Origin of the sequence: Frankia sp. CcI49 (genome assembly GCF_001983215.1) — a bacterium.
Lineage (GTDB): Bacteria > Actinomycetota > Actinomycetes > Frankiales > Frankiaceae > Parafrankia > Parafrankia irregularis.
Genome location: NZ_MOWP01000006.1, coordinates 1 through 57671, shown reverse-complemented (window position 1 = coordinate 57671; position 57671 = coordinate 1). Strand labels below are relative to the sequence as shown.

The 57671-nt window shown below is 70.9% G+C and carries 50 protein-coding genes and 3 pseudogenes (1 of these 53 running past the window's edge); 18 read left to right on the top strand and 35 right to left on the bottom strand.

Going from position 1 to position 57671, the window contains the following annotated elements:
- The 4 genes and pseudogenes from CcI49_RS04470 to CcI49_RS04455 all read right to left on the bottom strand — a co-directional run.
- Positions 1-970, bottom strand: partial view of a PucR family transcriptional regulator gene (locus CcI49_RS04470; protein WP_076824504.1) — the 5' portion only. The gene continues 356 nt to the left of window position 1, outside the view; the window shows 970 of its 1326 coding nt (coding positions 1-970); it begins with the start codon at positions 968-970; its stop codon lies off the left edge, out of view.
- Positions 971-1052: 82 nt separating this feature from the next.
- Positions 1053-1136, bottom strand: a pseudogene (locus CcI49_RS44355) (alpha/beta hydrolase); the annotation flags it as partial.
- A 158-nt stretch (positions 1137-1294) separates the two neighbouring features.
- Positions 1295-1795: a GNAT family N-acetyltransferase gene (locus CcI49_RS04460; RefSeq protein ID WP_076824500.1), complete on the bottom strand. Its 501-nt coding sequence runs from the start codon at positions 1793-1795 to the stop codon at positions 1295-1297.
- Entirely contained in the window at positions 1792-2286 is a 495-nt protein-coding gene (locus CcI49_RS04455) for an SRPBCC domain-containing protein (protein WP_076824498.1), read from the bottom strand. Before CcI49_RS04455 ends, CcI49_RS04460 begins: the two co-directional genes overlap by 4 nt.
- Before the next feature lie 330 nt (positions 2287-2616).
- Here CcI49_RS04455 and CcI49_RS04450 point away from each other — a divergent pair, with 330 nt between their 5' ends.
- From CcI49_RS04450 to CcI49_RS04425, 6 genes are all read left to right on the top strand, one after another.
- Positions 2617-3165 carry a hypothetical protein gene (locus CcI49_RS04450; protein ID WP_054567485.1) on the top strand — a complete coding sequence of 183 codons (549 nt, stop codon included), beginning with the start codon at positions 2617-2619 and terminating at the stop codon, positions 3163-3165.
- 125 nt (positions 3166-3290) lie between these two features.
- Positions 3291-3806 carry a GNAT family N-acetyltransferase gene (locus CcI49_RS04445; protein ID WP_235498005.1) on the top strand — a complete coding sequence of 172 codons (516 nt, stop codon included), beginning with the start codon at positions 3291-3293 and terminating at the stop codon, positions 3804-3806.
- 283 nt (positions 3807-4089) lie between these two features.
- Positions 4090-4776, top strand: coding sequence for a hypothetical protein (locus CcI49_RS04440; RefSeq protein WP_235498004.1), 687 nt, complete (start codon positions 4090-4092; stop codon positions 4774-4776).
- Positions 4777-4900: 124 nt separating this feature from the next.
- Complete coding sequence (locus tag CcI49_RS04435; RefSeq protein ID WP_054567482.1) at positions 4901-5698, top strand: hypothetical protein; 798 nt, start codon at positions 4901-4903, stop codon at positions 5696-5698.
- 210 nt (positions 5699-5908) lie between these two features.
- On the top strand, positions 5909-6478 hold the full coding sequence (locus CcI49_RS04430; RefSeq protein WP_054567481.1) for a DUF6232 family protein: 570 nt from the start codon (positions 5909-5911) through the stop codon (positions 6476-6478).
- Positions 6479-6517: 39 nt separating this feature from the next.
- Complete coding sequence (locus tag CcI49_RS04425; protein WP_076824496.1) at positions 6518-6868, top strand: hypothetical protein; 351 nt, start codon at positions 6518-6520, stop codon at positions 6866-6868.
- A gap of 64 nt (positions 6869-6932) precedes the next feature.
- Here CcI49_RS04425 and CcI49_RS04420 read toward each other — a convergent pair whose 3' ends face one another.
- Both CcI49_RS04420 and CcI49_RS04415 read right to left on the bottom strand, forming a co-directional pair.
- Positions 6933-7613: a copper resistance CopC family protein gene (locus CcI49_RS04420; protein WP_158230710.1), complete on the bottom strand. Its 681-nt coding sequence runs from the start codon at positions 7611-7613 to the stop codon at positions 6933-6935.
- A gap of 113 nt (positions 7614-7726) precedes the next feature.
- Positions 7727-10291 (bottom strand): MMPL family transporter, encoded by a 2565-nt coding sequence (locus CcI49_RS04415; RefSeq protein WP_083473357.1) that lies wholly within the window; start codon positions 10289-10291, stop codon positions 7727-7729.
- Positions 10292-10915: 624 nt separating this feature from the next.
- Between CcI49_RS04415 and CcI49_RS04410 the strand changes: the two genes are divergently transcribed.
- Entirely contained in the window at positions 10916-12457 is a 1542-nt protein-coding gene (locus tag CcI49_RS04410; RefSeq protein ID WP_116437340.1) for a phospholipid carrier-dependent glycosyltransferase, read from the top strand.
- A gap of 42 nt (positions 12458-12499) precedes the next feature.
- Here CcI49_RS04410 and CcI49_RS04405 read toward each other — a convergent pair whose 3' ends face one another.
- From CcI49_RS04405 to CcI49_RS04395, 3 genes are all read right to left on the bottom strand, one after another.
- A complete protein-coding gene (locus tag CcI49_RS04405; protein WP_241839889.1) occupies positions 12500-13864 on the bottom strand; it encodes an acyl-CoA synthetase in 1365 nt (454 codons plus the stop codon).
- A gap of 38 nt (positions 13865-13902) precedes the next feature.
- Positions 13903-14778, bottom strand: coding sequence for a sigma-70 family RNA polymerase sigma factor (locus CcI49_RS04400; RefSeq protein ID WP_054567892.1), 876 nt, complete (start codon positions 14776-14778; stop codon positions 13903-13905).
- A gap of 95 nt (positions 14779-14873) precedes the next feature.
- On the bottom strand, positions 14874-15569 hold the full coding sequence (locus tag CcI49_RS04395; protein WP_054567476.1) for an NAD(P)H-binding protein: 696 nt from the start codon (positions 15567-15569) through the stop codon (positions 14874-14876).
- Positions 15570-15828: 259 nt separating this feature from the next.
- Here CcI49_RS04395 and CcI49_RS04390 point away from each other — a divergent pair, with 259 nt between their 5' ends.
- Complete coding sequence (locus CcI49_RS04390; RefSeq protein WP_076824914.1) at positions 15829-17370, top strand: acyl-CoA synthetase; 1542 nt, start codon at positions 15829-15831, stop codon at positions 17368-17370.
- 81 nt (positions 17371-17451) lie between these two features.
- On the opposite strand, the gene CcI49_RS04385 is transcribed toward CcI49_RS04390, so the two are convergent.
- Positions 17452-18438 carry an LLM class flavin-dependent oxidoreductase gene (locus CcI49_RS04385; protein WP_076824492.1) on the bottom strand — a complete coding sequence of 329 codons (987 nt, stop codon included), beginning with the start codon at positions 18436-18438 and terminating at the stop codon, positions 17452-17454.
- A 485-nt stretch (positions 18439-18923) separates the two neighbouring features.
- Here CcI49_RS04385 and CcI49_RS04380 point away from each other — a divergent pair, with 485 nt between their 5' ends.
- From CcI49_RS04380 to CcI49_RS04370, 3 genes and pseudogenes are all read left to right on the top strand, one after another.
- Positions 18924-20150 carry an FAD/NAD(P)-binding oxidoreductase gene (locus CcI49_RS04380; protein WP_076824490.1) on the top strand — a complete coding sequence of 409 codons (1227 nt, stop codon included), beginning with the start codon at positions 18924-18926 and terminating at the stop codon, positions 20148-20150.
- A gap of 101 nt (positions 20151-20251) precedes the next feature.
- Positions 20252-21589, top strand: a complete 1338-nt coding sequence (locus tag CcI49_RS04375) for an MFS transporter (RefSeq protein ID WP_235498002.1) — start codon at positions 20252-20254, stop codon at positions 21587-21589.
- Between the two features lie 308 nt (positions 21590-21897).
- Positions 21898-22695, top strand: a pseudogene (locus CcI49_RS04370) (glycosyltransferase); the annotation flags it as partial.
- 192 nt (positions 22696-22887) lie between these two features.
- Here CcI49_RS04370 and CcI49_RS04365 read toward each other — a convergent pair.
- From CcI49_RS04365 to CcI49_RS04300, 14 genes and pseudogenes are all read right to left on the bottom strand, one after another.
- Positions 22888-23796: an alpha/beta hydrolase-fold protein gene (locus CcI49_RS04365; protein ID WP_076824912.1), complete on the bottom strand. Its 909-nt coding sequence runs from the start codon at positions 23794-23796 to the stop codon at positions 22888-22890.
- A 95-nt stretch (positions 23797-23891) separates the two neighbouring features.
- Entirely contained in the window at positions 23892-24215 is a 324-nt protein-coding gene (locus tag CcI49_RS04360; RefSeq protein ID WP_076824488.1) for a helicase associated domain-containing protein, read from the bottom strand.
- A 117-nt stretch (positions 24216-24332) separates the two neighbouring features.
- Positions 24333-25466, bottom strand: a complete 1134-nt coding sequence (locus tag CcI49_RS04355; protein ID WP_076824486.1) for a methionine synthase — start codon at positions 25464-25466, stop codon at positions 24333-24335.
- Positions 25459-25920 carry a heme-binding protein gene (locus tag CcI49_RS04350; protein WP_054567470.1) on the bottom strand — a complete coding sequence of 154 codons (462 nt, stop codon included), beginning with the start codon at positions 25918-25920 and terminating at the stop codon, positions 25459-25461. The genes CcI49_RS04355 and CcI49_RS04350 overlap by 8 nt, the downstream gene beginning before the upstream one ends.
- Positions 25917-26720, bottom strand: coding sequence for an alpha/beta hydrolase (locus CcI49_RS04345; RefSeq protein ID WP_076824484.1), 804 nt, complete (start codon positions 26718-26720; stop codon positions 25917-25919). Before CcI49_RS04345 ends, CcI49_RS04350 begins: the two co-directional genes overlap by 4 nt.
- A gap of 123 nt (positions 26721-26843) precedes the next feature.
- Positions 26844-27209: pseudogene (locus tag CcI49_RS04340) on the bottom strand (VOC family protein); the annotation flags it as partial.
- On the bottom strand, positions 27209-28012 hold the full coding sequence (locus tag CcI49_RS04335) for a fumarylacetoacetate hydrolase family protein (protein ID WP_076824480.1): 804 nt from the start codon (positions 28010-28012) through the stop codon (positions 27209-27211). The gene CcI49_RS04335 and the pseudogene CcI49_RS04340, both read right to left, overlap by 1 nt.
- Before the next feature lie 27 nt (positions 28013-28039).
- Positions 28040-29527, bottom strand: coding sequence for an NAD-dependent succinate-semialdehyde dehydrogenase (locus CcI49_RS04330; protein WP_076824478.1), 1488 nt, complete (start codon positions 29525-29527; stop codon positions 28040-28042).
- Entirely contained in the window at positions 29524-30456 is a 933-nt protein-coding gene (locus CcI49_RS04325; RefSeq protein WP_054567465.1) for a VOC family protein, read from the bottom strand. Before CcI49_RS04325 ends, CcI49_RS04330 begins: the two co-directional genes overlap by 4 nt.
- A 159-nt stretch (positions 30457-30615) precedes the next feature.
- The gene (locus CcI49_RS04320; protein ID WP_076824476.1) at positions 30616-31545 is read right to left on the bottom strand and encodes a LysR family transcriptional regulator; all 930 of its coding nucleotides are present in this window, start codon (positions 31543-31545) and stop codon (positions 30616-30618) included.
- 171 nt (positions 31546-31716) lie between these two features.
- Positions 31717-33639 carry a sugar ABC transporter ATP-binding protein gene (locus CcI49_RS04315; RefSeq protein ID WP_076824474.1) on the bottom strand — a complete coding sequence of 641 codons (1923 nt, stop codon included), beginning with the start codon at positions 33637-33639 and terminating at the stop codon, positions 31717-31719.
- A complete protein-coding gene (locus CcI49_RS04310) occupies positions 33636-34832 on the bottom strand; it encodes a substrate-binding domain-containing protein (RefSeq protein WP_054567462.1) in 1197 nt (398 codons plus the stop codon). Before CcI49_RS04310 ends, CcI49_RS04315 begins: the two co-directional genes overlap by 4 nt.
- 118 nt (positions 34833-34950) lie before the next feature.
- Complete coding sequence (locus CcI49_RS04305; protein ID WP_076824472.1) at positions 34951-36099, bottom strand: ABC transporter permease; 1149 nt, start codon at positions 36097-36099, stop codon at positions 34951-34953.
- Entirely contained in the window at positions 36096-36686 is a 591-nt protein-coding gene (locus tag CcI49_RS04300; protein ID WP_054567889.1) for a carboxymuconolactone decarboxylase family protein, read from the bottom strand. Before CcI49_RS04300 ends, CcI49_RS04305 begins: the two co-directional genes overlap by 4 nt.
- Before the next feature lie 219 nt (positions 36687-36905).
- Here CcI49_RS04300 and CcI49_RS04295 point away from each other — a divergent pair, with 219 nt between their 5' ends.
- Positions 36906-37313: a cupin domain-containing protein gene (locus CcI49_RS04295; protein WP_076824470.1), complete on the top strand. Its 408-nt coding sequence runs from the start codon at positions 36906-36908 to the stop codon at positions 37311-37313.
- Positions 37314-37404: 91 nt separating this feature from the next.
- Here CcI49_RS04295 and CcI49_RS04290 read toward each other — a convergent pair whose 3' ends face one another.
- The 5 genes from CcI49_RS04290 to CcI49_RS04270 form a co-directional block, all read right to left on the bottom strand.
- A complete protein-coding gene (locus tag CcI49_RS04290; protein WP_076824468.1) occupies positions 37405-38466 on the bottom strand; it encodes an Ldh family oxidoreductase in 1062 nt (353 codons plus the stop codon).
- 174 nt (positions 38467-38640) lie between these two features.
- Positions 38641-40329, bottom strand: coding sequence for a thiamine pyrophosphate-dependent enzyme (locus tag CcI49_RS04285; RefSeq protein WP_054567888.1), 1689 nt, complete (start codon positions 40327-40329; stop codon positions 38641-38643).
- Positions 40326-41234, bottom strand: coding sequence for an amidohydrolase family protein (locus tag CcI49_RS04280; protein WP_054567458.1), 909 nt, complete (start codon positions 41232-41234; stop codon positions 40326-40328). Before CcI49_RS04280 ends, CcI49_RS04285 begins: the two co-directional genes overlap by 4 nt.
- Before the next feature lie 103 nt (positions 41235-41337).
- A complete protein-coding gene (gene lhgO, locus CcI49_RS04275; RefSeq protein WP_076824466.1) occupies positions 41338-42570 on the bottom strand; it encodes an L-2-hydroxyglutarate oxidase in 1233 nt (410 codons plus the stop codon).
- The gene (locus tag CcI49_RS04270; RefSeq protein WP_083749297.1) at positions 42567-44036 is read right to left on the bottom strand and encodes an aldehyde dehydrogenase family protein; all 1470 of its coding nucleotides are present in this window, start codon (positions 44034-44036) and stop codon (positions 42567-42569) included. The genes lhgO and CcI49_RS04270 overlap by 4 nt, the downstream gene beginning before the upstream one ends.
- 231 nt (positions 44037-44267) lie before the next feature.
- On the opposite strand from CcI49_RS04270, the gene CcI49_RS04265 reads away from it, so the two are divergent.
- Entirely contained in the window at positions 44268-44555 is a 288-nt protein-coding gene (locus CcI49_RS04265; protein WP_054567455.1) for an antibiotic biosynthesis monooxygenase family protein, read from the top strand.
- Positions 44556-44632: 77 nt separating this feature from the next.
- On the opposite strand, the gene CcI49_RS04260 is transcribed toward CcI49_RS04265, so the two are convergent.
- Complete coding sequence (locus CcI49_RS04260) at positions 44633-45922, bottom strand: cytochrome P450 (RefSeq protein WP_054567454.1); 1290 nt, start codon at positions 45920-45922, stop codon at positions 44633-44635.
- A 309-nt stretch (positions 45923-46231) separates the two neighbouring features.
- Positions 46232-46681: a MarR family transcriptional regulator gene (locus CcI49_RS04255; protein ID WP_054567887.1), complete on the bottom strand. Its 450-nt coding sequence runs from the start codon at positions 46679-46681 to the stop codon at positions 46232-46234.
- Between the two features lie 18 nt (positions 46682-46699).
- On the opposite strand from CcI49_RS04255, the gene CcI49_RS04250 reads away from it, so the two are divergent.
- A complete protein-coding gene (locus CcI49_RS04250; protein WP_241839887.1) occupies positions 46700-47770 on the top strand; it encodes a PHB depolymerase family esterase in 1071 nt (356 codons plus the stop codon).
- Between the two features lie 46 nt (positions 47771-47816).
- On the opposite strand, the gene CcI49_RS04245 is transcribed toward CcI49_RS04250, so the two are convergent.
- The 3 genes from CcI49_RS04245 to CcI49_RS04235 all read right to left on the bottom strand — a co-directional run bounded on the left by CcI49_RS04245 (position 47817) and on the right by CcI49_RS04235 (position 50546).
- Positions 47817-48482 carry a nitroreductase family protein gene (locus CcI49_RS04245; protein ID WP_116437334.1) on the bottom strand — a complete coding sequence of 222 codons (666 nt, stop codon included), beginning with the start codon at positions 48480-48482 and terminating at the stop codon, positions 47817-47819.
- Positions 48483-48548: 66 nt separating this feature from the next.
- Complete coding sequence (locus CcI49_RS04240; RefSeq protein WP_054567453.1) at positions 48549-49271, bottom strand: metal-dependent hydrolase; 723 nt, start codon at positions 49269-49271, stop codon at positions 48549-48551.
- A gap of 165 nt (positions 49272-49436) precedes the next feature.
- Complete coding sequence (locus tag CcI49_RS04235) at positions 49437-50546, bottom strand: ABC transporter substrate-binding protein (RefSeq protein WP_235497999.1); 1110 nt, start codon at positions 50544-50546, stop codon at positions 49437-49439.
- Between the two features lie 856 nt (positions 50547-51402).
- On the opposite strand from CcI49_RS04235, the gene CcI49_RS44065 reads away from it, so the two are divergent.
- The 3 genes from CcI49_RS44065 to CcI49_RS04225 all read left to right on the top strand — a co-directional run bounded on the left by CcI49_RS44065 (position 51403) and on the right by CcI49_RS04225 (position 54007).
- Complete coding sequence (locus CcI49_RS44065; protein ID WP_255354757.1) at positions 51403-51534, top strand: hypothetical protein; 132 nt, start codon at positions 51403-51405, stop codon at positions 51532-51534.
- 315 nt (positions 51535-51849) lie between these two features.
- Positions 51850-52890, top strand: coding sequence for an LLM class F420-dependent oxidoreductase (locus CcI49_RS04230; protein WP_054567451.1), 1041 nt, complete (start codon positions 51850-51852; stop codon positions 52888-52890).
- A gap of 193 nt (positions 52891-53083) precedes the next feature.
- A complete protein-coding gene (locus tag CcI49_RS04225) occupies positions 53084-54007 on the top strand; it encodes an alpha/beta hydrolase (protein WP_241839886.1) in 924 nt (307 codons plus the stop codon).
- 130 nt (positions 54008-54137) lie between these two features.
- On the opposite strand, the gene tyrS is transcribed toward CcI49_RS04225, so the two are convergent.
- Positions 54138-55364 carry a tyrosine--tRNA ligase gene (gene tyrS / locus CcI49_RS04220; protein WP_054567449.1) on the bottom strand — a complete coding sequence of 409 codons (1227 nt, stop codon included), beginning with the start codon at positions 55362-55364 and terminating at the stop codon, positions 54138-54140.
- 879 nt (positions 55365-56243) lie between these two features.
- On the opposite strand from tyrS, the gene CcI49_RS04215 reads away from it, so the two are divergent.
- On the top strand, positions 56244-57455 hold the full coding sequence (locus CcI49_RS04215; protein ID WP_054567448.1) for an ABC transporter substrate-binding protein: 1212 nt from the start codon (positions 56244-56246) through the stop codon (positions 57453-57455).
- Positions 57456-57671 lie beyond the last annotated feature (216 nt).

Below are 57671 nucleotides of genomic sequence, written 5' to 3'. Positions count from 1 at the left end.
CCCGCAGTCCGGACAGCACCGCCGCCGTCGCGGGGCCCGCCCGGGCCACCGACGCGACCGGCTCGCTGATGACGATCCCCGGGCCGGCGAGGCCGTCGACCAGCCCGCGTAGCCCGGCGACCAGGTCGACCGGAGCGCCACCCTCCATTGTTGTGCCCGCACCACCGCGGCTTCCGCCTCCGGTGCCGGTGCCGGCAGCGACCGCGGCAGCCGCCGGGTCCGCGGCGAACACCGTGGGCCCGCCGCCGGTCGCGGCCGTCGCGGAGGAGGGCCCCTGGACGGCGATCACGACCACGGCCTTCCCGCGGGCCGCGGCGCAGGAGACCAGCCCGAGACGGCCGGCAGTCCGGGCGATCTCGTCGAGCAGCGGGTCGGCCCCGCCCTCGGGCGGGTTCATCCCGAGGATGCGTACCGGGAGCCCGAGCGGAACCACGTCGGCGGCCCGTGCCGCGATCTGGTCCTCACGCCCGTCGACGAGCGCCTCGAGCAGCAGCGCGCGTCGACCCGCCACCGCGCGGCCCCGGTGCTCGGCCGCCTTCGCGTAGACGGTCGCCGCCTGGAACGCGACCTCGCGGCCGTACCGCTCCAGCTCGGCGCGCAGCACCGCGGATGTGGCGGGGTCCAGGGCCTCGTCCGCCTCCGCGTTCGCCACGCGCAGGACGACGTCGACGGTGACCTGGAGCAGCTCGACAGTCTGGTCGAACGAGATCTGCCGGGCCACCTCCGCGGGCACTCCGGAGAAGATGTTCTGCAGCGAGGGCGCCCGTGCCGCCACCAGGCTCTGCGCCATCGTGGCGATCTCCTGGTGCGCGATGAGCCGGACCCAGGACCGGCTGTGCGCGGACAGCCGGGTGTACCACGGCAGGCCGCCGAACGCGGCGACCACCGTGTCGGACAGYCGCCCCACCGACTCGTAGAGCCACGCGGACGCGGACGCGCCCGGAGCCGCCGCATCACTGCCCGGCGTCACCGGCGACCTCGACCAGTGCGCTCGTGACCGCCACCGGCTCGGTGATCATCAGATCGTGGCCGGTGTCGAAGGACCACAACCGACCGGCGCCGCGTAACCCGCGGGCGACGGGCTGGTAGCACCAACCGCCACGCCCGCCCCCGTGCACCAGGACATACGTCGCCATGACGGTGTCTCCTCGGATCCGGACCCGGTCGAGGAGCCACCCGGTCCACGGCCAGCAACGTGATTTTCCAGACAAACATAGTACGGAGGCATTGTCTGGCGGGCCCGCATCATCTCAGGCGCCACCGGCGGGCGGGGGCGACCGGTGGATCCGGTCGCTCAACCGGCGGAGCCGGGCGGGGAACCCGGTGCCCAGGGGTCCGGCGCGTACGCGGAGCCGATGTCGCGTCGCCACTGCATCCACCGCTGGAATCTGGCCAGGGGCGTGAAGCCGGCAGCGGCATAGTGGGTATGGGCGTCGTCCGTCACCAGCGTGAACTGCGGGATTTCGCGTAACAGTCGGTGTTGGAGCAGGCCACAGAGCAGCCAGCGCCCGACTCCTTTTCCACGATGGTCCGCATCGACGAAGACGTCGTCGATAAAACCGACCGCCACCCGGTCGGTCACGCAACGGGCGACTCCCCGCTGCAGACCGGCCGGATCGTAGACGCCCACGGTGAGGGAAAGGTCAAGCGCGGTGTTCACGGCCTCCTGGCTGCGGCCGTGCGCCCACGGAGCCTCCAGCGACAACCATCTCCACACCTGGGTGCGGTCCAGGAGCTCGGGGTCGTCCGACAACTGCCACCCTGCGGCCCGCAACGGCTGCCAGGGCGGGGTCACCGGATCCTCGACGTGGCCGGCCCGCCGGGCGTACCGGCCTCGACGAGTGCCCGCAGGCGGTCCAGGGCCATGCGGGTGCCGGTCTCGTTGTCCGCGGCGGGGATGGCATCCGGGATGCCGTCGTGGACGATGACGACGAGGGTGCCGCCGTCGTCGGTGTCGGAGAGCGTCGTGGTCATCGTCATCGGGGCGCCCAGGGCCGGGTCCGCGGACTCGAACGCGAGCTCCTCGACGACCTGCTCGTCGGGAACGAGCCGCACGAAGTGGCCGCGGTACGTGTCGGTGTTGCCGGCGGTCTTTCCGGCCGCGTCGGGGCGGTCGTAGGTGAGCGAGATCCGGAAGGCGCCGCCCTCGCGGGCGTCGAACTCGTGCAGCCGTGCGCTCATCCCGTCCGGGAACCGCCACCGGACGATTGCCGCCGGGTCGATCAGTGCCCGGTACACCGTGGCGCGTGGAGCGGCGAGCGGACAGCTCAGTCGCAGCGAATACACGGTCCCGAAGGTAGTGGCGGTCGCCGCGGGTGGGCCAGTCCCGCCGGCGGATGACGTTCTCGGCGCGCCGCCGAGGGATTCGGATCCGGCATAGGTCGATCTGGCAGGCACGTTCGAGCCATGCCTGAAACATGGCCGCGAAAGCCTGCGGTCAGTGGGCCCGGGGGCCCGAAGCCCGCCTGGTCCCCCGGTGCAGGGACCTGCGGCATCCGACAACGGTGCTCTTCGCCGTGGGCCGGTGCTCACCGCCCGCGTAGCTTGGATGACCGGCCGGCTTCCCGCCCGTCGCACCAGGCATCTGACCGCGCCATCCGGAAGGGAAAGATCGCAGTGATCATAGCGCTCATCCTGGTGTTTCCTTTCGCGCTGATGGCGATGATGCTGGGCATGCATGCCATCGAGGCGGCGCTGACGCGGGTGGCCGCTCCGGCCCGGCTACCAGCCGGCGAACGCGGCCCCGCCGCGGTGATGCGTCCGTCCGCCGGTCGCCTGTCCGTGGTGCCCACACAACCCGCCCGGGCTCGAGGCGACCGTCCGTCGACCGCCTTCGTGCCGGATACCCCCACCTCCGTGCGCCTTTCGCTGGTCACCGCGGCGCCGGATCGCCCTTTGGCAGCCGGTTCGCCGGATGCTCCCGCGCCCGCCGAGCCGTCGGGCACCGACTGGGCCGAGGCTGCGGGGCCCGCGGCGCTGAGGCTGGCGGAGCCCAGGCCCGCGACCGTGGATGCGGCGACGCCCAGAACCCCGACGCCCAGAACCCCGACGCCGAGAACCCCGGCGGGCAAGACCCCGACGCCCAAACTCCCGGTGTCGAAGCCCGCGGTGCCGCGGCAGGTCGTGCTGTCGGTCGTCCCGTCGGTGCTGCCCACGGGCGGTTAGGACGCGGCCACGCGTATCGCGTGCCGTGCGGGCGGACGGGCTGGCCGAGACCATGTGGGCCGGTTGTTGCCTGTGTCGCGGGGCGATGCCAGGAAACGATGGCGCGTCGGTTAACGTTCGCTGGCGTGGAGGATTCCCAGCGCCTGCGCGGCAGTGGGCCGCGCGCGCGGGCGGCGGCGGTGCGCTTCGAGGCCGTCGACCCGACATCACCGGCAGCGGTGTGGGCTGTCGGCCGTTACTTCGCGGAGATCGGGCGGCGGTTCGGCTTCGATCCTTCCGCCGAGCCGGATGACGGTGCGGCGTCGCTGGCGGCACCCGGGGGCTGTTTCGTCCTGGCTGTCAGTGCTGGGGCCGCCGTGGCGTGCGGTGGTGTGCGGACGATCGAGGACGGTGTCGGCGAGATCAAACGCATGTGGGTGGATGACGCCTGGCGCGGCGCGGGCCTGGGTTCCCGACTTCTGCTCCACCTGGAGCAGACCGCGCACGCCCTCGGTCACCACATCGTTCGGCTCGACTCCCACGAGTCCCTGACCGAGGCCATCGCGCTGTACGGGAAGGCCGGCTACCGTCCGATCGGCCGGTACAACGACAACCCGCACGCCACCCACTTCTTCGAACGGGTGCCCCGGCCTCGCCCCTGACCCGCCGGCCGGCCCTGCCACCCCGGACCCGCCGCGGGACACCGTGGCCGGCCTGCCCCGGGGTGTTTACCAGCTGACAAACGGACGATTTTCGGGCCGCGTGAACGATAGATACTCCGCTGTGGTTGAAAACCGGAGCGACCGGAATGACCGGCACCCGTACGCTGGCAGCACGGCTGCTCCGCGGTCTCCTCATCCAGGGCCGCCGGCCCCTGCCCGGCGCGACGAGCCCGACGGCCTCGTCTATGACCTGATTCGCTGGCCGGCGCGGCTGATCGCGCTGGTGATCGTCGTTCCGCTCCAGCTGCTGTGGCAGGGGCTCGTGCTGGTCGGCCGCGGGCTGCGCACGCTGCTGTGGACGTGGTTCCTGCGCCCGCTCCTGCTGGGCCTGAAACGGCTCCTCTGGGACTGGTTCCTGACCCCGCTCGGACGCCTGCTGTGGCGATGGGTGATCAATCCGGTCCGGTTGGCCTTGTTGTTCGTCTTCCACTACGCCATCGCGATCCCGCTGCGCTTTCTCGTCGCCTGGCTGGTGATCGTGCCGGCGCAGTGGCTGTGGCGGACCGTGCTGCGACCCGTGGTGCATGCGTTCGCCGGTGCCCTCCGGCTGGCCGGGAAGATCGCGGCGGCGGTGCTGACGGCGCTGGTGGTGGCGCCGGCGCGCTGGGTGTGGCGGGCCGTGGTCGTACCTGTGAGCCGGATCGTCGCCGAGGCCTGCCGGTTCGCGATGCGGGTGGCGAACGCGATCGGGCGTGGGATCGCCGCCGTCTTCCGGGTGATTGTGGTGGTCCCGACCGCCTTCGTGTGGCGAACGGTGGTCATCCCGGTGGCACGGGTGGCCGCCGCGGTGTGGCGCGTGACGGTGGTCGTGCCCGTCCGCTGGGTGAACCGGGTCCTCTGGCAGCCGGTAGCCAGAGCCGGCCGTGAGATCCGTGGCGCGCTGTTCGGTGGCCCGGCCGTCCGCCGGTGACCTGACGGCGACGAGCCGGGCCCGATCCGGATTCCCGAAGGTGGAGATCTGCCCGGTTGTCCGCCGATAGGCTGCCATCTGCCGACGTCGGCGCGTGAGGGGCCGGGCTGGGGGGCAGGCAGACGTGGACGCGGGAATTGTCGCCGCCCTCATCTCCTCCGTTGTCAGTGCCCTGGTGGCGGTGGCTGCGACGGTGTGGACCCATCGCCAGGGCGTCGAGATGGAACGCATCCGTTTCGAGCTGGACCGTTCCACCAGGGACAGCGAGAAACGCTCGGCGGCGAAGACCGAGCTGGACCGATACCGGGAGCCGCTGCTCGTCGCGGCGTTCGACCTCGGCACCCGTATCCACAGCATTCGGAAGAAGGAGTTCCTGTCGTATCTGAAGCCCACCTCGAAGGAGCCGGATCGTCGTAGCCGGCTCGCACTGCTGGCCACGCTGTTCTGCATCGCGCGCTACTTCGGAACCCTGGAGATCGTGTACTCGCGGCTCGCGTTGCTGCGGTTCGAGAGCGCCGAGGACACCCGCGTCGTCGCCGCGCTGCTCGCCGACATCGGCGGGGCGTTCAGCAGCGACGAGTACGACCGCGTCGACACCTACCACTCCTCCCGGTTCATGCTGTGGCGGGAGGAGCAGCGGGCGATCGGCGAGCTGATGCGCGGCGGGCCGGGCAGTGCGTCCAACGAGTGCCTGGGATTCGCCTACTTCCATGACAACTACGAGGCCGTCTTCGCCGAGTGGTTCGATGCCTTCGCCGAGGCGTTGCAGTCGCCGGCGGCCGTGACCAGCGCCCGGCTCGCCCGGGTGCAGACCCTGCTCGCCCTCCTCGTCGGTCTGCTCGACGAGGAGGGTGCGTTCACCCTCACGGTCGGCGGTGAGCGGATCGCGCCGGACTGGGTCACCCCCACCGGTCTCGCCTGATCCAGTCAGGAGATTACCGGCCACGCTCGGATTTCTTCATTTCACGATGTGTGGTACGTTCTGCGCGGATCCGGTGACCAGGTACCTGCCGTCGCTGATCCCGACGTTTATCGGCCTCGCGCTCGTCAGTCGACGTTCCGGATGTCAGCTCACGGTGCGTTCGCCGATCGGCGTCCGCGTTATCAATAAGCCAGTACAGGCGGGGGCTGTATGGCAAAAAAGAATCAGATCTTCGAGATCGTGGTCGGCAAGCGGGCGCTCACGATCGGGCACGAGGTGTACCCGCTCGCCAACATCTCCCGGATTCAGACCCGGGAGCTGAAATGGTTCGGGAAGTACAGCACCTTCTACCCGCTCCGGCGGATGGCGTCACTCGCGGGAGGCGTCGCCCTGCTCGTGGTGGCGGTGATCGTGGGCCCACGCTACGCCGACCCTGACGGGGAGTACGCCCTCGAGGACATCGGCCGGCAGTTCGCGGTTCTCGTGCTCGTTCTGGCCGGCGCGGCCACTCTCTGGCTGAGCGGTGTCCTGATCTACCGGGTGTTTCTGCGGCGAACCTACTACCTGCTGCTGCTCGAAACCGCCGGTGCGCAGGCAGCCCTGCTGAACGGCACGGATCTCAAGGAGATCATGCGCATTCGTAACGCGCTCGTCGCCGCCATCGAGGATCCACCGGCATCCGCGTACAACATCGAGGTCCACGGCGATGTTTTTGCTGGCGACAAATTCACCGGGCGGGGCTACAACGTCAACAAGAGTGGCCGAGGTGCCGGCCAGTGACAGGCGACCGGCCCGGTCCGGGCGCAGGGCGGGGGAACGATGGGTGACGTCTTCTCCGGTGACAAGTTCACCGGCCAGGGCTACACGGTCAACAAGGCCGGTCGTGACATCAACCAGGTGGTCAGCAGTCACCAGGCCGGCTCCGCCGCACAGCTCGACGCGGCGGTGGGCGAGCTGCGCACCCTCATCGCCCAGCTGATCCGGGACAGGGCGGTCACTCCGGACGGAGAGGTCGTCGCCGACCCGGCGGCGGTCATCGCGGCTGTGCGGGACAACCCGAGCCGGCTTCAGGAGCTCGGTGCCGCCGTGGCGGGCGGGGCCAAGGACGCGGTTCTGTCGATCGTCCAGGGCGGCGTGGCCGCGATGGTGGTCGCGCTGCTCGGCCGGTAGCGGATGCGGGTGCCCGCACCCGCCGCGCCCGGCCTCGGGTCGACCCGAGACCGGGCGCGGCCGGTCAGCGTGCGGTGCCGCGGCGGCGGATCAGCTGGACGGCTGCGGCGGCGGCGAGCAGCAGTGCCGCGACGGAGATCACCGCGATGATCCACCACACCGCGTTGCTGTCGGACGACGACGGCGGCGCGGACGGCTCGATCCGCACCGTGGGTGTGGGGGAGCCCGCTGCCAGGGCGGCCGGGGATGCCGGGGACGAGCTGCCGGCGGCCTGCGCCGGGCCGGCCAGCGGCGACGCGGAGGTGGGCGCTGGGCTGGGCGCGGCGACCGTGAAGGGGAACTGCCCGTTGATCGCATGGCCGTCGGCGGAGACCACGGTCCAGGCCACCTGGTAGCCGCCACCGGTGAGCCCGGAGACCGGCACCGTCACGGTCCTGTCCACGGCGGACAGGGCACCGACCGCAGCCGGTGCCCCACCGTCACCGGTCACGGTGATGCGGGAACCGTCGCCTCGGACCGTCCCGCTGAAGGTCAGTGAGATCGCGCCGGGTGCGGCGTCGAGGGTCGCTCCCGCAGCCGGATCGGACGAGGTCAGCGCGGTGTGGGCGGACGCCGGCGAGCCCAGCAGAGCCACCAGGACCGCGGTCAGGGCGACGACCGGGGCGGCTCGGCGCAGGGCTGCCCTGCGCGGGACCGTCCCGCGTGGGGAGGCGCCGGGCAGGGGCAGATTCGATCTTCTGTGCACCGCTCGCATGCTATGGGCCCACGTCGGCGACGCCGCGGGGTTCTGCCCTGGCGGGTCGTCGTGCTCTCCCGGGGAATCCGCACCCGACCTCCCTGGGGGCTGGGTGCAGGGCTTCATCGCCGTCCGTCGCGCGGGACGCGGACCTCATGGAAGTAGAGCGTGCCGTTCCCGTGCTGAGCGGTCAGATCGGAGTGGGCCGGCGTGCGCGGTCTGGGTGGCACCCCGGACCTGAGACCCGGAGTCCTGGTTCGGTGGCCGTTCCAGTTCTCGTTGCCGCCGGGATCGCCGGCGCGGCCGACGAGAAGCGGGGTGGTGGGTACTGTCTGCCGCTCGACGCTTCCCTCGATTCCCTCGACGGTCACCGGATTCGCCCTGCGTGCCCTTCGTGGTCTGTCCGTCCTGCCTGCGGTGTGCGCGTCCTGACGGCTGGGCCTCGACGCGTTCTCGGCGTGTGACAGCCGGAACAGGTGCGCGATCGCCGGCAGTGCGGCCACGCGCAGGACGAGGGCGTCCACCGCGACACCTGCGGCCAGGCCGAAGCCCATCATTTTCAATGTCCGCGGGGGCTGCGCCGCGATCGCGACGGCCACCAGGAGCATGACCATGTTCATGGTGAGGACGACATGCCCGAGCTCTGCGTGCCCGCGTGCGATGCCGTCCCGGGCACTGCGGATGATGCTCCTGCGGCCGCCGGCGCGCTCCCGCGGGCGGTCCTGGCCGTTGCCGGAAGGCCCGCCTGCGGATCGGTCGCTCGCAGCACGGTTCTGCTCGCGAAGCCGCCCGAGCAGGACGAGGTTCATCCCGGGGGCCAGGCCGAGCACCGCCACGAACACCGGAACGAGGACGAAGGGCTCGACCGGGCTCACCATCACACCGAGCCTCTCGGCGAAACGCTCGTTCTGGAAGAGGATCGTCAGGACGCCGCCCGCGGCCTGGACCGACAGGGTCGCGGACAGGCCGAGGAGGGCGGCCAGCACCGCCGACCGTGACACCACGAACGCCACCAGCGCGACGGTGAGCAGGACGATGCACAGCAGTGCGACCACGCTGCCCCGGAAGCCCGCCGCGGCGTCGTCGAACAGGGCGGTCGGACCACCGACGTCCGCGGTTGTCGCCGTGTCGCGCAGGACTGCCGGGAGAACCTCCGTGCGCAGCTGGCGGATCAGCGCGCTGGCCTCCTCCGACCGCGGGCCCGGCTGGGGGAGGACCCGGATGACGGCCAGCCCTTTGGCGGTGTCCTCCAGCATGACGGCCGCGTTCCGCACCCCGGGAGCCGCGGTGAGCGCGGCGGCGACATCCGCGGAGGTGACGGATCTCGCGGCCGGGCGGGCCTTCGCCGGCGCCTGCCGCACGGCCACCAGGACCGGCCCGTTCAGCCCGGGGAAGAAGCCCTCGCTGACAAGGTCGTACGCCCGTCGCGACGTCGTCGACGTCGGCTCGGCACCCGAGTCGCCACCGCCCAGGCGGATGCTGCTGGCCTGGACCGTCAGCCCCACGAGCAGCACCCCGGCGACCACCGCGACCGGGGCCGGGTATCGGCCGACCTGGGCGGCCCACCACGATCGCAGGCCGGGTCGGCGCCCGAGGCCGGCTCCGGCCACGGACAGGAAGCGCCGCTCGGTCCAGCCGAGCAGCCGCGCGCCGGCCAGCCCGAGCAGCGCGGGCAGCAGGGTGAGTACGACGAGGATGGTGATCGTGCCCACGGCGGCGGCGGCGAGCGCGATGCCACGGAAGCCGCTGAGCCCGACGATGCTCACCACCGCCATGGCCACCGTCAGGCTCAGCCCCCCGACTGCCAGCGCCGCGCCCGAGGTGGCGGTGGCGGTCTCGGCGGCCTGGATGCCGTCCTCACCGCGCAGCAGGGCTGACTGGGCTCGGTAGACGATGACCACCGCGCCGCCCAGGCAGATGCCGAACGCCAGGAGGCCGGCGACCATCGGAGCAAACGGGGTCATGACCACCGTGTGCGCCAGCTTCGCGGTCGCCGCGACCGCGAGCGTGGCGGCCACCGCTCCTGACACAAGACAGATGAGCAGCCCGGACGGGGAGCGGACCGCGGCGATGACGAGTAGCAGGCCCGCGAGCAGGGCGAAGATCAGCGGAGTGGTCGAGATGCCGGCGGTCTCGATCGCCGTGATGCCTGGCCCGGACATCTCGACCTGGAACTGCGGGTCGTCGTAGGCCAGTGCGAGGTCCTGCACACGCCGTACCGCGGCCAGGTCGGGTGCGAGGGCGGTGCCCTTCAGCACGACGGAGATCATCGCGGTCCGCCGGTCGGCGCTGATCGGGGTGACCCCGACGGTGGCCGGCCCGAGCGGTCCGCTCGGATCCGCGACGAGGGCGACTCCCGGCAGCTTGCCGACCTGTGCGATGAGCAGGGTCATCCGGTCGCGCGCCATGCGGTCGTCGAGGGTGCCCTCCCGGGCCCGGACCACGATCGTCTCGACATCGGGTAACTGGCCACCCGGCGAGATCGCCGTCACGTTGGTCAGCGCGCGGTCGGATTCCGAGCCCGTCGGCGCCACCTGCTGGGTGTACTGGGCGCCGGCACCGCGCACGTAGAGGGCCGCCGACGCGAGGACGATGATCCAGGCGACCAGCAGGAACCCGCGGTGACGTGCGCAGCCGCGCGCGAGCCTGCCCACCGCACCGGCGAGTGAACTGTCCAGAAATGCCACTGGCGCACCCTAAAAGGACGTAGTTAAGTCGTATAACTCATTTGGCTCGCGGGGACCTCCTCGAACGCGCTTCGTCGAACGCGCTTCGTCGAACGTGCCGACGCGACCGCGAAGGAAGGCGACCGGACAGGTCATTCCCCACCAGCAGGGACCATCGCGGAGGCGCCGGGGTGTCGGGGCCTCACCGGTGAGTGGTGACTACCGCTACCAGACCAGATCCCCACACGGCCGGATGATCCGCGCAAAACGGACGATAAGTCGGTCGCACGGATGAAACAAGTGAGATGGAATGCAGTTAAGTCCGTCCGTTGCCTGAAATCTCACGAGGATGCCCGAAAGTGCCCTCGGTTGGGTGCTTTACTGCCGTGCCGTGGACACCGCCGTCAGAGCGGGGAGGCCGGCGTGGTGCTGCCGGCGACCTGCGCCGCGCCGGCGGGTCCGCGCCGGCGGCCATGGGGACAGGGCGGGAAACGCCCTGTCAGCAGGCACAGGCTCACGACCTAGGCTGAGCGCGTGAGCGTGACCGCACTGACGACGGCTGACCCCTCCGCGCCAGAACCCGGCCAGACCGCGCGGGCCGTCGCCGCGTCGGCCGGCACGCTGCGCGCCCGGCTCTGCCCGCCGATGCCCGCCGACCGGGTACTGGGCTGGGCCGCCGCGCTCGCCGTCACCCTGCTCGCGGGGATCCTGCGGTTCTGGCGGCTGACCGAGCCGAAGGGCATCTACTTCGACGAGGTCTACTACACCAAGGACGCCTGGGGCCTGATGACCCACGGCTACGAGGTGGACAGCAACACCTGCTCCGGTCCCGCCTTCGTGGTGCACCCGCCGCTGGGCAAGTGGTTCATGGCGGCTTCGGAGAAGCTCTTCGGCTATCAGGACTGTGCCGGCGCGGTGCACGGCAGCCCCGAGCTCGGCTGGCGGTTCGCCTCCGCGTTCTTCGGCACGCTCGCGGTGCTGGTCTTCACCCGGCTCGCCCGCCGGATGTTCCGCTCCACCCTGCTGGGCTGTTTCGCCGGCCTGCTGATGACCCTCGACGGACTCGAGTTCGTCCAGAGCCGGATCGGCATCCTCGACATCTTCCTGATGACGGGGCTGGTGCTCGCGCTGGCCTGTCTCGTCCTCGACCGTGACCACGGCCGCACCAGGCTCGTCGACCGGCTCACGCGCACCGAGAGCACCGACGGCACTGAGAGCATCGACGGCACCGAGAGCACCGACAGCGGTGTGGGAGCTGTGGGAGGAGGCGCCGACGCCCGGTACGGGCCGCGGCTCGGCTGGCGGCCCTGGCGGCTCGCCGCCGGTCTGTGTCTGGGTGCGTCCATGGGCGTGAAGTGGAGCGCCCTCTACACCCTGGTCGGGTTCGCCGCGCTCGCGCTGGCCTGGGACATCGGTGCCCGCCGCACGGCGGGCTTCCCGGCGCCGGTCCGCGGTGCGCTGCGGCGGGACCTGCCCGCCTGGTTCGGCTGCTACATCGCCGTGCCGATCGTGACGTTCCTCTCCACCTGGACGGGCTGGTTCCTCACCGACGGCGGGTACGACCGGCACAGGTACGGCGACGGTTTCGTCGCCGCCTGGCGCGGCTGGTGGTCCTACCAGCAGGYGATCCTCGAGTTCCACGAACACCTGTCCGCCCGGCACGTCGCGCAGTCCACGCCGATGAGCTGGCTGGTGATGGGCCGGCCGGTGGCCTACGACTACGAGGGCCCGAAGTTCGGCGAGCAGGGCTGCCGGGCGGTCGAGGGCTGCGCCCGGGAGGTGCTGGCGCTGGGCAACCCGGCCGTCTGGTGGGTCGGGACGGCCGCACTGGTCGCGATGATCGCCCTGTGGGTCGCCCGCCGTGACTGGCGGGCCGCCCTCGTACTGGTCAGCTTCGGGACGTCCTTCCTGCCCTGGCTGGCCTTCCCCAACCGCACGATGTTCTTCTTCTACGCCCTGCCGCTGCTGCCGTTCATGATCCTGGGGATCACCGCCTGCGCGGGCCTGGTGCTCGGCCCGCGCGAGGCCTCCGACACCCGCCGCCTCGTCGGGGCACTGATCTTCGGCGTGTACCTGATCGCCGTCGTGCTGCTGTTCGCCTACTACTACCCGATCCTGGCCTGGGAGACGATTCCGCTGGACGACTGGCGCGACCGCATCTGGTTCCCCGCCTGGATCGTCGCCTGAACCCGCGAACCGTGCGGAACCGGCCGGTGCGGAACCGGCCGGTCAGGTGAGCAGCTTCTTCTGGACCTTGCCCAGGGGGTTACGCGGCAGCGAGGTGACGAAGCGGACCTCCCGCGGGCGCTTGTGCGGGGCGAGGGTCGTGGCGACATGGTCGACGAGCACCGCGGCGTCGACGGTCTCGTGCGGGACGACGAACGCGACGACCCGCTGGCCGAGATCGTCGTCGGGAACGCCGATGACGGCGGTCTCGGCGACCGCGGGATGGGCGAGCAGCGCGTTCTCGATCTCCCCGGCCCCGATCTTGTAGCCGCCGGACTTGATGAGGTCGGTGCTCTGGCGGCCGACGATGCGCAGCTGGCCGTCCGGCTCGAACAGGCCGAGGTCGCCGGTGGCGAACCACCCGTCGGGCGTCAGCGCCGCCGCGGTCGCGGCCGGGTTGCCGAGATACCCGGAGAACACGTTCGGGCCGCGGACCTCGACCGGCCCGAACTCGTCGGTGCCGGTGATCCGGACCTCGACGCCCTGCAGCGGTGCGCCGACGAGACCCGGCCGGCGATCGCCGTCGGCGCGGGCGGCGGTGTTGATCAGGGTCTCGGTCAGCCCGTAGCGTTCGGCCACCCGCTGCCCGGCCAGCGCGACGAGCCGCTCGAACACCGGCACGGGCAGCGCCGCCGAGCCGGAGACGAGCAGCCGGGCGGACGAGAAGGCCGCCGGCTCCGGCACCCGTGACCACATGGTCGGCACCGCGAAGTACAGCGTCCCGCCCGGGGTCGGCGCGAACCGCCCGGTGTGGTGCAGCGCGGACCCGAGGCGCAGCGGGCCGAGCGTCCCGAGCACGAGCCCGTGCACGTGGAACAGCGGCAGGGCGTGCCCGAGGACGTCCTCGGGTGTCCAGGCCCAGGCCTGCGCCAGCGCGTCGATGTTCGCCGCGATGGCGCGGCGCGGGATGACCGCGCCCTTCGGCGGCCCGGTGGTTCCCGAGGTGTAGATGATCAGGGCGGGTGACTCGTCCCCGCCCGGCCCGCCCGGCAGGTCCGCCGCTCCCGCCGCTCCCGCCGCGCCGGCCGCCGGTTCGGGCTCCGCCGGCAGCGCGGCGCGGGCCGTGAGGTCGACCTGGTCGAGGACCAGGTCGGGGGCGCTGTCCTGCAGGACGTACGCCCGTTCGGTCTCGCCGGCCTGCGGGTTGACCGTGACCACGGTGACCCCGGCCTCGACGGCGCCGGCGATCGCGACCACCGTCTCCAGCGTCGGGGTGGCCACCACGGCTACCCGCCGCAGGCCGCGCACCCGCTGCGCGACGGCACCCACCGCGCCCGCGAGATCATCTCCTTCCAGGGAGACATCCGACATCTGGACCCTGGCCTCGCCTCGGCGCAACGCGGTAAGCACGCCTTCATTGTCGGGCACGCAGGCCGACCCGGGCGCCGGACTCGGGTCTTCGGGGCTCAGGAGCCCGTCGCGATGTGCAGCGCGGCGAGCCGCCCGGGGTCGAGCAGGAGGTCGATCTCGACGATGCGCCCGCCGGTGACCGTGACGCCCGCGACGGCGAGCACACCTTCCGCCGACGCGGCGAGCACACCGGCCGCGCCGTTGACGAGGGCGGTGCTGCACAGCCGGGCGAACCGGATGGCGTGGGTGGTGATGTGGCCGGCGACGTCGGTGGCACCGGCGAGCACCGTGGGGCCGACCCAGGGCCGCGAGCCGGGGTCGACCCGCAGGACGATCGCGGGATCGAGCAGGGTCAGCAGCCGCTCGAAGTCGCCGGTGCGGGCGGCGGCGAGAAAGGCGTCGACGACCTTTCGCTGCAGGGCCAGGTCGGCGTCGGGCGTGGTGACGGTGCCACGCAGCCGGCGCCGGGCCCGGCTGGCGAGCTGCCGGGTGGCCTCGGGGCTGCGTTCGACGATCGGGGCGATCTCGGCGAACGGCACGCCGAACATGTCGTGGAGCACGACGGCGAGGCGCTCGGCCGGTTCGAGGCTGTCGAGCACGACGAGCAGGGCGAGCCCGACGGAGTCCGCGAGCAGGCTGGCCTGTTCGGGGTCGAGGCTCTCGCCGGTGCTCACGACCGGCTCGGGCAGCGTGCTGCCCATGAGGCTCTCCCGGCGGGCGGTGCGGGCCCGGAGCATGTCGATGCAGACCCGCCCGACGAGCGTCACCAGCCAGCCGCTGATGTTGTCGATCACCGTGCTGTCGGCGCGGATCGAGCGGATCCACGCCTCCTGCAGCGCGTCGTCGGCCTCGGTGAGCGAACCGAGCATCCGGTAGGCCACCGCCCGCAGCCGGGCGCGATGCCGGTCGAACTGCTCGGCGAACCAGAGCATGTCATCGTGCTCCGGGGAGGCCCCGCCGCTCACGGCCGGGAGGGATTCGCCAGTCAACGCTTGTTCCTTCCGTCGTCGGTCGGGTTGGCGGTGGCTCAGCCGCGGGAGAAGGCCTCGCGGCGCATCATGCCCAGCAGGGTCGGGGCGCCCTCGGTGGTGTTGACCGCGACGCACCTGCCGACCCACTTGTCGTCGCCGGCCAGGGCGAGCATGCTCGCGGCGAGGTCGGCGCGGCTGGTGAAGATCCGGTCGGAGTGGTCCTCCTGTAGCTCGTAGGCGGTCGGTTCGGGGGCGTCGAACAGGCCCCCGGGGCGCAGCACCGTCCAGTCCAGGCCGCTGGTGCGCAGGAACTCCTCCATGGCCCGCATGTCGCGGTAGGTGGTCCGCCCCATCGTCGCGGTGAGGAGCGGCTGCATCACCCGGTTCAGCAGGAATCCGCCGTCGGCGTGCCGGGTCGGGTAGGCGGCCGACGAGCTCACCGCGACCACCCGCCGCACACCGTGGCGCCGCATCGCCGTCGCGATGTTGTCGATGCCCTCGCTGTAGACCGTGATCTCGCGGCGGCCGAACGGCACACCCAGGGTGGAGAGCACGGCGTCCGCCCCGCCGACGATCCTGGTGACGGCCGCCCGATCGTGGACGTCCGCCTCGGCGACGAGCAACCGCGGATCGCTCAGGGGGAACCGGGCGGCGTCGCGGGTCACCGCCACCACGTCGTGCCCGGCGTCGACCGCCTGCTGGCACAGCACCCGTCCGGTGCCGCCGTTCGCTCCGAACACCACGTATCGCATGCCGCCGCTCCTCGCGCCTCGCTTCGGGAGACGCCGGGACGTCCCACGCCCGGCGGTGCGCCCCGAGCGCGGCGCACACAGAGGAGTCGAAGCCCGCGGCCCGGATGTGACCGGGCCCGGATGCGACCGGGCGCCGATATGACCGGGCGAGGAGCCGGCCGGCCCGGAGGTGACGGGTGCGGGCAAGGGGTGGGCCGGTGCTCCGGTGGACGGCGACAATGGCAGCGGGGGAGATCACGATGTGGAGGAGAATGAGTCGATGTATCCCGGAACGTTCGCTGCGAGGTTCGCCGACAAACCGGCTGTGATCATCGCGGAGACGGGGGAGCGGCTCACCTACCGTGAGCTCGAGGACAATTCACTACGTTTAGCCCGGTATCTCTACGACGCGGGCTTCCGGCGGGGCGACCATGTCGCGCTGCTGGCGGACAACACTCCGCAGGCCTACGAGGTGTACTGGGCGGCGGTGCGTTCGGGCTTCTACATCACCGCGGTCAACTGGCATCTCGCGGTGCCCGAGATCAGCTACATCGTGAACGACTGCGGGGCGCGGGTACTGATCGCCTCGGCCGCCCTGCGGGACATCGCGGCCACCGTCGTCAGGGACACGCCCGCCGTGGATGTCCGGCTGATGTTCGGTGCGCAGCCGCAGCCGAGCGGATCCCTTCCGGGCGGCTTCGGCTCCTACGAGGCCGCGCTGGCGGGCGCCTCGCCGGAGCCGTTGCCGGCGCAGCCCCGCGGGGCCGACATGCTGTACTCGTCGGGCACCACCGGCCGGCCGAAGGGGATCAAGAAGCCGTTGCCGAAACGGCAGGTCGACGAGCCGGGCGACCTCTACACCGAGCTTCTCCCGCGGATGTACGGCTTCGACGCCGACACCGTGTACCTGTCTCCCGCGCCGGTCTACCACGCGGCGCCCCTGCGGTACTCCACCGTCATCCACGCGGTCGGCGGAACCGTCGTCCTGATGCGCGGTTTCGACGCGCAGGCCGCGCTGGCCGCCATCGAACGCCACCGGGTCACGCACAGCCAGTGGGTGCCCACGATGTTCGTCCGAATGCTGAAGCTGCCAGCCGAGGCGCGGGAACAGTACGACCTGTCGAGCCATCGGGTCGCCGTGCACGCCGCGGCACCGTGCCCCGTCACGGTGAAACAGGCGATGATCGACTGGTGGGGCCCGATCCTCCACGAGTACTACGCCGCCACCGAGGCCATCGGCACGACGCTCGCCAGCAGCGAGGAATGGCTGCACCGGCCGGGAACGGTGGGGAAGGCGACGCTCGGCATCCTGCACATCTGCGCGGATGACGGTACGCCGCTGCCGCCGGGCGAGACCGGGACCGTGTACTTCGAACGCCACGACCCGCTGTTCGAATACCACAACGACCCGGAGAAGACGGCCCAGGCACGGCATCCGGACCATCCGACCTGGAACACGACAGGTGACATCGGGTATCTCGACGCCGACGGCTATCTCTACCTCACCGACCGGAAGGTGTTCCTCATCATCTCCGGCGGCGTGAACATCTATCCGCAGGAGATCGAGGACAGTCTCGTCCTGCATCCCAAGGTGTTCGACGTCGCCGTCGTCGGAATGCCCGACGAGGAGATGGGTGAATCCGTCCGGGCGGTGGTGCAGCCCGCCGTGGGCGTCACGCCGGGGCCCGGCCTCGCGGCCGAGCTGACGGAGTTCCTGCGCGGGCGGATCGCCTCCTACAAGATCCCGCGCAGGTTCGACTTCGTGACCGAGCTGCCGCGTACACCGACCGGCAAGATGGCCAAGAAGGCGCTGCGCGGCTGATCCGCTCCGTCGGAAGCTGGGCGCGGAGGCTGAGCGGCGCACACCGAGCGGTGCACGCTGTGTTCGGCCTCCGCGCCTGGCTCAGGCGAGGGCGGGCATCACCCTGTCGACGACGATCCGCAGGTAACGCCACGCGATCTCGGGGGGCAGGCCGCCCACCAGCGGGTGCAGGTTGATCGTCTGCCCGCCGCGGGCCAGTTCGACCGCCTCCTCGACGGTCATGACGCGGTGGCTGCGGTTCTCGGCCCGCAGCTCGTCCACCGTCGTCGCGAAGGAGAGGCTGGCGGTGGTGGTGTCGGTGCGCTGATCAGCCTCGTTCCAGCTGGCGTAGCTGACGGCGTCGTGCAGCAGGTGCGGGCCGATCTCCGCCCACGCCTGGTCGACGTCCTCGGCGACGAACACGGTGGTCGGCAGGTCCGGCGGCGGCAGGAAAGCGAAGCCGGGCTGGTGGCCCGCCGCCTGGGCGGCCTGCTCGTAGGCCTGCTGCAGGCCGGGGGCAGCCTTCTGGGCGAAGAAGCCGAGGCCGTGGCGGCCGGCGCGGCGGGCCGCCACGGCACTGGCGCCACCCCAGAAGACCGTCGGGCCGCCCGCGGTCACCGGCCGCGGGGTGACCTGCAGCAGACGTCCCTCATGCTCGAACGGCTCGCCGGACTTCGCCCGCAGCAGCAGCCGCAGCTTCTCCTCGGCGATCTTGCCACGGCGGGCGAAGTCGACCCCGAACAGCTCGTACTCGGCCGGCCGGTAACCGACAGCCGCGACATAGGAGATCCGGCCGTTGCTCAGGATGTCGAGCACCACCATCTGCTCGGCGAGCCGGATCGGGTCGTAGAGCGGCAGCACCAGCGCCGCGACGAAGATCGGTAAGGTGGTGGTCCGGGCGGCCAGCGCCGCGCAGAGCGTGAGCGGTGCGGGCAGGTAGCCGTCGGGCGACGAGTGGTGCTCGCAGACCGTGACCGCGAGGCATCCCCGGGATTCGCCCCAGGCAGCCATCTCCAACGCGGTCTGGTACAGCTGCGGGGCCGGGGCGCCGATGGCCGGCGCGCGCAGGTCGAAACGCATCGTGAACACTGGGGCTCCCTGTGGGCTTGACGCGTCCAGAGGTCGGTCGAGGGGCGGAGCTGGTCGAGGCCGGACCAGGAAGATCGGATAATACATACAATCAGTGACCCTGGTAACTGCGGTGGTCCCGTCGGAGTGGTCCGGGTGCTGCCGGGTCGGTGCTCGGTCCGACGTCACGCTCGGAGATCACCAGTCGTCGCCCTCCCGGGACGGGCGGTCGGCCGTGCGGGCACCCCTGGGTGTGGCGATCCGGTTTGGCGAGTCGCAAGAGTGAACGATTTTGGTCGTTCCAACGACCAAGATCCTTCTTGCTTGCGGGTCGCCAGCTGATCTATGCCCCTTTTGGCCGCTGAGTCGTCCGGCCCGTCCGGGTGCCTTGTCCGCCACTACGGCGGGCGCATGGCGTCGCTGTGCGCATCCGGAACATAGCGTCGGACCGTGCGAGTGGACGGGCAGGGGAGCGACTCGGTACCCGCGGGATCGGGAGGTCCACCATGAGTGGCAGCACAGGCAGGCACCGAGTACTGATCGTCGGCGGCGGGACGGCGGGAATCACGGTCGCGGCGCGGCTGCGCCGGGCGGGCGTCACGGACGTCGCGTTGATCGAACCGTCGAACACGCACTACTACCAGCCCATGTGGACCCTGGTCGGCGGCGGCCGGGCCCCGGTGGAGCCCACCGCCCGACCGGAGCAGGACGTCCTGCCGCGCGGTGTGCGCTGGTACCGCGACGCGGCCGTCGAGATCGACCCCGACGCGCACACGGTCGGGCTCGCCGGCGGCGGTCGGGTGGCCTACGACTTCCTGGTGGTGGCGCCCGGGCTGCAGCTGTGCTGGGACGCCGTCCCCGGGCTGGAGCGGACGCTGGGCCGCGGCGGGGTGTCCAGCAACTACAGCTACGACTTCGCCCCGGCGACCTGGAACTTCATCCGCAACCTGCGGTCGGGGACGGCCGTGTTCACGCTGCCGTCGACGCCGGTCAAGTGCGGCGGGGCGCCGATGAAGATCGCCTTCCTGGCGGCCGACTACTGGCATCGGACCGGTGTCGCCCGCGACATCAGGATCGTCCTCGCCTTCGGTGCGTCCGCGCTGTTCCGGGTCGCGGCGTACCTGCCGGCGCTGGAGGCCGCCGTCGAGCGCTACGGCCTGGACCTGCGGCTTTCCACCGAGCTGGTGGAGGTCCGTCCCGAGCGCCGCCAGGCCGTCCTGCACGAGCTGGCCGCGGGCCCGACCGGAGGCACCGGCGGCATGACCGAGCTGGACTACGACTTCATGCATGTCACCCCGCCGCAGCAGGCCCCGGACTGGATCAGGTCCGGTCCGCTCGCGGGAGCGGACGACCCCGGCGGCTACGTCACCGTCGACCCGGCGACGCTGCGGCACACCCGCTACCCGGACGTGTTCGCGCTCGGTGACGTCGCGGGCCTGCCGACGTCCAAGACCGGTGCGGCGATCCGCAAGCAGGCACCGGTGGTCGTGGCGAACCTGCTGGCCCTGCTCGACGGCCGCGAGCCGCGGGCCCGCTACGACGGCTACACGGCCTGCCCGATCGTGACCGCCCGCGACCGGATGGTGCTCGCCGAGTTCGACTACGCGCTGCAGCCGCGACCCAGCATCCCGATGATCGACACCACCCGGGCACGCCGCGACATGTACCTGCTCAAGCGCTACGGCCTGCCGGCCTTCTACTGGAACCTGATGCTGCGCGGCCTCGGCTCGTGAGCGCGCGGGCAGTTCACGAGATTCCGGTAACGGGGGCCGGATCAGGGCTTCCCAGGCGGATCAAGGTTTTCCGGTAGGTATCTCGGTGTCAAAGTAGGTCGGTGAAGGACACTTCCGACCGGCGGGTGCTGGCCCGGGCGAGGGCCGCGACGATGGTGACCCACTTCGTGCTGGCACTGGTCCTCGCCGCGTGGGCGCCGCGCATCCCCCAGGTCCGCAGCGACCTCGGCCTCTCCGACGGTGAGCTGGGCCTGGCCCTGCTCGGCGGTCCGGTGGGTGCGCTGGCCACGCTGTGGGCCGCCGGCGCCCTCGTCAGGCGGCTGGGCAGCCGGCGGATGGTCGTCGCCTCGCTCGGCGGCTACTGCGTCGCGGGCACGTTGCTGGCGGTGGTGTCCGGAGTGGCGTCGCTGTTCGCGGTGCTCGCGGTGTGGTGCGCGCTCAGCGGGGCGCTCGATATCGCGAGCAACGCGCAGGCGGCCATGATCGAGGAGCTGTTCGGCCGGCGGATCATGATGACGGTGCACGCGGCCTGGACGGGAGGCGCGCTCGTCGGAGCGGGCCTCGGTGCGGGCGCCGCGGCGCTCGATCTTCCGCTCGGCCTGCAGACGGCCCTGCTGGGCGCGGCCGGGCTCGCCGCCGCCCTGCCCGCGACCCGCTGGATGCTGGACGGCGACCACGCTGTCGCGGCACCTCGCGCCTCGCCGCGCGGGCACCGCCGGTCGGCGGAGCTCCGGGCTTCGGTGCGGTGGGTGGTGCCGTTCGTCCCGCTCTGCGTGGTCGCGTTCGCGAGCTTCCTCGGCGAGGGGATCGCGGCGGACTGGAGCGCGGTCTACCTGACGGACGTGACCGGTGCGTCGCCCGGCCTGGCCGGGGTGGGCCTGGTCGCCTACATGACCTGCATGCTGGGCGTACGGCTGGTGGGTGACCGGGTGGTGGAGGCCCACGGCGTCCGRCGGACGATCCGGCCGCTGGCGCTGGCCGCGGGGGTCGTGTTCGCCTGCGCCCTCGTCCTCGGCGGGACGGCGGCGGGCACCGCGCTGGGGATCGTCGGCTTCGCCGTGCTCGGCGCCGGCCTCGCCTGTGTGGTACCGGCGGCGTTCTCCGAGGCGGGACGTCGGGCGACCCGCGCCGGGGCACCCGCCGGGCCGGCGATCGCACTGGTCGGGTCGCTGGGCTATGCGGGCTGGCTCGCGGGGCCGCCGCTGATCGGCGGCGTGGCCGAGCTCGTCGGCCTGCGTACGACCATGTGGGCGGTGGTCGGGCTCACCTGCGCCATCGCGGCGCTCACCGGTGTCCTCGCCACGGCCAGCTCGCCCACGCCGCCCGATTCGCTCGCGCGGCCCGATTCGCCCGTGCCGCCCGGCCCCGATTCGCCCGTGCCGCCGCCGACCACGGCGAGCCTGCCGCCCGCGACGACGTCGGCGTCCGCCGCGGGTTAGCCGGGAGGGGCTGCTGGACAGGCGGTTCGGCCCCCCTCCGACCTGGCATCGGCCTATCTCACAGTCGTCGCACAGGGACAGCACAGCGGTGCCGAAGGCTCGGCGCCGACGGTGGACCCATGACATCCTCACTGTTCGTCGGGGCACCGGTCGCCGGGGTGCCGGCCGCGCGTCGCCACAACGGCGGGGCCTCGAACACCGACGGGACGCTCCCGGCCCCGGACGTCGGCTCCACGCCCGCGGTGACGACGGCCGGGGCCACGGCTGTCGGGGCCACGGCTGTCGGGGCCACGGTTGCCGGGGCGGCGGTGGCAGCCCTTGGGACGGCGCTTGCGGCACCGGGCGGGGAGGGGCTCGCCCCGGTGCTCGACCTGGTCGTTCCCGTGTACAACGAGGAGCGGGATCTCGCTCCGGGCGTGCGGCGGCTGCACACCTATCTGAGCGCGACCTTCCCCTACCCGTTCCGCATCACGATCGCGGACAACGCCAGCACCGACACGACCCTGGCCACGGCACAGCGACTCGCCGCCGAACTGCCCGGTGTCGCCGTGACGCACCTTGACGCCAAGGGCCGCGGCCGGGCACTGCGCACGGTGTGGGCGGCCTCCGACGCGGCGGTGCTCGCCTACTGCGACGTCGACCTGTCCACCGATCTCGCCGCGCTGCTCCCGCTGCTCGCGCCGCTGCTGTCAGGCCATTCGGAGCTGGCGATCGGCAGCCGGCTGGCCCGCGGCTCGCGGGTGGTGCGCGGTCCGAAGCGGGAGGTCATCTCCCGCTGTTACAACCTGCTGCTGCGTGCGACGCTGCGGGTGCACTTCACCGACGCGCAGTGCGGCTTCAAGGCCATCCGGGCCGACGTCGCCGCCGCGCTGCTGCCCCACGTGGCCGACAACGGATGGTTCTTCGACACCGAGCTGCTGGTCCTGGCGGAGCGGTGCGGGATGCGCATCCACGAGACGACCGTCGACTGGATCGACGATCCGGACAGCCGGGTCGACATCGTCTCGACCGCCCTCGCCGACCTGCGCGGGATCCGGCGGATCCGGCGCGAGATCGCCCGGGGAACGGTGCCGTTGGCGCAGCTGCGCGCGATCTTCGGCCGGGAGCGGCTGTCCGCCCGGCCGGCCCGGCCCGTCGTGCCCGCGTGCTGAACGGCATCGATCCCCGCACCTGCGGCCCCGACGGCGACGCCCGGCCAACTGACTCCTCGGCCTGCTCGGTGCTCCCACCACCGAGCAGGCCGAGGCCGCCGGGGCGGATCGTGGCTCCGCTCGACGTGGGTGTCCCAGCCGCGGCGGTCAGGCGGTGCGGGCCAGCGCCGCACCGACGAAGGTCAGCTGGGCCGGCGTGACGGAACGCCAGTAGCTGGGAGTGTGGCCGCCGGGCCCGAAGCTCCGTTCCTGCGCCCGCAGCGTCACAGCGGCCTCGCGGGAGACGCTGATGAAGGGATCCGACTCGCCGCAGTCGATCCGGTAGGCCACGCCGGGGGCGGGCGCGGTTCCCAGCACCGGGTGGGCGGCGAAGTCGGCCTTCGAGTCGAACGCGCCGGGGGCGCTGGCACCGTAGGAATGCCACATCGCCGGGCTGCTCGCGGCCACGGCTACGACCCGCTCGGGGTGGCGGTGCGCGAGCAGCAACCCGCCGTAACCGCCCATCGACCAGCCCGTCACCGCGATCCGGCTGGTACGCAGACCCAGCTGGTCGAGCCGCGGCAGGACCTCGTCGAGGATCATGGTCTCCGGGTCGTCGCCGGAGGCCCGGCGATGCCAGTACGTCTCGCCGCCGTCCAGGGTGACGAGCGCGAACGGTGCCGCCCCGGCCGCGAGCACCGTGCCGAGCTGGGCTTCCAGCCCGAGCAGGGAGACGGCCCGCGCAGCGTCGTCACCGCGCCCATGCAGGACGAGGCAGACCCCCAGTCCGTCCGCGACGCGCGGCGCGACCACCGCCATGCCGACCTCACGGCCCCGCGCGGCGCTCGCGAACCTCGTCCGACGCACCTCGACCGGACCACGGGTCGCCGCGGCGCCGGGCGTGGACGTGGAAAGCGAAGCAGGTGGCGAAACGGGCGTGGCCGCAGTGCCGACCGCGCGTGGGGAGTCACTGACGACGAGGCCGTGGGAGGGCTGGGAATCCGTCCCGCAGGCTGTGGGAAGACCACCGGCCGCGGTGATGGTCGCGATCAGCAGCGCACGCCTGCTTGGGCCCATGCTGCGGATGTTCTCATCACGCGGCGGACCACCGCGACCACGGTGCGGTGGTCCGCCGTTGCGCCGTTGCGCCGGTTCCTCGGTGCGCGGCCCGTTCAGCGTTGCGTGGCCGGCTCCCACTGCCAGCCGGGGATCCGTTCCAGCGCGGACCGTCGCGCCGGTGGGAGCCGATCCTCCAGGTGCGCCACGCGCTGACCGGCGACCCAGGTCGCGAGGGGGAAGCCGCTCGGGTCCAGCTGACCGTCCGGGACCCGGGTGTGGCCGTGGCTGTGGCTGAACTCGCGCAGTGCCGCCAGGCCGAGGCGGAACTCGTCCTCATCGGCCTGGACCTGCGCGTCGGACAGCTGCTGGACGCTGTGTTCCAGCCGCTCGCGGCGCCGGGCGCGATCCGCGGCGGCGATCTGCGGTTCGTTGTTCACAGTGCTGACCTTCCTGCCGGCAGCTTCTGCCGAACACTCTCCTCTCCATGCATGCCCGCTGTTCGACAGGTCGCACGCGCCCGGCGGAGACGAGATCCGGCCCCGCCGGGCGGGCGGTCAGAGCTCGTTGCCCCAGAAGTAGCGGGCGACCATCTCGACCCGCTGCAGCTTCGCGCGCTGGTGGGCCGCGTCCAGCGGCACGGCCGTGGCGTGGAACCCGCCGTTCGTCGAGATCGCGATGTCGTCGACGTCGATCAGGGCGGCCGCGTCGTCGATCCGGCCGACCAGTTCGTCGACGGGCTCCAGCTCCGGGTCGTCGACGTCGACGATGCCGAGTGACATCACCAGCCCGGCGGGCAGCTGCCCGAGCGGGAAACGCTCCGCGGGTGCCGCCGGGTATTCGACGCACAGCCGGCCGAATCCCAGGCCGCCCAGGAACCGCTCGACGGCAGCCGGGTCGTAGCCACCGCCGACCGCACCGGCGGTGGTGATGTCGAGGCCGACACGGAACTCCGCCGGTGTCTCCAGGCCGGCGAGGACCTGGGCGTCGACCTGCGACATCCGTTCGATGGTCGAGTCCGGATCGATGCCGCGCGACCGGGCCTGCGACCGCCCCTGCTCGGTGAGCAGGAAAGTATACGCGGGGTTGGTCAGCAGGACGTAACGGATGCCGTCGGCGGCCAGGGCGGCGATCTCCGCGCCCAGGATCCGCGCGAGATCCGCACCGACCTGCTCGACCTGCTCGACCCGCCCGGCCGTCCCGGATGTCCCGCCCTGCCCGGCTTCACCGCCGGTGACGGCGACGCCTCCGGACAGCTCGGCGAGGAAGCCCGGGGACGGTAGCGCCACCAGCGTCGGGCGGTCGGTGCCGGACAGCAGATAGTCGGCCTCGTGCTTGGCCAGCCGGCCCTGCCCGACCGGGCGATCGGTCAGCCCGCGGACCTCCGGCGCGTGTGCGATGCCGACGAGGTCGGCGAACGCGCCGCCGGGCAGCGGCCTGTCGGCGAACCCGGCGACCCCGTCGTAGACGACGGACAGATGGTTGCGCCGGCGGAACTCCCCGTCGCTGAGCGCGGCCAGGCCCAGCCGGCGCTGGGCGAGCAGCGCCTGGCTGATCGCGGTCTCCTCGGCGGCCAGCAGCGCCGCACCGTCGACGGCTCCGCGCAGCTGTGCCGCCCGGGTCTCGACCAGCTCGGCCGGTGGCAGCAGGCTCGCGTGGTGGTCGATGTGGTACTTGAAGTCGTCAGCCATGTCCGTTCGCCTCCCGGCGTGCCCCGGCCCAGGCCGGGAAGTCGACGGCGAAGCCGGCGGCCGCGACGACGGCTTCGCAGATCTGCTGGTCCTCGTCCGGGCTGCCACCGGAGATGCCGATCCCGCCGAGGATCGCGCCGTCCCGCTTGAGCGTGTAGCCACCCTTGGTGGCGACGATGGGGTGCTGTCCCATCCGTCCCACCTGGGTGAAGAAGACCGGGTCGGACTGGCGCCAGTTCTCCAGCATCTCGGTCGGCCGCTGCATGACGGCCGCCGAGTAGGCCTTCGACAGGGCGATGGCCGGCGTCATGGGGCGGGCGCCGTCCATCCGCTCCACCAGAACGGTGAAGCCGCCGTAGTCGACGACGGCGATGCTCAGCGCCTTGCCCAGTTCGAGCGCGCGCTCCCGGGCGTCGTCCACGAGGGTCCGGGCAGCACTGAACAGCAGGGTCATGCCGACGCTCCAGCGGTCGTGAGTTCCGTGGCGTACGCCTTTTCCAGGAAGCGGATGAGGGCGGCGTTGAACAGGTCGGGCGCCTCCCAGTACATCGAGTGCGGCGCGGCCGGGACGAGTTCCAGCGTCGCGCTCGGGAGAAGTGCCGCCGCGGCGCGGACGGTGTCCGGGCGCAGCACCGCGTCGTTCTCCCCGGCGAGGAAACAGAGCGGAATGCCGGAGCCGGCGAGCTCGGCGACGGTCGGGCCGTCGGTGTTGAGATTGCGAAGATCCGCCATCTTCGCGGTGTTGAAGGTGCCCATCTGCCGGAACAGGAACGTCTTCTCCTGCTCCTCGGCCTGGAAGCGGGGAGTGAGCAGCCGGTCCAGGACGGGCAGCTTCACCGCCTCGGCCCGGTCGGCCTGGACCCGTGCGGCCAGGTCGGGATGGTCGATGCCGCCGAGCGAGTGCGCGAGCACCACGCCGGCGGCGAGGCCGGGCTGGCGCAGCGCGGCCCGCAGCGCCGCCGCGGCCCCGATGGACTGCCCGACCAGCACCGCGCGCTCCACCCCGGAGTCGACGAGAACGGCGGTGATGTCATCGGGGAACGCCCGGCTGTCGAACTCGTCCATGGTGGAGTCCGAACGGCCGAAACCGCGCAGGTCGAGGGTGATGACGGTGAACCGGTCGCGCAGCACGGGAACCTGCTGCCACCAGGCGGCGTGGTGCCCGCCCGAACCGTGCACGAACAGGACGGCCGGGCCGCTGCCGTGCACCTCGTAGTAGATCCCGGTGCCGTCCGAGGACGTCGTGGTGGGCATGGGTCACGCTTCCTTGGCGGCGGAGTCGGCGGAGTCGGCGGAGTCGGCGATGAAGGCGGGTGCGGCCGCGGGGGTGGGTGCGGGTGCGGCGGCCTGGCGGGGCGGCGCTCCGCCACCGGCCCCGGGGCGGTTGCCGTGGTAGACGATCTCGATCATGGTGTGGTCGGGGTCGTGGATGTAGCAGAACTTCGAGTTGTTCTCGGGCCGCTCGATGGGCCGGGTGTGCCGGACGCCCAGTTCGTGCAGGTGGGCGAGAAAGCCGTCCCAGTCCTCCACCTCCATGGCGAAGTGGTAGGGCGACATGCGGTCCATCTCCTCGACCGGGGTGAAATGCAGGTCGAAGTTCCCGCGGGTCATCAGGACCACCCTGGTGTTGCTCTTCGGGGTGATCGCCTTGAGCCCGAAAACCTTCGAGTACCAGGCCTTCGTGCGCTCCGGGTCGGTGGTCGGGAAGTTGACGTGATGGATATAGGCGGGTCGGTTGCTCATCATTTCTCCTCGGCCGCTGCTGACGACTTCTCCAGCTCCACCGGATTGCTCAGTGTGCCGATGCCGGAGATCGTCACGCCGACGGTCTGGCCCGGTTCCATCGCCACGACCGACTCGGTGCCCATCCACAGGACGTCGCCGGGCATGAGCGTGATGTAGCGGGAGATCTCGCGGATGTAGTCGTAGGGATCGAAGATCATGTCTCCGGTGGCGAACCGTGCGACCTCGGTGTCGTCCAGGCTGACCGTGGTGGTGGCGGCCAGGGCGTCGACGTCGGTCTCGATCCACGGACCCATCGGCTTGAAGGTGTCGCTGTTCTTGGACCGCCACAGGGTGCGGTCGCTGCGCTGCCACTCCCGGGCACTGACGTCGTTGCCGATCGTCCAGCCGAACACCGCGTCGACGGCCTGCTCGCGGGAGCAGTGCCGCACCCGGCGCCCGATCACCGCCACCAGCTCGCCCTCGGTCTCGAACCGGCCGGTGCAGTCGGCCGGTTTGACGATGGCCTCGCCGGGCCCGATCAGTGCGCTGTTGGCCCGGTAACCGATCTCCGGGCGCTCGGGCATCACCGCGAGGGCGTAGCCGCGTTCCCGCGCGTGCTCGATGTGGCTGGCGTAGTTCAGGCCGACGGCGAAGAAGGTCGGGGGCAGCACCGGCGCCAGCAGCCGCACCTCGGCCAGCGCCACGGGCTCGCCGCTGGGCCGGTGCCCGGCGAACGGGTCACCGTCGACGGGCCAGACCTGCTCGTCGACGATGACGCCGTAGCTGGGCACGCCACCGCGTTCGAAACGGCACCATCGCATCAGATCGCCCGCATCAGATCGTCCGCATCAGATCGCCAGCCGGTGTGAGACGCGCTTGGTGACCAGGTAGCCGTCCAGGCCCTCGGATCCCCCCTCGCGCCCGTGGCCGCTCTCCTTGAAGCCCCCGGACGGCGCCTGCGGCACGGACCCGCCGACATGGTTGATCGACAGGATCCCGGCCTCGAAGGCGTCGGTGAGCCGGGCGACGGTGTCCGCCCGGTGGGTGAAGCCGTAGGCGGCCAGGCCGTAGGGGAGCGCGTTCGCCTGCGCGATCGCGTCGTCGAGCGCGCGGAAGCGGATCACCGGCGCCACCGGGCCGAACGGCTCGTCCCGCAGGATCTCGGCGTCGGCGGGGACGTCCGCCAGCAGGGTCGGGCGGTAGAAGAAACCCGGGCCGGGGAGGTCCTCACCGCCGGTCAGCACGGCCGCGCCGCGGTCGCGGGCGTCGTCGACCAGGCGCCGGACGGCGGCCCGGCGGCGCTCGTTGGCCAGCGGGCCCATCTGGACGCCCGGCGCCAGGCCGTCCCCGACCACGACCGCCTCGGAGGCCTTGACGAGCGCGTCGACGAACTCGTCGTGGATGCTGTCGTGCACGAAGAAGCGGCTCGGTGAGGTGCACACCTGGCCGGCGTTGGTGTACTTGCCGCGGGCGCAGGCGGCGGCCGCGGCCGCCGGATCGACGTCGTCGCAGATGATGACCGGGGCGTGCCCACCCAGCTCCATGATCGTCGGCTTCATCACCGCGGCGGCGAGCCCGGCGAGCTTCTTGCCGACCGGCACCGACCCGGTGAACGCGACGAACCGGATCGTCGGCGAGGCGACGAGATGTTCGGACACCTCCGCCGGGACGCCGAAGACCAGGTTCAGGACCCCGGCCGGAACCCCGGCCTCCTCGAAGCACCGGACCAGCGCGCAGGCGGTGGCGGGCACCTCCTCCGAGGCCTTGATCACGATCGAGCACCCGGCGGACAGCGCGGCCGCGATCTTGCGCATGGGGCTGCCGGCCGGGAAGTTCCAGGGCGTGAAGGCGGCGACCGGGCCGATCGGTTCGCGGCGCACGGTGAGGGTCTCACCGGGCCCGGTCGGGATGATCCGCCCGTAGGCGCGGCGGCCCTCCTCACAGTCCCAGTCGAGCAGGGTCGCCACCCGCTGTACCTCACCGACGGCCTCCGCCAGTGCCTTGCCCTGCTCGAGCGTCATCACCCGGCCGATCTGGGGGGCGCGTTCACGCAGCAGGTCCGCGGCCCGGCGCAGAATCCGCGACCGTCGCTCGACCGGGGTGTCGCGCCAGATCCGGTAGCCGCGGGCGGCCGCCGCGAGCGCGGCGTCCAGGTCGGCCTTCTCCGCCAGCGGGACACTGCCCAGCCGCGCGCCGGTGGCCGGGTTGATGACGGCCTCGCGGCGGTCACCGCTGCCGTCGGTCCAGCGGCCGTCGATGTGCATCGCGAGGGTCGGATAGTCGGTCGGGACCGCAACCGGCTCGGGCACCTCGTAGCTGCCCGGCTGCGTCGTCATTGTGCGCTCTCCCTGTTGGTCTGCAGCGTCCAGAGGTGGTGCGGCGGGGTGACCTCGTGTGTTCGGGGCGCGTACGAGTCGTCGACGCGGTCCATGTCAGCCGCGTATTCCACCCGCCCGCCGCACGGCGCATGAACAAAACGAAAGACGTTCGACCCGACGGTGTGCCGGCCGAGCCGCCTGGCCTCGCGCCAGCCGGCCTCGATCATCTGGTTCCCGCCCAGGATGACGTCGTCGAAACTGTTCACCTCGTAGGAGGTGTGATTGATTCCGGCGCGGTCGGGCCGGTGACACAACAACAAGGTGTGCTGGTCGAAGTCACCTTCGCAGCGCATGAAGGTTCCCATCGGCAGCACCTGGTCGGTGATGCGAAAACCCAGCCGGTCGGTGTAGAATGCGACCGCCTTCTCCCAGCTTTTCTTGGGGATGTTCAGCGCCACATGACACAGGCGCAGCGGGCGCACCGGTGCGAACGGGTCGAGGCCCCGGTTCCAGCGCCCGACGGCGCCGAACCGGTTGACCGGGATCTCGACGGCCGGCGGCTCGGCGGGGGCGGCCACGGCGAGCCCGAGGCCGAAGCCCGTCTCGTCGAACAGATGCGCCACACCCGCGGCGTCCACCCGGACCTCGTGGTCGGTCCGCAGGTCGCGGACCAGCTGGTCGAGGTTCTCCTGCGTGTCGACGCCCCAGACCACCTCGCGGATCGTGGGTCCGGGCTCGACCGGCGGGGGAAGGGACGGGTCGTCGGACCGGCGGAGCTCGACAGCCTGGTTGCTCAGGGTCGTGAACACGGCCCGGTCCTCGTTCTCGTCCTTGTCCGCGTCATCGTGAGCGGCTGACAGGGTGAGGCCGAAGTCCTGGAAGAACCTTGTGCAGGTGGGTAGATCGTCGACCGCGTAGACGGCGCGTTCGATACGCAGGATCGTCACGGGTGCAGTGCTCCTCAGCTGGAAACGTGCGACTTTGCTGCCCCACGCCGATACGGTGAGCCTAGGGCCGTTGTATCGGTCGAACCATCCTCCCGGCTGTGCGCACGGCGAAGGCTAATGATGCGGATCCGGTGCGCAGGCGGCTCGGTACAGCTCGGTTCAGGCCGGTTTGCTCAGCTCGGCCGAACTGACCGTCATCGGGTTCCGTGTGAACCACGCGGTGATGTAGTCGAGAAAAACCCGGACCTTGCGCAGGGTGTGCGCCCCGGGTGAATGGACCGCATAGAGTGACCGGGCCGGCCCCTGGTAGTCCGGAAGGGCTCGTTCGAGCAGCCCGCTCGCGAGATCGGCGGAGACGGTGCGAATGGGCATCAGCGCCAGCCCCCGGCCGCGGACGGCGGCCTTGCGCAGGGTGAGATAGCTGTTCGAGGAGTAGACCGCCGTCGGCACCTTCGAATGGATCTCCTGACCGTTCCCGCGCAGGTGCCAGATCGGGTCGTTGAGATGAATGAGGCAGTCGTTCTCGGCGAGCTGCTGCGGATCCTTGAGCGGTGGCCGTGCGGCGAGGTACTCCGGCGCTGCGCACAACACGTACTCGATGTCCGCCAGCTTTCGGATCAGCATGGTCGAGTCGCGCAGATCCCGGGTGTGAAAGGCGACGTCGTAGCCCTGGTCGAGAAACTCGAACGGGCGGTCCGACATTCCACCGACCTCGAACCGCACGTGAATCTTCGGGTGGTCGACGGCGAAGTCCGCGATCGCCTCGCCGAGGTCGAGATTTCCGATCCATTTTGGGCAGATTACTGCCAGTGGCCCTTCCACCCGCTCCCGCAGGCCGCGGAGTGCGGCGTCCTCCGCATCCATTTCCTGTAGCATGCGGTCCGCGAAGTCGCGGTAACGTCGGCCGGCGGCGGTCAGGGTCACGGCCCGCGCCGTGCGGTTCACGAGTCGAATGTCTAGTTGTTTCTCGAGTTCCGCGACATGGCGGGAGACCAGCGATCCCGAGATGTTCAGCTGTCGTGCCGCGCGACTGAAGTTTCCTTCGTCCGCGACTCGGACAAAGCTCCGCATTACGGTCAGGCGATCCATCTATGAAATCCCTTTTTTCGCCGAGACAAGGTTCCGATGGTAACGCCCGGCCGGACTGGTCGTAAACCTCTCACCGACCGTGACAGGAGCAGGGTCGCGGTAGGTGAGAGATTCGTTTCCCAGCGGTATGCGGGCCGGCGTCGTTCCCGGTCGGGCCCGCCCTGAAACGGGTTACCCGGCGCCGGTCAGGCTCGCCGCCGACGCGGATGCCGGTGCCTCGCCGCGGTCCGATCTCTCGCTACGGTCGGTGTCACCAACCGTGTCACCAACCGTGTCACTGGACGTGGCGGTATCGCTGTCGGTGGCAACGACATCCTCCGCCTGTGCGCGGGCGGAGGGGCGGAGAGCCTGGCGGGCGGCCGAGGCGAAGGTGGCCGCCACGATCGCGTCCGGCGAGATCCGGTCGGTGAGCTCCTCGGCCACCGCGCCGTCGCGCAGGACGAGCACCCGATCACACAGCAGCGCCAGCTCGTTCTCGTCGGAGCCCGCGACCAGCACCGCGCAGCCGGTGGCGGCCGCCGACCTGATCGTCTCGACGATCGTCTGCCGCGCTCCGACGTCCACCGCCTGGGTTGGCTCGTGCAGGGCCAGCAGCCGTGGGTGCGTGGCAAGCCATTTGGCGAGCAGGACCTTCTGCTGGTTGCCGCCGCTCAGCTTGCCGACGGGCATCGACGGCCTGGGGGGCCGGACATCAAGCGCGCCGATCCAGTGCCGCACCATCGAGTGTTCCGCGGCGCGGTTCACCGGTTTCCACCCGCCGTGCCCCTGCGACCGCGGCAGCGCGATGTTCTCCGCGACCGACAGCTCGAATGCCAGCCCGGCGTGCTCGCGCCCCTCGGGAACGAGCGCGACGCCGGCGGCGATGGCCCGCCGGGTGTCGAGTTCCGTCAGATCCAGGTCGGTGCTGCCGACGGTGAACCGGCCGGCCCGGGCGGGACGTGCCCCGGCGACGAGGTAGGGAAGCTCCTCGTAGCCTGCGCCGGCGAGGCCCGTGACGCCGAGGACCTCCCCGGGCTCGATGCACAGGTCCACCTGGTCCAGGACCTTGCCTGTGACTCCGGTGAGCCTGATCGTGGCAGGCCTGGTGCCGCTGGCGGGCGTGCCGCTGTCAGCGGGGGCGTTGCTGTCGGCGGGCGTGTTGCTGTCGGCGGGCGCGGCGCCGTCGGGGCCTTCCGACCTGTCGGTGTCGGAGACCGCGTGGGCGGCAGAGCCGTCAGCGGTGCCGGAGATCCCGGGTGAGTCGCCGGCAGCCTCGGTCTCGACGATGGCCGGCCCACGCCCCAGCCGGTGGGTGGGCACGTCGCGGGCGACCTGGGGCCGATGCCCGACCACGAGCTCGGCGAGATCGGCCTCTCGCAGGCCCGCGGTGGGCAGGCCCGACTCGACCGCGCACCCGTCGCGCAGCACCGTCACCCGGTCGGCCGCGTCGACGACCTCCTCGAGCCGGTGGGTGATCACGAGCGCCGCCGTCCCGGACGACACCACTTCGTCCAGCATCTCGTAGAAGCGCTCCAACGAGCGCCGGGTCAGCGACCGGGTCGACTCGTCGAAGATGATCAGCCCGGAGCCTTCGCGTGCGTCCTGGATCGCCCGCGCGATCGCCACGGTCGCCCGGTCCTCCTCGGGCAGGGATCCGACCCTGGCCTCCAGCGGCACGGAGCGACCGAAACGATCGAGGACCTCTCGGGCCTCGGCGAGCTCGTGCCTCCAGTCGATCCGCCGGGAGAACCGGCTGGCCCGCAGCCGGCCGGCCCGCAGGTTCTCGACCACCGTGTAGTCGTTGACCAGGCCGAGACTCTGGTGGACGACGGCCAGCCCGTGCGCACGCGCGTCGAGCGGGCGGATGGGCAGCCGGAGCAGGGTGCCGTCGACCAGGACCTGGCCGCCCGGATCAGGCGCGTGGTAGCCGGTGAGCACCTTCGCCAGCGTCGACTTTCCGGAGCCGTTCTGCCCGATCAGGCCGTGGATCTCACCCGGGTGCAGATCGAGCCCGACCTCGCGCAGGACCCGGGCGCGGCCGAACGTCTTCGAGATCCGGTCGATCCGCAGCCGTGGCACCGTCATCGCAGTGGAGTCGGCCGCCTTCACGGTCATCCGAGGCCCCACAGCGCGCGGAACTTCGCCGGGAAGTCCGTCGGGCCGAACCACTCGCCGGTTGCCTCCGCCGCACTGCTGACTGTGATGTCCTTGACGTTGTCCCGGGTGAAGAGCCGGATGGGGATCTCGTACTCGGGCAGCGGCAGGCCGAGCATCATCCGGATGGCCGCGTCGGCGTCGACCCAGCCCTGGAACACGTTGGCCTGGCCGGAGTCGACGTGGAGGAACTTCCCGGAGGCCAGCATCTGCAGGCCGGTGATCTGAGCGGATCCCGCCGCGCCGCGGATGGACGACGCCTTGCCCGACTGCTGCACCCCGTTCAGGGTCGGCTGCAGGTACTGCTCGAACTCGGACACCACGTAGCCGACGCCCGGGGTGGTGAGAATCGCGGAGCTGGTCGAGGACGCGATCAGGCTGAAGTTCGCCGAGGAGATCTTGTTGACCTTGACCTTGCAGTCCGGGCAGTGTGCCTTGTACTCCTCCTGCGCGGCGGCGACATAGGCCTGGGTCGACGGCGAGTCCGTGCTGCCGTTGATGACGACGTTGGCCTTGCCGCCCGAGTCCACGATGATCCAGTCGGCGATGGCACGCTGCTGGGCCTTGCCGGCGCCCTCGATGTAGCCCAGCCTGTCGCCGGCGGGGTGCGCGGAGTCGGGGATCTGGTTCGTGATCAGAACCGGGATGCCCTTGCTCTGGGCGGCGCCGAGTGCGTTGCCGGCCAGTGCGTAGGGGATCGCGTCGGTGATGATGGCGGCGGCGTCTGCGCCCGTCGCCTGGTTCACACAGGAGGTGATGTCCGACGGGTTGGAGTTGCCGTTGCAGACGTGGACGTCGACGCCGGCGGAGGACAGCGCGGACGTCAGCGCGCGTGCCGTGACCGTGAGCGCCGGGGCCTGCTGGGTGATCGGAATGTAGTAGACCGTCCTGCCGCGCAGCCTGTCGACGCCCTCGACCTCGTCGGTCGGGATCGGCAGGGTCTTCCGCGGGCTGCTCAGCTCCGTCACCTTGGCGGCCAGGTCACCGGCGGCCGTGCTGGCCCCAGCGCCGGCCGTGGACGTGCCGTCGCTGTCGGCCGGGTCCGAGCCGCAGCCGGCCAGTAAGCCCGCCGCGGTTAAGGCGGCGACCAGCATGGCCCATCGCTCCCGGCGAAACCGGGTGGCCGATCGCGACGCACGTGCGGTAGTGATCATTTTCATCCTCCAGGCGGAGACTCCCGCGGCCGCGGCTACGGGACTGGCTGAGCGGGAAGCAGGGGTCGCGGAGCTGGAACTGGGACTGGGAGTGGCTCACAGACCCCAGGAGCGTCGGTCAGCTCCCGGATCGGGCATGCAACAGCGTCGAGATCGTCACAGCGACGATGAGGACCCCGCCGTAGAAGACGTTCGAGATCCAGGCGGCCACGCCGAGCAGCTGCAGGCCCAGGATGCCGGTGGCGAGGAAGTAGACGGCGACGAGTGTGCCGAGCGGGTTGAACCGACCCGGCTGCAGGATCGCGGTTCCGAGGAACGTGGCCGCGAAGGTCGGCAGCAGATAGCTGTTGGCGACCGTCGGGTCGAACCCGCCGGTCGCCGCCGCGGCCAGGACACCGCCGACACCGTTGATCGCGCCCGCCGTCGTGAAGGCGCCGAACCGCACCCGGTTGACCCGGATGCCGGCGAGCCGGCTCACCTCGCGGTTCGCGCCGACGAACCGCATGTTGCGGCCCAGCGGCGTCAGCATCAGCACGTAGGCGAAGACCAGCATGAGCCCGACGCCCTCGTAGAAGCTCACGGGCAGCCCCAGCACGTCGAACAGTGCGATCTTCGAGAAGTCCGTGCTCAGCCCGCTGATCGGCGTCATGTTGCTGATCCACAGCGCGATGCCGAGCAGGAGCGTTCCCATCCCCAGCGTCACGACGATGGTGTTCACGCCGAGCCGGACGACCAGGGCGCCGTTGATGGCGCCGCACAGCGTCGCGATGGCGATCGCCGTCAGGCTCGCGAGCCACACGTTCCATCCGTGGTCGACGTTCAGGACCGGCACCAGGATCGCGGACAGGCCGAAGACGGCGGCGACCGAGAGGTCGACGAACTCGCCCACGCAGATGGTGCACAGCAGCGCGGCGGTGAGGAAGACGAGGGCCTGCTGGCTACCGAAGATCGTCTTGGCCGTGCCGGAGGTCAGGAAGGTCTCCGGCACCGCGATCCCGTAGACGACAGCCATGATGAGCCAGACACCCAGCACCGCGAAGCGGGCGCCGTAGTGGCCGAGCCCCGCGCCCCCGCCAGGCCGCCTCCCGCGGCCGCGCCCGTGCCCCGCGCCGTGGCCTTCGCCGTGCCCCTGCTCGTGGCCGTCCGCATGCCCGTGACCGTCCGCGGCCCCCTGGTCCGGGCTGAGCACAGCCGTGCCATGCCGGTCGGTGGACGGCCCGGGCCGCCGGGGTGACCGGATGCCCGGAAGGGACGACGCCATGCTCATGCGGACGGCGCCCCGTTCGACACCGGGCCGACCCGGGTGAAGCCGGAGATGTCCGGGAACGGGCCGGTGCGGTCCTTCTGGAGGTCGACCTGGAAGGTGTTGAGCAGCATCGCGAGCATCGAGAAGTTGCCCAGGCTGCCGATCAGGTCGACCAGGCCCTGCTCGCCGAACGCGGCCAGGCCCGCGGCGAAGGTCTCGTCGCGGACGAAGTGCTCGGTGAGGACCTCGGTCGCGAACTGGTAGAGCAGCTGCTCGTCCGGGTCGGTGAAGGCCGGGTCCTCGCGGCGGGCGAGGCGCTCCAGCGCCGCGCGGTCGACGCCCGCGTCCGCCGCCTTGTCGACGTGCGCGTTCCAGGAATACTGCGCGTCGAAATGACGGGCGGCGATCAGCAGGCTGAGCTCCCGCAGCCTCAGTGGCAGCGCCGACTCGAACCGGCAGAACGCGCCGAGCGCCTCGACCCGCTCACAAAGCTCGGGGCTGCGCAACCAGACCAGGAAAGGACCGCGGGTGCCGCCGCGCCGGCTGGTGATTCGATCGCTGATCTCCGCCTGCCGGGGGGACAGTGTTTCCAGCGGCTTGAGTCGCACGAACATCCTCCTCGATGTCGACCATGACGAAAGCTGTGATTGGGGTAACGATGATGAACGTTCGACGTTGTGTCCAGAGCTGTCCGACGGCTGTTGGTGAAGACCCCGAAACATTAGAGTTCCGGATCGGCGATCGTGGCCCGCGACCGACCCACCTAACCTCAACCTGGACGATCCCGGGCTGTTCGGGGGCTTGACACAGAGAGCTGAGGACTCGAGATGACGATCATCAGGACGCGAAACGTCACGCGCCTCGATCGTGGTGGTGCCGTGTGCACGATACCGCTGATTACCAGGTCCAGCGCCATCGAGAAAACAACGCTGACCTCCGGTATCAGCACCTACCCGGTGGGCTCCGGAGCGCCGCTGCACACGCATAACTGCGTCGAGCACGTGACGCTGCTGAGCGGTCTCGCCGAAGTTGAGATCGACGGTGAGCTGACCGCGCTGGAACCCCACGACACCACCTATGTCGAAGCCGGAATTCCGCATCTCTTCCGCAACATCGGGGACGTTCCGATGACGATTCTGTGGGTATACGACTCGGCGTTCGTGACACGCACCTTCATGGCGACCGGCCAGACCGTCGAGCATCTGTCGGAGGCCGACAGGATGGTCAACGACTGAGCATGGTCAACGACTGAGCCGTCCGCACACCGTTCCCGCCCTCCTGGACGCCATGGCGACCAGGAGGGCGGCGTGTTTCCGGGCGGGGTGGTCAGGCCGGGCGCACACCGTCCGGGATCGCCACACCGAGCGCGGCGGCCTGGTCGCAGAGCTTGTTGACCATCGGAACGGGCAGTGGGATGCCGCCGGTGAGCCGGTCGGCGAACGTGCGGGTGCCCCGCTCCCCGGGGACGAGGATCTCCGCGGACGGGTCGTTCGCGGGCAGCCTCTTGATGGCGTCGACCGTCTCGTCGACGATTCCCCGGAACTGGTCGACGGGCAGGAACGCCGAGATGTCGACGGCGAGCAGGGCCGCGTTCTGCCGGTGCCGCCGGCCCTCCGGGCTACCGCTGTGGAACGGGCTGACGATCGGGTTGGCGGTGAGGCCGCTGGTCAGCAGCTCGAAGACGAGCGACATCCCGGCGCCCTTCGCGCCGCCCATCGGCAGGGGCACGGCGGCCTCGGCCGGGTCGGTGGTGGGCCGGCCGTCCTTCGTCAGGGCGGCGCCCTCGGGCAGCGGCCGCCCACTGCTCCTGTGCTGGGCGATCCGGCCGAGCGCGATGACCGCCGTCGCCATGTCGAGCAGGACGATCGGATGGCGCCCGGCGGGCACCGCGACGGAGAGCGGGCTGGTCGCCACACCGGCGCCGGTGCTGCCGGTGTAGGCCATGTTCGGTACGCCGGCGACGATGCCGAGGCCGGCCATCCCGTACTGGGCGGCGCATTCGGTGTAGTAGCCGATCGCGCCGGTGTGCACCGTGCCGCGCACGGCGACCCAGGCGATGCCGCTCGAGCGGGCCATGCTGACGGCCTGGTGCATGGCCATCGACAGCGCCACCGGGCCGGGGGCCGAGTCCGCGTCGATCACCGCGACGGCCGACCGCAGTTCGTCGACCGCGATCTGGGGCCGCGGGTTCGCCTCGCCCTTCTCGAACAGCTCGAGGTAGCGGGGGATGCGGGAGACTCCGTGCGAGTCGACACCGCGCAGGTTCGCCCACACCAGGACGTCCGCGATCGTGTCGGCGTGCTCGCGGCTGGTGCCGGCCGCGACGAAGATGTCACTGACGAGTGTGCGCAACGCCTTGTCCGGCACGATGGTGCGGGGGGCAGGCATGGGGAACCTCCGATGGCTCAGGCGGCGATGGCGGCGATGGCGGCGACGCTCGCCCCACCGTCCGTCCGGCGAACGCGCGCCGGACGGACTGCGACGAGGCCGAGTGAACGAACAGGGAGCGAACGGGCCGGGACCGAGGCTGTGGCCCGGCTTCGCCCGGCCGGCGGGCGGCGGCTACAGCGGGAGATGCACGTCGACCAGCGCGGTGACGCCGGCCCGGACACCTGCCAGCGCCGCCTCGAGGACGGGGCGTAGCTCCTCGGGCCTGGTGACGGTGTGCCCCGCCATCTCGAACGGTGTGACCAGGGAGGCCAGATCGGGCTGGTCGGTGAGGTCCACACCGCGGAAGTCGTCCTCGGTGACCGCGGTGCCCTGCGGGTAGAAGCGCAGGTGGTTGAGCTTCATCGACCGGTACTGCCGGTTGTTGAAGACCACCACCAGCAGCGGGAGGCCGAGAGCGCGCGACGCCGCGAGGGACTGCACGATCGGGTTGTAGAGGAACGAGCCGTCGCCGATCGTGAGGACGACCTCACGATCCGGATCGGCGAGCTTGACTCCGAGCGCCACACCGAGCCCCTGGCCGAGGCCGCCCTGGACGTAGGAGTACCGGCCCGGCTCCTCGGCCCGCAGATGCTGCGCGATCGCCCGGCTGTGCGTGATCGTCTCGTCGACGACGGCGGCTCGCGGGTCGATCAGGTCGCGCAGTTCCCTGACCACGGCCGCGGCGTCGAGGCCGGCGCCGGCGGCGGCCCGTGCCGGTCGGGGAGCGGCGAGGGCGGCGCGCCGGGCGGCGACCCGCTCGTCGTCGACACCGAGCTCCAAGACGCCCGAGACCAACGCTCGCAGCGTCGGCCCGACATCGCCCTCCAGGTACTGGTCGGCGGTGAGGACCTGGTAGTCGCTGTACGGACGGTGCGGGACGTCGTCGATGACGAGTACCTCGGCGTCCGCGGGGCGGTTGCTGGGTGGGTACCAGGGCGCACGGCAGCAGACCAGGACGATCAGGTCGGCCTCGGCGAACAGCGCGCCGCCCTCGCCGCCGCGGTGCAGCTCACTGGTGCGCGGGAAGTTGGCGCACACCGCTGACTGCGGCTCGACGACGGGGATCGAGAGCAGCTCGGCGAGGTCGACGAGCGCGGCGAAGCCGTCGGGATGCCGGCCGGCCGACTCGGTGACGATGACCGGGCGCTCGGCGGCGACGAGCCGGCGGGCGGCCTCGGCCAGCTCGGGCTCGGTGCTGACCCGGCTGCCCGGCAGGGCCACGGGCCGGACGGCCGTCGCCGCCGGCTCCCATGGTTCGAGCAGGACCTCGACCGGGACGTTGAGGTACACCGGACCGGCCGGCCCCCGGCGGGCGATCTCGGCGGCCCGGACCACGGAGCCGTACAGCGTGGACACGCTGCCGACCTGGGTGGACCACTTGACGAAGGGTGCGGCGACCGCCTGCGTGCCGCCGACGATGGACAGGTTGCGGTACCACTGCGAACCGGGATCGGTCTCGGTCTCGCCGTAGGTGATCGACTCGGACGAGCAGACGACCATCGCGACGTTGGCCAGCAGCGCGCCGTGGATGCCGCAGGCACCCTGTAAGAGACCGGGCACCGCGTGCAGCAGGACCATCTGAGGCCGGCCGGTCACCAGCCCGTACCCGGTCGCCATCGCCACGGCGAGGGTCTCGTGCAGCAGATCGAGGTAACGCGGCCCAGGCGTGCCGTTCTTCTCCTGCCGGGCGAGCGCCTCCCACACCGGCGCCCACTCGGAGCCCGGCGAGGAGAAGATGACATCGACCCCAAGGCTCCGGCAGGCCTCGAGGATCGCCTCCCCGCCGTCCTTGCGGTCCTTCTCGTCCGTCAGGTCCGTCACGATGCCGCCTCCGTGCCGCCGGCGCTCGTGCCGACCGCGAGGGGGGCGTCCGAGATCGGCCATTCGAGGCACTCGCAGATCCCACGGCCCATGATCCACTCGAGTTCCTCGGCGGTGAAGCCGAAGTGTTCGGTGAACTGCGCGATCGTGTCGGCGTAGGTCAGGCCGTGGCCCATGAGACGGGTCAGGTCCGTGCCCCAGAAGCAGCGCTGCGGACCCATCGCGTCGACCATCTCGCGAACGTACTTCGCGAGGTTGAGGTTCGGGAACGGCTGGGTCGAATAGCCCGGGACGGCGGAGACCTTGACGTAGATGTTGGGGTGTTTGTGCAGGTCGGCGGTCTCCTTGACCCAGTAGCCGATGGCGTCGTCGACGCAGCGGGCCATGATCCCCATGTGGTCGATGATGATGCGCAGGCCGGGGTGGCGGGCCGCGATCGCGCCCAGCTCGGCCTTCCAGATCGGCGCGTGCACCATCGTCCTGATGCCCAGCTCCTCGGCCAGCGGCCAGTACCAGTCGTTCGTGCCGTCGATCATCCAGTTGCGGTCGATCGGCCGGTGGAACGTCAGCCGGGTGCCCTTCACGTACGGGTTCTGCGCGAAGTCGCGCATCATCGCCGCACCCTCGGCCGGCTTGTTCTGCGGGATCCGGGCCATGATCCCGAAACGGTCCGGGTGCGCCTCGCACGCCTCGAGGGCATAGTCGATGCGGTCACCCTCCCAGGACGGCGGCAGGATGAGCGCCCGGTTGACCCCGGCGGCGTCCATCAGCCGGAGCGCCTCCTCATAGCTGAACGCCTCTTCGCGGTGCCCGTTGAGACGGATCCGCTCGCGGGCCCCGGGCACCCACGGCCGGTCGGGGGTCTCCTCGAGCCAGACGTGGATCTGCGAGTCGACGATGAACATCTGTGGCGTCCTCGATTCGGGATGGGGGACGGGTGCGGCGCCCACCGGGCCACCGCTGGGAACGTGGGAACTGAACGCGGGAACTACGGAGAGAAGGTCGTGGTCAGGAAGGCTGACGCGCGGCGATCTGGTCGACGACGTGCTCGGCGATCGCCAGCGACGAGGTCGCGGCCGGCGACGGGGCGTTGCGCACCGCGGTCACCGGGCCGAGCCTGCTGATGCGGAAGTCGTCCACCAGGGAGCCGTCGGCGTCGACGGCCTGCGCGCGGACCCCGGCCGGCGCGCGGACGACGTCGGATGTCCGCAGGTCAGGGACGTATTCCCGGGCCGCCGCGAGGAAGACCCGCCTGGACAGCGACCCGCGCATCTCCCCGAGGCCGGCCCGCCAGTGCTGGCGGAACAGCCTGCGCGCCCCGGGCCAGCGCAGCACGGCCGCGAGGTCGCCCAGGCGCAGGTCGCGGCGCCGGTAGCCCTCACGCGCCAGCGCGAGCACCGCGTTCGGGCCGATGTCGACGTTCCCGTCGACCCGCGGGGTGAGGTGCACGCCCAGGAACGGGTAGGCCGGGTCGGGAACCGGGTAGACCAGGCCGCGGACCAGCCCGGTCCGCGCGGGCACCAGCCGGTAGTACTCGCCGCGGAACGGCACGATGGCCGGCCCCGGGTCGTCGCCGGCGAGCCGGGCCACCGAATCCGCCTGCAGCCCCGCGCACAGCACGACCTGGCCCAGCTGGTGGGTCTGGGAACCGGCGGCCCGGGAGCCGGCCGTGACGGTGACCGCGTCGGCGCCGGCCGGGCTGATCGCGGTGACCGTGGTGGCGAGCAGGATCTGGCCGCCGGCGGCGGCGACGTCCTCCGCCATGGCCCGGGCGATCGCCGGGTAGTCGACGATGGCGGTGGTCGGTGAGTGCAGCGCGGCCACCCCGGTGACGTTCGGCTCCAGCTCGCGCAGTCCGGCCTGGTCAAGCCAGCGGATGCCGGGAACGCCGTTGTGCCGCGCGCGGCCCTCGATGGCCCGCAGCCGCCCGGCCTCCAGGTCGTCGCGGGCGACGACGACCTTCCCGATCTCCCGGAACTCCAGGTCGTGCTCGGCGCAGAACTCGCGCAGCAGGGCGACACCGCGACGGCACAGCGTCGCCTTCAGCGAGCCCGGCTGGTAGTGGAGCCCGGCGTGCACGACGCCGGAGTTGTGCCCGGACTGGTGGGTCGCGAGCGCGTCCTCCTTCTCGAAGACGACGACCTCCCGGCCGAGCTGGGCCAGCCGGCGGGCGACCGCGAGGCCGACGAGCCCACCGCCGACCACCCCGACCCGTTCACGGGCCGTGCCAGCCGCGGTCATGAGCCCGGCTCGCTTCGCATCGCGACGGTCTTGACCCGCGAGTAGAAGCGGAGGCCCTCGTAGCCCTGCTCCTTGACCGTCGACCCGCCGGAGTCACCGAAACCCCCGAAGGGCATGTGGACGTCCCAGCCCGAGGTCGGCAGATTCACCGACACCTGGCCGGTGTCCACCCGGTCGGCGAAGGCGTGGGCGTGGCCGAGGTCGCGGGTGAAGATGGAGGCGGCCAGGCCGTAGGCGGAGTCGTTCGCGGCGGCCACCGCCGCGTCGAAACCATCCACCACTCCCACGGCGAGGACCGGGCCGAACACCTCGTCGCGCCAGATTCCCATCGCCGGGGTGACCTCGGTGATGACGGTCGGGGTGACGAAACAGCCGTGGGCCAGCGGGCCGTCCGCCGGGGTCGTCCCGCCGGTGGCGATCACCGCTCCCTCCTGACGGGCGCGCTCGATGTGGCCCAGGACGTCGTCGCGGTGGCGCCGGCTGACGAGTGGGCCCACCACGACGTCCGGATCGGTGCCGGGACCGTAGGGGATCGCCTCGGTGGCCTGGACCAGACCGGCGATGAACTCGTCCGCGATCCTGCGGTCGACGATCACCCGGCTGGTGGCGGTGCAGCGCTGCCCGGTCTGCCCGAACGACGCCGCGGCGACGGTCGGGACGGCGAGCGCCAGATCGGCGTCGGCGAGGACCACCGAGGCGTTCTTGCCACCGAGCTCGGCCTGTACCCGCACGGTGCGGTCGGCGAGCCGACGCTTGAGGATTCGTCCGACCGCCGTGCTCCCGGTGAACGACACCGCGGCGATCCGCGGGTCGTCCAGCAGCGCCGCCTCGATCTCGCTGATGCGTCCGAGGGCGAGCCCGAGCACCCCGGCGGGCAGACCGGCGTCGTGCAGGGAACGGGCGAGGTGCACCGCGACCAGCGGTGTCTCGGACGCCGGCTTGAGGACGACGGCGTTGCCCGCGATCAGGGCCGGGGCGGCCTTGCGGGCCGGGGTCAGCAACGGGTCGTTCCACGGGGTGATCAGGCAGACCACCCCGAGCGGCTCCGAGCGCACGGATGTCTCGGTGCCCGGGCGGCTGTCGGCCAGCAGGTGCCCGTAGGGCTGACGGGCCATGCTCGCGTAGTAGTCGAAGAAGTCAGCGGCCTTGGTGACCTCGACCGTGGCCTCCGCGAGGGTCTTGCCCATCTCGGCCACCAGGTCGGCGGCGATCTCCTCGCGACGTCCGCGCAGGTCGGCGGCCGCGTCGATCAGCACCTGGGCGCGGCCGAGCAGTCCGGTGGCGCGCCACCGGCGTGCTCCCAGCACCGCCGCGTCGTAGAGCTCGGTCACCTCCGCCGCGGACATCGCCGGAACCCGCCCGACGACCCGGCGTACGTCCGCCGGGTCGACGACGTCGATGTGCCGGCCGTCGGCTGGCATCAGCCACTGCCCGCCGACGAGCCGTGGCACCGCCCTTGGTGGCATCAACTCCGACCGTCCTCTCGAATCCTGGAGACCTGCAACCTGGGGGCCAAACGGCCCTTCGGCAGGTAGGAACCGAGCCTAGGAGTCGGATCAGAACAGTGAAGACCATAAACCGGCAAACTAAGGTTTACGGTCCACGTGCGGGCCGGTGTGGACGAAGAGGCCGGGTCAGGCCGATCGGCCGCCATGATGGGTGGGCCCTCGAAGAAGCCGCGAGCAGCAGGAGAGAAGATGTCGTCCGTGATAATTGTGCACTATAAGGTGAAGCCCGGTTTCGAGGAGCACGTCGCGCATTCTCTGGCGCGGATGGTGGAACCCACCCGGGCCGAGCCGGGAAACCTCGCGTACAACGTCTGCCGGTCGCCGCGGGATCCGGCGGTCTTCGCGATCTACGAGGAGTACGTCGACGCGGCGGCGGTCACCGCGCACGCCTCGTCGGAGTATTTCGAGCACTGGCTGAAAAAGGAGACGCTGCCGTATCTCGAGGAGCGGCGGCGGCATGACCTGGTCGCGCTCTGAACAGCAGGGGCGGTCAGGCCCGGAACCGATCCGGTCCCGGGCCTGACCGCCCCCACGTCATCTGCGGCTCAGGCGGCTCAGGCGGATCCGCTCGTGACCGGGGTGAACTCCAGGTGCAGCTCGGTCAGGCCGCGCAGCACCCAGGTCGGCTCGTACTTGAACCGGCGCTCGCCGGCCGGGCCGTGATGCTCCTCGGAAAGCCGGATGTCGCGGGTGCGGTCGAGGATGCGCTCCAGGCTGATCCGCGCCTCGACACGGGCGAGCGGCCCACCGGGGCAGGAATGGACCCCACGGCCGAACGCGATGTGCTGGCGGACGTTCTTGCGGTCGTGCCGGAACTCGGCCGGGCATTCGAAATGGCGCGGATCGCGGTTCGCCGCCCCGTTGAGGAGCATCACCGGGGTACCCGCCGCCACCTCGACGCCGCCGACCGTCGTGTTCCGCCGTGCCAGCCGGAAGTCGGCCTTGACCGGGCTCTCGACCCGCAGCGACTCCTCGATCAGGTCGGGGATCAGCTCACGGTTCGCCCGCAGCTCGTCCTGGACCTCCGGGTTCTCGGCGAGGTACTTCAGCACGGCACCGAGCAGCCGGGCGGTGGTCTCCTGCCCCGCGGCGAACAGGAAGGTCGCGGCACGGACGACCGCGATCACCTCCGGAATGCTCCCGTCGGGATACGTCGCCGTCGCCATCTGGGTCAGGACGTCGTTGCGCGGGTTCTGACGGCGGTCCTCGATGTACTTGCTGAACCAGTTGTCCAGCCAGCCCAGCGCGTTCAGCTCGCCGTCGGACTCCCCGCCGGCGCCGATCTGGCCGGGGCTGGTGCTCAGCCCGAAGCCCTTCCGGAAACGCTCGTGGTCGGCCTCGGGGACACCCAGGACGTCGGCCACCGCGAGCATCGCGAACGGCTGCGCGTAGGCGCGGATGAACTCGCACCTGCCGTCGTCGATGAACTCGTCGAGCTGCCGGCCGGCCAGCCCCTGGATGAACTCCTCGTTCTCCTGCAGCCGTTTCGGTGTCAGCATCCGCATGACGAGCGCACGCTCGTTGGTATGCATCGGCGGGTCCATGGTGACCATGTGCTCGTTCATCGGCAACTGGTCACGGTGCTCGTCGATGATGGCGCCGACGTCGTCACCCTCCAGCGGCACGGGGAAGACCGCGAAGGGGCCGACCACCGAGTTGCATGAGGAGAAGGTGTCGACGTCGCGGTACACCTCGGTGGCCTCGGCATAGCCGGTCACCGCGACGACCCCGAGATGCGGCAGCGGCAGCACCGGGCAGGTGGCACGTAGATCGTCAAAATACGGATACGGGTTTTCGACGAGCGATTCGTCATTGAAGAAATCGATCGTCTTCCAGTCGGTCAACCCGCTCTCCCTCCGAGTGGCGCCGCGCGCGTCAGAAAACTCTTGGGCGAGTGCCCAATACGTGTTGGGCACCTGTCTAGCACACGCGCGGAAGCACGAGCAACCAGACCGGGTCTTTTCCGGCGTCGGCGCGGACCCGCGGCATCCGTGTCCATGCACCGCGAGATGGAAAAGGCGCACCGGCCGCGCCGCATCCCCCGCGCCGCATCCCCCGCGCCGCAACCTCCGCGCCGCAACGTCCGCGCTGCCTCACCGCGACGCGGTCGGCGTCGGTCGCGCAGTCGGTGGCGGGCGGCGCCGAAACCCGGCTCAGGGTTCGGTGAAGCCGCCGTCTCCGGCCACGAGCGCCACCAGCAGAGTGCGGAGCTGGTCGAGGCCGTCGGGGCCGAGGAGCTCCGACCACTCCTGCTCGACGGCGACCGCGGTGCGGCGCATCGCGCGCAACGCCGCCAGGCCGGCGGCTGTCAGCTGCACCAGCCGGGCTCGGCCGTCGTCGGGATCGGCGATCCGCTCGACATACCCGCCCCGCTCCAGGGTGGTCACCACCTGGGCTGTCGCCTGCCTGGTCACGCCGAGGCCCTCGGCGAGCTCGGAGACGCGGCGACCCCCGCCCAGCAGGGGCACGAGCAGTAGCGCGTGGCCTGGGCGCAGGCCGGTGAGCCCGGCGGCGGCGAAGCCCTCGGCCACCCGGGCGGCTTGCAGCCTGGCGACTCTCTGCAGCAGGGCCGGTGTCGTCTGCGCGGCGACCGGCCGGAACATCTGGCTCACGGAGGTATCGTGCCATTGCAAATAGGCAAGGTACTTGCCTATTCTGACGACATGTCGATCTCGGTGCTCCGCGCACATCGGCGGGCCGTTCTGGGAGCCGCACTGCTCATGGCGGCCGTGCTGGTCGCTCTCCTGGTGTCGTGTGACTCGGGGGCGCGCGGCTCCGGTCCCTTACGGCAGCGTCTCGGCGGTTCGGATTCCCCGTCGGTACCCTCGCAGCCGGGCGCCGGGGCGCCGATTCCGACGGGTCGGTCGAGCTTCGCGTTGACGGTGGCAGGGGCGAAGGAGGAGCGGACGGTTCACCTCTACCGGCCCTCCGGGCTCACCGGCCAGGTGCCCGTGGTCGTCATGCTGCACGGCGGGTACGGCAGCGGAACGCAGGCCGAGAACAGCTACCGGTGGGATGATGCCGCCGACGCCGGGCGTTTCCTAGCCGTGTTTCCCGACGGGACCAGCCGCTCCTGGAACGCCGGTGGCACCTGCTGCGGCCCCGCCGCGGGTGACAACGTGGACGATGTCGCGTTCCTGCGGGACGTCCTCACGACGCTGGGCGGCCGGATCGACGTCGACCCGCGCCGTGTGTTCGTCACCGGGATCTCCAACGGCGGCGCGATGGCCTATCGGATGGCCTGCGAGACCGATCTGTTCGCCGCGGTCGCGGCTGTCTCGACGACGATGCTGGTCGACTGCTCGTCGGCGGCGAAGGCCTCCGTCCTGCACATTCACGGCACCGAGGACAAATCTATCCGGTACGACGGTGAGCAGGGCGACCCGTTCAGCCGTCGGTACCCGGGCATCGACGGCCCGCCCGTTCCTGAGGTGGCCGCCGCCTGGCGTGCGATCGACGACTGCCCGCAGCCGTCGGTGACCGTCGAGGGTGTGCTGACGACGTCCGCCGCGGCCTGTCCCGACGGCCGTGCGGTCGAGCTGGTCACGATCGACGGCGCGGGCCACCAGTGGCCCGGCAGCGACGCGAAGCCCCTCACGCAGCTGCTGGGAGCGGACGAGCCGTCGGACGCCCTCGACGCGACCACGCGCATCTGGGACTTCTTCGCCGCGCACCCCGCCCCCCTGCGCTGAGAGGCGGCAGGGGGGCGCAAACCCGGTACCGCTACCAGCTACCGCTCTACCAGCGGTCGCGATGCAGGACGGTCTCCAGCGGCTCCCGGGAAGCCGGGCGGAAACCGGTGCCGACGGTGTGGGCGACCGGCACGAGCGCACCCTGGGTGTAACCGGGCGGAATACCCAGGAGCTCCGCCACCTCCCCGGCATGGGCCAGGTGAAGGGTCGTCCAGGCGGTGCCGAGCCCGCGCAGCCGTGCGGCGAGCATGAAGCTCCAGACCGCGGGCAGYAGCGAACCCCAGAAACCGGCCTGTTGCGCGGCGGGCACCGAGGCGGCGTCACCCTCGATGCACGGAATGACCAGAACCGGCACCCGGTGCAGGTTCTCCGCGAGAAAGCGGGCGGAATCGGTGACCCGGGCCTGGGTCGCGGCACGCTCGCCCTCGTACTGCTCGGTATTGGCCCGGTCCGCGGCGGCCAGATATCCGGCGGCACCCTTGCGGTAGGCGTCGGCGATTCCGGCCCGCAGGTCGGGGTCGGTCACCACGAGCCAGTGCCAGCCCTGCCGGTTCGACCCACTCGGGGCCTGCAGCGCGATCCGCAGGCATTCGTCGATCAGCGCCGGCTCGACCGGGCGGTCCAGGTCGAGCCGCTTACGGACGCTGCGTGTTGTGGTCAGCAGCTGCTCGGGCGTCAGATCAGCGGTCAGATCAGGCTCAGGCAGGGCCACCGGACGCTCCTTGCACTCCGCACCCGACAGGCGCGGTCCTCGGGAAAGGGACACCGGCACGTTAACTCAGCCCGTCGGGATGCGGCCGAACCAGAGGAACGGGTCGTCGCCGACCAGAGTGCCGGTCGTCAGGATGACCGCAGCGCAGAACAGGACCGGGACGACGACCTTCCGCTCGACCGTGCCGTTCGTCCGGGGCACCAGGACCGTCTCCATCCGCCAGTTCACCGGCCACAGCAACGGGCATCCGCGTGGGGTGAGGCAGTCTCCGAGCAGATGGGCCAGGGCACCGATCGTGACGGCGTAGCCGGCGAAGCCCATGTCGAGGTCGCGCATCAGGTACACCGCGATCCCGGCCGTCAGGCAGTCCTTCAGTCCGGACCAGACGTCGTGCCCCTTGAAGTCCAGGCCGAGCCCACGCAGCCCGAAACCGACCAGCACGAACAGCGCGGCCCACCAGCCGTACCGGAAATGCTCCGCCAGCAGCCCCATGAGGATTCCCATGGCGACCGCGAACAGCAGCGAATGGGTGGCGTGCCGATGGCCGCCGGACAGGCGGCTCACCCACCGGCACAACGTCTTCGTCAGCGGCCCCAGCGTGTTGGCTATCCGGCCCGACGGGTGGTCGATGTCGGGCAGCAGGCCCGAGCCGGCGGCCACGACCGCACCGGCGATCAGCTGGCTGGAGGACAGCGACAGCGCGTGCGAACCCAGCAGCTCCTCCCGCGAGAGCAGCGGAGCGGCGGCCAACCAGGCCACTCCGCCGCTCAACACGTGCGTCTGCCCCATCACGTCGCATCATTCCCAATGATCGGCACCGGCGGACTTTAGCGGGTACGGCACCCACAGCGCACGTGACGCGCCAAGAGGACATCCCTGGACGAGATGGGCCGCCGGCCGGCGGTGGATGTCGGACAGCCGGTGCCCTCCACCGCCGCGCCGCAGTGGAGCGCCTCAGTCCAGCCGGTCCCCGCAGAAGTCGGTCTCCACGACTTCCATGCCGGTGCCGGCCGCGTTCACCCGGCTGAACGAGTAACACTGCTCGACCTTGCCGAAGTCCGCGTCGAAGTCGATCGTGTTGGTCAGGCCGCCGGCGTTGTAGTCCTTCACCGCGCGCAGGCCGTCGATGAAGCCCTGACGCGTCGGGCAGTCGCCGGACTCCTCCAGACCGCGGACATAGATGTCCCCGACGAGGTAGCCGACCAGCGCCAGGGTCTCGTTGGGGTTCTGGAGCGAGGGCGCGTAGGCGGAGATGGCATTGCGGTAGGCGGTGTTCGCCGGTGACTCCACTTCCAGCGGCAGATAGCTGGTGAAGGTGGTGACGCCGGCAAGGTTGGTACCGTACTGCGCGAGCAGCTCCGGGGTGGGAGCCTGGGCGGCGCTGAGAATCACGTTGAGCTGCAGGCCCGCTTCGCGTACCGCGGAGATGATCTTCGCGGTGCCGGGTGCATCGAGGTTGCCGACGAACGTGTCGGCACCGTCCGTCCTGATGCGCCGGATGACCTCCGCGATCTGGCTGGCCGACGGGTCGTTGTCACCGGCCACCAGGACGGAGGGGATCCCGACCGCGTCGAAACTGGCGGTGAACTGGCGCGCGAGCGGTGTCGACACCGACGAGTCGAGACCGTTGTGGTAGATGATCGCGCGGGTTCCGCCGTGTTTCTTGGCGAACTTGCCGAAGGTGTTCACCGTGCCCGTGCCGGAGAAGTTGTAGGCGAAGGTGAACATGTTGCGGTTCTTCGCCCACACGTCCTCGACGGCGAGGCCGACAACCGGGACCCCGGCCTTCGTCAGGTAATCGGCGCCGCCGCCGGTCACCACACTGCCCTCGAGGACGGCGAAGACCCGCTCCTTCTCGATCAGCTCCTGGCTCACCGAGAGATTCAGTGACGCAGTGCTCTCGTCGTTGCGCGGCGTGAGGACGAGGTGACGGCCGTTGACACCGCCGGCGGCGTTCGCGACCCCGAAGCGCGCATCCACCCCGGCCCGGAACGCGGTGAAGACGTCGGCCGCCATCCCGGTGTCCGGATAGATGAGGCCGGCGTTCACCTGATTGGCGGTCACGCCAGGCGTGTTGCAGTCCGCTCTGTCGGCTGCCGTTGTTCCTCCGAGGCAGGCCGATAACGTCGTCGCGCTGAACAAGGCCGCAGCACAGCACGCCGCCGAATACTTGATCCTCACTATGCGCATCTCCCGAGGCGGATCTTGACCCAATTGGATGTCGTCCTTTTCGGGCCGCCAGCGTAGCGGACTATAGCAGCACGATCTCGGCGGTGGTGACCGTTGGGTAGTCGGACATCTCCGCGTTCAGGCGGGTGCGCCGGCCCGGTGTGGGTCAGATCTGCGCCGCGCCATGAAAGACCTCCATGTCGAAACCGCTGCAAGCAAGGTGTGTTTCGCTGCCTGTCTGCTTGTCCGCGGGCTTGTCTCCGCCGTGGGCACCTTACCTAACGGACGGTCAGCTGACCGGAGTGATGCGCGGGTGTTGTGCCTCCATCGTCAGTCGGAATTCCGGTCACTGCGTTTCGTCTGCGGCTGGGAGGGCGATGACCACGGCCATCGTGACGCGAACCGAGGAGTGATCGACAAGGTCGGGTGGAAACAGGCCGTCGGTTGTTGGTCGCGGGCCGCGCTGCCGGGGCGGACCGCAGTGCAGATGATCCGGGCGTCGCGGCGGCCCCGCGATGGCACGCATGGATGCCGGAAAAGGCACGGTCAGGTGCCTGCCCGCAGTGGTGGGCCGTGGCCGGAAAAGGGATCCCGCGGCCGGCGGCCGGATATCAGAAGAAGGTCGTGGGAAGTTTTCGGTGCGTCTACTCCGTGGTCGGATGATTCAACGTCCGAGGAGGGATGACGGAGCCCGAGCCACCGTTCCCGAACCTCCTGGTCCGGATTTCGTTTTGTCTCGACCCGATTTGGCGTGGGCTTCCCCGTCCCGTCGCTGTTCGAGCGCCCGCGCGCTGGGGGATTCTCGGCGGATCGGCTGGTCGAGACCTTCTCGAAGGTCGAGTTCAGCGAGACCGCGAAGGCATCACGCGGCGGCGTGACCTGACGCCCAGTCAGGCCCGGCCTGGCGGGCCTGGCCAGACCTGGGGCGGCGCGAAGCTGCTGAGCCGGTCATCTCCCAAGGCGCCCGATCCGCCCTTGCTGGTCAGCCGGCAGGGGCGGATCGGGCGGCGGCGTCGAGGTGTTGTTGCCATCGGCGGTGGACAGGTGGCCCGTGACGGGTGCTGCCGGTAGCCTGCCGATCGCGACATGACGCGACGCGGCCGACCGCTTGACGACGCAACGGGCTGCCGGGCGGCCGGCTGGCCGTCGCCGGGACGCTGGACTGACCCACCGGGTACGGAGCAGGAGGCGAGTTCCCATGCGGATCGGGATGCCGCTGAACTACAGCGGAGGTTTCACTGAGACGGTCGCCGAGCTCGGCGACTTCGAACGGGCGGGTCTGGGGATCGTCTTCGTCCCGGAGGCCTATTCGTTCGACGCGGTGAGCCAGCTCGGTTTTCTGGCCGCCCGCACCGAACGGGTCGAGATCGCCTCGGGGATCCTGCCGATCTACACCCGGACGCCCACGCTGACGGCGATGACCGCGGCCGGGCTCGACTTCGTCTCCGGCGGCCGGTTCACACTGGGCATCGGGGCGTCCGGTCCCCAGGTCATCGAGGGCTTTCATGGTGTGCCCTACGATGCGCCGCTCGGCCGGACCCGGGAGGTCGTCGAGATCTGCCGAGCGGTGTGGCGGCGGGAGAAGGTCGAGTACAGCGGTCGTTACTACACCCTGCCGCTGCCGCCGGAGCGCGGCACCGGCTTGGGGAAGCCACTGAAGATCATCAACCGCCCGGTACGGGAGCGGATTCCGGTGCTCCTGGCCGCGATCGGCCCGAAGAACGTGGCGATGGCCGCGGAGATCGCCGAGGGCTGGGAGCCCTTCTTCTTCCACCCGGAGAAGGCCCGCGAGGTGTGGGGCGAGGCGCTGGCCGACGGCACGGCCCGCCGCGACCCGCGGCTCGGCCCGCTGGACGTCGTCGTCGCGGCGCCGTTGGCGATCGGCGAGGACCTCGACGGTCTGCTCGACCTGATGCGTCCGTCGGTGGCGCTTTACATCGGCGGGATGGGCGCGAAGGGACGGAACTTCTACAACGACCTCGCCCGGCGGTACGGCTACGTCCGGGAGGCCGAGCTCATCCAGGATCTGTACCTGGCCGGGAAGAAGAAGGAAGCCGAGGCTGCGGTTCCGATCGAGCTGCTGCGGGCGACCGCTCTCATCGGGCCGGCCGGCTACATCCAGGAGCGGCTGGCCGCCTATGCGCAGGCGGGGGCGACAACCCTGAACGTGACCCCGCTCGCGCCCGACCATCGTTCTCGGGTGGCCGCCATCGAACAGGTGCGTGGCTGGCTCTCCTGACGGCAGCCCCGACCGTGGCGCCGAATCCGATCTCGGGTGGGCTGTCACACAGACCGCGCGCGGTGCCCGCGGTCGCGGGCCGCGCAGAACAGTGGCGTGGTTTGCTGGACAGGCCAGTGACAGGAGGGGCCGGCGGACGGAACGCCCGCGGTTGCGACAAGGCCTGGCGCGGATGAAGGGGACGAAGCGACCGATGATTCTGCGAGAGCAGGTGTCCTTCGACGGCGCCGGGGTACGCCTGGCGGGCGACCGGTGGGATCCGCCCGGCGGCGAGCGCAGGGGCTTCGTCCTCCTGCTGCACGGTGGCGGGCAGACCAGGCACTCCTGGCAGCGGACGGGGGAGCGGCTCGCCGGCCTCGGGTGGGCGGCGATCTCCGTCGACGCCCGTGGGCACGGCGACAGCGAGTGGGCGCCGGACGGTGACTACAGCCATCGGTCCCTGGTGGCCGACGTCGGGGCGATCGCGCGCCAGCTCGATGAACCACCGGTCCTCGTCGGTGCGTCGATGGGGGGCATGGCGGCGCTCGTCGCCCAGAGCGAGGACCCGGGACTCGGCCGTGCGCTGGTGCTGGTCGACATCACACCGCGGATCGAACCCGCCGGCACGGACAAGATCTTCGCCTTCATGTCCTCGGCGCCGGACGGCTTCGCGTCGCTGGAGGAGGCGTCCGACGCCATCAGCGCCTACAACCCGCACCGCAAACGGCCCACGAACCTCGAAGGCCTGAAGAAGAACCTGCGACACCGGGACGGGCGCTGGTTCTGGCACTGGGATCCCGCCTTCATGACCATTCGTGACGAGGCGGAACGCGGTTTCAGCGAGCTGGCCACCAAGCGGGCGGCGCACCCCGCCGAAGCCGTCGTGCCGGCGCCATCCGCCCAGCCCGAACTTCTGTACGACGCCGCCCGGGCGATCCGGGTGCCCGCCCTGCTGGTGCGGGGCCGTCAGTCGGACATCGTCAGCGAGGAGGGCGCGGCGGAACTGCTGCAGCTCATCCCGCACGCCGAGTACGTCGACGTCACCGGCGCGGGCCACATGGTCGCCGGGGACGACAACGACGTTTTCGCGGGCAGGCTCGGTGGATTTCTCGACCGGCTTCCACCCTTGGCCGGCTGAGCGGAACAGCCGAACAACGGTCGGAACCCGCGCCGGAGCCGCCTGCGCCGGAGTCATCGGTGCGGTGGGCTCCGGCGCCGACCGGTGCGGGCGGCCGCCGGCCGACGGGGGTCGGCGGACCGGGCGCCGCTCAGTCCGCCGGGCTGTGTGAGACCTGGAACCAGCGGCGCTTGCCGAGCTTCACCGGCACCGGCTCGGAGCCCACGGTGATGACGGCGTCGGTGTCGTCGATCCGGTCGTCGCCCACGGTGACACCGCCCTGCTGGATGAGTCGCCGCAGGTCGCCGTTGGACGGCCCCGCCCCGAGCAGGGTGCGCATGAGATCGAGGACCTTCATCGATGCTGTGTCGAGCACGACGTGCTCGGCGTCGGCGGGTACCTGACGGCGGCTGAAGGTCGTGATGAACCAGTCCCGCTCGGCGGCGGCCGCGGCYTCGCCGTCCCAACGGGTCACGATCGCGGTGGCCATGTCGTACTTCGCCTCGATCGGCGCTGTCTCCTGCTTGCTCAGCACCGCGCGGATCGCGTCCTCCGGCAGATCGCTGTAGACCGTGAGGTACTGGCCGACGTACTGGTCGGGAACCCGCATGAGACGACCGAACTTCTCGCGCGGGCTGTGATTGATGGCGACGTAGTTGCCGAGGCTCTTGCTCTGCTTCTCTCCGCCGTCGATACCCGGGGTTATCTTCGTGGTGATGACGACCTGCGGGGCCTGCCCCTCCTTCTCCTGGAGCGACCGGCCCATCATCTCGTTGAAAAGCTGGTCACTGCCGATGATGGTCAGGTCCGCGCGCAGGCACACCGAGTCCCAGCCCTGGATGATCGGGTATACCAGCTCATGGGCGGCGATCGACTGGCCCTCGCTCATCCGCTTACGGAACATATCCCGCGAAAGCAGCCGGTCCACGGTGACCCGGGACATCACGGTCAGCAGCTCCGAGGGTGTCATCGCGTTCAGCCACTCGGAGTTCGGCCGGATCTCGAGTAGTTCGGGATCGGTCCGCAGCACCCGGGTGGCCTGCTCCTGAATCTGCTTCGCGTTCGCCTCGATCTCCTCGCGGGCGAGGACCGGGCGCGTTTTGCTCTTACCGGTGGGGTCGCCGATCTGCGTCGTGAAGTCGCCGAGCAGAAGTACGACCCGGTGCCCGAGATCCTGCAGCGCGCGGTACATCCACAGATTCACCGCATGGCCGATGTGAAGATGCGGCGCGGTCAGGTCGACACCGTATTTCATAATCAGCTGCCGGCCACTCAGCAGCCGCGTGCGCAGCTCTTCGAGCGTCAGTATCTCGTCGGTCGTGCGCGCGAACTCGCTGAGGAGGCGGTCGACGTGCGCCCGGTCATTGATGACAGACATCTGGATCCTTGTGAGAGCTGATAATGAATCATCGTATCATGGTCGGGGTGGGCGACCGCTGATCCGGGTGGCCGGCAAGGCGGGGGTGTCGGCTCCGTGCATTGACCGAAACTTCGTCCGGGAACCGCGACTGAAGCGGTGCCGAAATCAACGGATTGGTCGTCCGTGTGTGATATCGGGTTCCACTCCCGGGGTGGTTGGACGGTGGGTCCGGGTGTCGCGGGTGACTTGCGGTGCCCCTGGCCCTGCCGGACCCGATCTGCCTGAGGCCGGACCCGAGGTGCCGGGTGAGTGGCCTGGGTGTGGCGGAGTCGGGGTGGCTGTCGTCCACTGCCAGCCTCGGCGTGCACTGTCCATAACGCGGCGCCCCGGGCCCATAACGCGGTGCCGCGGGCCCATGGTGCGGTGCCCCGGGCGTACCGCGGGTGCCGGGAGGTGGCCGGCGGCCAGGTCTGATGGGCGCGGTGGTGGGCATCCGGGCAGTGCGGCGAGCCCCGCTTCTTCCTAGCCGTTCGGCAGGTACTGCGGTGCGCTCTCGTCGCAGTCGTGCGAGCCCGGAGGGTGATCGGCGGGTGTCGCGACAGGCCTGCTCCGTGGCAAGCCTGGTTCGGATGGGCACCACGGGTAGTGGCCGGCCTGCCCGTGGCCGAATTTCCGGTAACCGTTGATTGCGGCTCCGTGGGTTCTGTTGGGATTTCCCTGTGATGCTGCGAACCTCACACAAAGACAACTGTCCCTGGTCGTTAACATGCGAAACCATGTGCCCGGTTAACGGGTTGCGTGGATGGCCTGCGGCGTGGCGCCACCCGGGCATTTGGTCATCTGCGGCTGCCGGCTTCCAGGCTCCGTTGTCGATGTCGGGTTCGCGTTGGAGAACAAATGACCTTAAGAAGACTGTCAGGGCTGTCCGGGGCTGTGGTGGCAGTCACACTTCTGGCGGGTGCGGCAAGTTGCAGCTCCGGGTCCGGCAGCGATGGTGTGGTGGCGTGTACCGGGCCCGGTGTGACTGCGGACCAGGTCAGACTCGGAATGGTTCTCTCTGATTCGGGCCCCGGCAGCGACGCATTTTCGTCGGCCCGTGCCGGCGTGAACGCGCGGCTTGGGGTGGCGAACGCGGCCGGCGGAGTGAATGGGCGCCGAATCACCTATGAATGGCGCGACGACACCAGCTCGCAGTTGGAGAGCAATCAGGTGGCGCAGGACCTGGTCAAGGACGGGGTTTTCGGTCTTCTCCCGGTGACCACGGTGTTCGGCGATGCGCTGGAAAGCCTGAAGAACAGCGGTGTTCCGGTGGTGGGCTTCGCGTCGCTGTCGACATGGGCGCGCTACCAGAACTTCTTCTCCTACGGGTACGTTGTCGACCCGACGGCCATCGCCCGCTACATCCAGCAGGCAGGCGGCAGCAAGGTCGGCTTCGTGATGACCGGTTCGGTGGACTCCGCGCTGCAGACCGCCCAGGAATACCGAGACGCCTTCGAGCGGTCCGGGCTCAGGACGACCGAGACGGTTCCGTACGTGCACGGGGTCGACAGCCCGAACCAGACGATCTCGAAGCTGATCGCCGCCGACGCCGACACGATCATCGGTTTCACCGTCCCGACCGACCTGGCCGAGCTCGTCGTCGCGGCGCGGAACATGGGGATGAACCTGAAGTCGACCGTCTCGCTCGTCGGATATGACCAGAGCCAGCTGCCGACGGTGGGGCGGGATCTGGCGGGCGTCTCGTTCGACGTGCATTTCCGCCCGTTCGAGTCGTCCGACCCGGCCGTCGAGAGCTACCGGGCCGCAATGGCCAAGTACTCGCCGGAGACCCAGCCGGCCCAGCAGTTCGCGATGCTCGGCTACATCTACGCCGACATGTTCGTCAAGGGGCTCGAACAGGCCGGCACCTGCCCGACCAGGCAGAGCTTCATGACCGGGCTGCGTGCGGTGCACGACTACAACGCGGGCGGTCTCATTGAGACGCTTGACTTCGCGACGAACGCCTCCGTTCCCCTGAGCTGCTACGCCTTCGTGCGTATCAACGCGACGGGCACGGATTTCGAAGTGGTCAACGAGCGCCTCTGCGGCAGCGGCACGGGCGGTCAGTAACCGCTGGTCCCCCGCGCGGCCCTGGAGTCACCTCGCCCAGGGTCGCGCGGGGCCGTGCCTCACCCCGCGCGGCCGAGCGTGGACGTCATCACGCCAGGGCCGTGCCTCGCGCGCCGCGCGTCTCCTGCCTCACGCGTCCGGCGCATATCGTCCCCCCGCGCCCCGCGCCCCGCGCCCCGCGCCCCGCGCCCCGCGCCCCGCGCCCCGCGCCCCGCG

What these genes read in the sequence shown, in the direction of transcription:
- CcI49_RS04390 (WP_076824914.1), top strand. Translation starts at nt 15,829, where the DNA reads ATGTATCCCGGAACGTTCGCTGCGAGGTTCGCCGACAAACCGGCTGTG.
- CcI49_RS04240 (WP_054567453.1), bottom strand. Translation starts at nt 49,271, where the DNA reads ATGGGGCAGACGCACGTGTTGAGCGGCGGAGTGGCCTGGTTGGCCGCC.
- CcI49_RS04320 (WP_076824476.1), bottom strand. Translation starts at nt 31,545, where the DNA reads ATGGATCGCCTGACCGTAATGCGGAGCTTTGTCCGAGTCGCGGACGAA.
- CcI49_RS04335 (WP_076824480.1), bottom strand. Translation starts at nt 28,012, where the DNA reads ATGCGATGGTGCCGTTTCGAACGCGGTGGCGTGCCCAGCTACGGCGTC.
- CcI49_RS04425 (WP_076824496.1), top strand. Translation starts at nt 6,518, where the DNA reads ATGGGTGACGTCTTCTCCGGTGACAAGTTCACCGGCCAGGGCTACACG.
- CcI49_RS04280 (WP_054567458.1), bottom strand. Translation starts at nt 41,234, where the DNA reads ATGTTCATCGTCGACTCGCAGATCCACGTCTGGCTCGAGGAGACCCCC.
- CcI49_RS04315 (WP_076824474.1), bottom strand. Translation starts at nt 33,639, where the DNA reads ATGACCGTGAAGGCGGCCGACTCCACTGCGATGACGGTGCCACGGCTG.
- lhgO (WP_076824466.1), bottom strand. Translation starts at nt 42,570, where the DNA reads ATGACCGCGGCTGGCACGGCCCGTGAACGGGTCGGGGTGGTCGGCGGT.
- CcI49_RS04305 (WP_076824472.1), bottom strand. Translation starts at nt 36,099, where the DNA reads ATGAGCATGGCGTCGTCCCTTCCGGGCATCCGGTCACCCCGGCGGCCC.
- CcI49_RS04215 (WP_054567448.1), top strand. Translation starts at nt 56,244, where the DNA reads ATGACCTTAAGAAGACTGTCAGGGCTGTCCGGGGCTGTGGTGGCAGTC.
- CcI49_RS04295 (WP_076824470.1), top strand. Translation starts at nt 36,906, where the DNA reads ATGACGATCATCAGGACGCGAAACGTCACGCGCCTCGATCGTGGTGGT.
- CcI49_RS04380 (WP_076824490.1), top strand. Translation starts at nt 18,924, where the DNA reads ATGAGTGGCAGCACAGGCAGGCACCGAGTACTGATCGTCGGCGGCGGG.
- CcI49_RS04355 (WP_076824486.1), bottom strand. Translation starts at nt 25,466, where the DNA reads ATGGCTGACGACTTCAAGTACCACATCGACCACCACGCGAGCCTGCTG.
- CcI49_RS04350 (WP_054567470.1), bottom strand. Translation starts at nt 25,920, where the DNA reads ATGACCCTGCTGTTCAGTGCTGCCCGGACCCTCGTGGACGACGCCCGG.
- CcI49_RS04330 (WP_076824478.1), bottom strand. Translation starts at nt 29,527, where the DNA reads ATGACGACGCAGCCGGGCAGCTACGAGGTGCCCGAGCCGGTTGCGGTC.
- CcI49_RS04265 (WP_054567455.1), top strand. Translation starts at nt 44,268, where the DNA reads ATGTCGTCCGTGATAATTGTGCACTATAAGGTGAAGCCCGGTTTCGAG.
- CcI49_RS04310 (WP_054567462.1), bottom strand. Translation starts at nt 34,832, where the DNA reads ATGATCACTACCGCACGTGCGTCGCGATCGGCCACCCGGTTTCGCCGG.
- CcI49_RS04345 (WP_076824484.1), bottom strand. Translation starts at nt 26,720, where the DNA reads ATGCCCACCACGACGTCCTCGGACGGCACCGGGATCTACTACGAGGTG.
- CcI49_RS04395 (WP_054567476.1), bottom strand. Translation starts at nt 15,569, where the DNA reads ATGCGATACGTGGTGTTCGGAGCGAACGGCGGCACCGGACGGGTGCTG.
- CcI49_RS04365 (WP_076824912.1), bottom strand. Translation starts at nt 23,796, where the DNA reads ATGGGCCCAAGCAGGCGTGCGCTGCTGATCGCGACCATCACCGCGGCC.
- CcI49_RS04255 (WP_054567887.1), bottom strand. Translation starts at nt 46,681, where the DNA reads ATGTTCCGGCCGGTCGCCGCGCAGACGACACCGGCCCTGCTGCAGAGA.
- CcI49_RS04270 (WP_083749297.1), bottom strand. Translation starts at nt 44,036, where the DNA reads ATGCCACCAAGGGCGGTGCCACGGCTCGTCGGCGGGCAGTGGCTGATG.
- CcI49_RS04430 (WP_054567481.1), top strand. Translation starts at nt 5,909, where the DNA reads ATGGCAAAAAAGAATCAGATCTTCGAGATCGTGGTCGGCAAGCGGGCG.
- CcI49_RS04230 (WP_054567451.1), top strand. Translation starts at nt 51,850, where the DNA reads ATGCGGATCGGGATGCCGCTGAACTACAGCGGAGGTTTCACTGAGACG.
- CcI49_RS04400 (WP_054567892.1), bottom strand. Translation starts at nt 14,778, where the DNA reads ATGCTCTGGTTCGCCGAGCAGTTCGACCGGCATCGCGCCCGGCTGCGG.
- CcI49_RS04225 (WP_241839886.1), top strand. Translation starts at nt 53,084, where the DNA reads ATGATTCTGCGAGAGCAGGTGTCCTTCGACGGCGCCGGGGTACGCCTG.
- CcI49_RS04290 (WP_076824468.1), bottom strand. Translation starts at nt 38,466, where the DNA reads ATGCCTGCCCCCCGCACCATCGTGCCGGACAAGGCGTTGCGCACACTC.